Annotated in this window: 57 protein-coding genes and 1 tRNA gene (1 of these 58 only partly in view); 36 read left to right on the top strand and 22 right to left on the bottom strand. The window is 55.9% G+C overall.

Annotation, left to right across the window (positions count from 1 at the left end):
* The 3 genes from A4E33_RS07995 to A4E33_RS07985 all read left to right on the top strand — a co-directional run.
* Positions 1-1,870: the final stretch of a PKD domain-containing protein gene (locus A4E33_RS07995; RefSeq protein ID WP_292347173.1), read on the top strand. It extends 2,099 nt beyond the left edge of the window; 1,870 of the gene's 3,969 nt are visible here — the last part of the coding sequence; the start codon falls outside the window, past its left edge; its stop codon occupies positions 1,868-1,870.
* An 84-nt stretch (positions 1,871-1,954) separates the two neighbouring features.
* The gene (gene msrA, locus A4E33_RS07990) at positions 1,955-2,461 is read left to right on the top strand and encodes a peptide-methionine (S)-S-oxide reductase MsrA (RefSeq protein WP_292347172.1); all 507 of its coding nucleotides are present in this window, start codon (positions 1,955-1,957) and stop codon (positions 2,459-2,461) included.
* Between the two features lie 348 nt (positions 2,462-2,809).
* On the top strand, positions 2,810-3,019 hold the full coding sequence (locus tag A4E33_RS07985) for a hypothetical protein (RefSeq protein WP_292347171.1): 210 nt from the start codon (positions 2,810-2,812) through the stop codon (positions 3,017-3,019).
* A 113-nt stretch (positions 3,020-3,132) separates the two neighbouring features.
* Here the strand turns inward: A4E33_RS07985 and A4E33_RS07980 are convergent, their stop codons facing one another.
* Positions 3,133-3,798, bottom strand: coding sequence for a hypothetical protein (locus A4E33_RS07980; protein ID WP_292347170.1), 666 nt, complete (start codon positions 3,796-3,798; stop codon positions 3,133-3,135).
* 37 nt (positions 3,799-3,835) lie between these two features.
* Positions 3,836-5,824, bottom strand: coding sequence for a methionine--tRNA ligase (gene metG / locus A4E33_RS07975; RefSeq protein WP_292347204.1), 1,989 nt, complete (start codon positions 5,822-5,824; stop codon positions 3,836-3,838).
* 39 nt (positions 5,825-5,863) lie between these two features.
* On the opposite strand from metG, the gene A4E33_RS07970 reads away from it, so the two are divergent.
* Positions 5,864-6,655, top strand: coding sequence for a hypothetical protein (locus A4E33_RS07970; protein ID WP_292347169.1), 792 nt, complete (start codon positions 5,864-5,866; stop codon positions 6,653-6,655).
* A 92-nt stretch (positions 6,656-6,747) separates the two neighbouring features.
* Here A4E33_RS07970 and A4E33_RS07965 read toward each other — a convergent pair whose 3' ends face one another.
* Together A4E33_RS07965 and A4E33_RS07960 are read right to left on the bottom strand one after the other, a co-directional pair.
* A complete protein-coding gene (locus tag A4E33_RS07965) occupies positions 6,748-7,251 on the bottom strand; it encodes a hypothetical protein (RefSeq protein ID WP_292347168.1) in 504 nt (167 codons plus the stop codon).
* A gap of 220 nt (positions 7,252-7,471) precedes the next feature.
* Positions 7,472-8,440 (bottom strand): DHH family phosphoesterase, encoded by a 969-nt coding sequence (locus A4E33_RS07960; RefSeq protein WP_292347167.1) that lies wholly within the window; start codon positions 8,438-8,440, stop codon positions 7,472-7,474.
* 115 nt (positions 8,441-8,555) lie between these two features.
* Between A4E33_RS07960 and A4E33_RS07955 the strand changes: the two genes are divergently transcribed.
* A tRNA-Phe gene (locus A4E33_RS07955) sits at positions 8,556-8,629 on the top strand.
* Between the two features lie 175 nt (positions 8,630-8,804).
* Here A4E33_RS07955 and A4E33_RS07950 read toward each other — a convergent pair.
* Entirely contained in the window at positions 8,805-9,422 is a 618-nt protein-coding gene (locus A4E33_RS07950) for a recombinase family protein (protein WP_292347166.1), read from the bottom strand.
* Positions 9,423-9,616: 194 nt separating this feature from the next.
* Positions 9,617-9,757 (bottom strand): hypothetical protein, encoded by a 141-nt coding sequence (locus tag A4E33_RS07945; protein ID WP_292347165.1) that lies wholly within the window; start codon positions 9,755-9,757, stop codon positions 9,617-9,619.
* 20 nt (positions 9,758-9,777) lie between these two features.
* Between A4E33_RS07945 and A4E33_RS07940 the strand changes: the two genes are divergently transcribed.
* The 5 genes from A4E33_RS07940 (at position 9,778) to A4E33_RS07920 (ending at position 16,709) form a co-directional block, all read left to right on the top strand.
* Positions 9,778-11,775 (top strand): cation:proton antiporter, encoded by a 1,998-nt coding sequence (locus A4E33_RS07940; RefSeq protein WP_292347164.1) that lies wholly within the window; start codon positions 9,778-9,780, stop codon positions 11,773-11,775.
* Between the two features lie 177 nt (positions 11,776-11,952).
* On the top strand, positions 11,953-13,848 hold the full coding sequence (locus A4E33_RS07935; protein ID WP_292347163.1) for a propionyl-CoA synthetase: 1,896 nt from the start codon (positions 11,953-11,955) through the stop codon (positions 13,846-13,848).
* Positions 13,849-13,916: 68 nt separating this feature from the next.
* Entirely contained in the window at positions 13,917-14,837 is a 921-nt protein-coding gene (locus A4E33_RS07930) for a DNA-3-methyladenine glycosylase (protein WP_292347162.1), read from the top strand.
* A gap of 147 nt (positions 14,838-14,984) precedes the next feature.
* On the top strand, positions 14,985-15,419 hold the full coding sequence (locus A4E33_RS07925) for a hypothetical protein (RefSeq protein ID WP_292347161.1): 435 nt from the start codon (positions 14,985-14,987) through the stop codon (positions 15,417-15,419).
* A gap of 6 nt (positions 15,420-15,425) precedes the next feature.
* Positions 15,426-16,709 carry a hypothetical protein gene (locus tag A4E33_RS07920; RefSeq protein WP_292347160.1) on the top strand — a complete coding sequence of 428 codons (1,284 nt, stop codon included), beginning with the start codon at positions 15,426-15,428 and terminating at the stop codon, positions 16,707-16,709.
* Positions 16,710-16,739: 30 nt separating this feature from the next.
* Here A4E33_RS07920 and A4E33_RS07915 read toward each other — a convergent pair whose 3' ends face one another.
* Positions 16,740-17,111 carry a response regulator gene (locus A4E33_RS07915; protein ID WP_292347159.1) on the bottom strand — a complete coding sequence of 124 codons (372 nt, stop codon included), beginning with the start codon at positions 17,109-17,111 and terminating at the stop codon, positions 16,740-16,742.
* Positions 17,101-18,903 carry a PAS domain-containing sensor histidine kinase gene (locus A4E33_RS07910; protein WP_292347158.1) on the bottom strand — a complete coding sequence of 601 codons (1,803 nt, stop codon included), beginning with the start codon at positions 18,901-18,903 and terminating at the stop codon, positions 17,101-17,103. Before A4E33_RS07910 ends, A4E33_RS07915 begins: the two co-directional genes overlap by 11 nt.
* Before the next feature lie 182 nt (positions 18,904-19,085).
* On the opposite strand from A4E33_RS07910, the gene A4E33_RS07905 reads away from it, so the two are divergent.
* Positions 19,086-19,772 carry a 2,5-diamino-6-(ribosylamino)-4(3H)-pyrimidinone 5'-phosphate reductase gene (locus A4E33_RS07905; RefSeq protein WP_292347157.1) on the top strand — a complete coding sequence of 229 codons (687 nt, stop codon included), beginning with the start codon at positions 19,086-19,088 and terminating at the stop codon, positions 19,770-19,772.
* Between the two features lie 3 nt (positions 19,773-19,775).
* Here A4E33_RS07905 and A4E33_RS07900 read toward each other — a convergent pair whose 3' ends face one another.
* Complete coding sequence (locus A4E33_RS07900; protein ID WP_292347156.1) at positions 19,776-20,261, bottom strand: hypothetical protein; 486 nt, start codon at positions 20,259-20,261, stop codon at positions 19,776-19,778.
* Positions 20,262-20,384: 123 nt separating this feature from the next.
* Between A4E33_RS07900 and A4E33_RS07895 the strand changes: the two genes are divergently transcribed.
* The 3 genes from A4E33_RS07895 (at position 20,385) to A4E33_RS07885 (ending at position 22,563) form a co-directional block, all read left to right on the top strand.
* On the top strand, positions 20,385-21,617 hold the full coding sequence (locus A4E33_RS07895) for an SLC13 family permease (RefSeq protein WP_363054061.1): 1,233 nt from the start codon (positions 20,385-20,387) through the stop codon (positions 21,615-21,617).
* A gap of 209 nt (positions 21,618-21,826) precedes the next feature.
* A complete protein-coding gene (locus tag A4E33_RS07890; RefSeq protein ID WP_292347154.1) occupies positions 21,827-22,192 on the top strand; it encodes a cupin domain-containing protein in 366 nt (121 codons plus the stop codon).
* Between the two features lie 5 nt (positions 22,193-22,197).
* On the top strand, positions 22,198-22,563 hold the full coding sequence (locus A4E33_RS07885) for a cupin domain-containing protein (RefSeq protein WP_292347153.1): 366 nt from the start codon (positions 22,198-22,200) through the stop codon (positions 22,561-22,563).
* A gap of 497 nt (positions 22,564-23,060) precedes the next feature.
* Here the strand turns inward: A4E33_RS07885 and A4E33_RS07880 are convergent, their stop codons facing one another.
* Complete coding sequence (locus tag A4E33_RS07880; protein WP_292347152.1) at positions 23,061-23,999, bottom strand: hypothetical protein; 939 nt, start codon at positions 23,997-23,999, stop codon at positions 23,061-23,063.
* 140 nt (positions 24,000-24,139) lie between these two features.
* On the opposite strand from A4E33_RS07880, the gene A4E33_RS07875 reads away from it, so the two are divergent.
* The gene (locus tag A4E33_RS07875) at positions 24,140-24,442 is read left to right on the top strand and encodes an NAC family transcription factor (protein ID WP_292347151.1); all 303 of its coding nucleotides are present in this window, start codon (positions 24,140-24,142) and stop codon (positions 24,440-24,442) included.
* 134 nt (positions 24,443-24,576) lie between these two features.
* Here the strand turns inward: A4E33_RS07875 and A4E33_RS07870 are convergent, their stop codons facing one another.
* Positions 24,577-25,611: a phosphate uptake regulator PhoU gene (locus A4E33_RS07870; protein WP_292347150.1), complete on the bottom strand. Its 1,035-nt coding sequence runs from the start codon at positions 25,609-25,611 to the stop codon at positions 24,577-24,579.
* Positions 25,612-25,742: 131 nt separating this feature from the next.
* Between A4E33_RS07870 and A4E33_RS07865 the strand changes: the two genes are divergently transcribed.
* The 7 genes from A4E33_RS07865 to A4E33_RS07835 all read left to right on the top strand — a co-directional run bounded on the left by A4E33_RS07865 (position 25,743) and on the right by A4E33_RS07835 (position 32,307).
* Positions 25,743-26,729, top strand: coding sequence for a phosphate ABC transporter substrate-binding protein (locus A4E33_RS07865; protein WP_292347149.1), 987 nt, complete (start codon positions 25,743-25,745; stop codon positions 26,727-26,729).
* 38 nt (positions 26,730-26,767) lie between these two features.
* The gene (pstC, locus tag A4E33_RS07860; protein ID WP_292347148.1) at positions 26,768-28,726 is read left to right on the top strand and encodes a phosphate ABC transporter permease subunit PstC; all 1,959 of its coding nucleotides are present in this window, start codon (positions 26,768-26,770) and stop codon (positions 28,724-28,726) included.
* Position 28,727: 1 nt separating this feature from the next.
* Positions 28,728-29,489: a phosphate ABC transporter ATP-binding protein PstB gene (pstB, locus tag A4E33_RS07855; protein WP_292347147.1), complete on the top strand. Its 762-nt coding sequence runs from the start codon at positions 28,728-28,730 to the stop codon at positions 29,487-29,489.
* 9 nt (positions 29,490-29,498) lie between these two features.
* The gene (gene phoU / locus A4E33_RS07850; RefSeq protein WP_292347146.1) at positions 29,499-30,176 is read left to right on the top strand and encodes a phosphate signaling complex protein PhoU; all 678 of its coding nucleotides are present in this window, start codon (positions 29,499-29,501) and stop codon (positions 30,174-30,176) included.
* A gap of 10 nt (positions 30,177-30,186) precedes the next feature.
* Positions 30,187-30,330 carry a hypothetical protein gene (locus tag A4E33_RS07845; RefSeq protein ID WP_292347145.1) on the top strand — a complete coding sequence of 48 codons (144 nt, stop codon included), beginning with the start codon at positions 30,187-30,189 and terminating at the stop codon, positions 30,328-30,330.
* Positions 30,331-30,620: 290 nt separating this feature from the next.
* Positions 30,621-31,250, top strand: a complete 630-nt coding sequence (locus A4E33_RS07840) for a DUF47 domain-containing protein (protein WP_292347144.1) — start codon at positions 30,621-30,623, stop codon at positions 31,248-31,250.
* A 25-nt stretch (positions 31,251-31,275) separates the two neighbouring features.
* A complete protein-coding gene (locus A4E33_RS07835) occupies positions 31,276-32,307 on the top strand; it encodes an inorganic phosphate transporter (RefSeq protein ID WP_292347143.1) in 1,032 nt (343 codons plus the stop codon).
* 75 nt (positions 32,308-32,382) lie between these two features.
* Here A4E33_RS07835 and A4E33_RS07830 read toward each other — a convergent pair whose 3' ends face one another.
* From A4E33_RS07830 to A4E33_RS07820, 3 genes are all read right to left on the bottom strand, one after another.
* Positions 32,383-35,064 (bottom strand): response regulator, encoded by a 2,682-nt coding sequence (locus A4E33_RS07830; protein WP_292347142.1) that lies wholly within the window; start codon positions 35,062-35,064, stop codon positions 32,383-32,385.
* 640 nt (positions 35,065-35,704) lie between these two features.
* Positions 35,705-36,034, bottom strand: coding sequence for a tetratricopeptide repeat protein (locus A4E33_RS07825; protein WP_292347141.1), 330 nt, complete (start codon positions 36,032-36,034; stop codon positions 35,705-35,707).
* 180 nt (positions 36,035-36,214) lie between these two features.
* A complete protein-coding gene (locus A4E33_RS07820) occupies positions 36,215-36,688 on the bottom strand; it encodes a hypothetical protein (RefSeq protein ID WP_292347140.1) in 474 nt (157 codons plus the stop codon).
* A gap of 58 nt (positions 36,689-36,746) precedes the next feature.
* Between A4E33_RS07820 and A4E33_RS07815 the strand changes: the two genes are divergently transcribed.
* Complete coding sequence (locus A4E33_RS07815; RefSeq protein ID WP_292347139.1) at positions 36,747-36,977, top strand: hypothetical protein; 231 nt, start codon at positions 36,747-36,749, stop codon at positions 36,975-36,977.
* Between the two features lie 12 nt (positions 36,978-36,989).
* Here A4E33_RS07815 and A4E33_RS07810 read toward each other — a convergent pair whose 3' ends face one another.
* From A4E33_RS07810 to A4E33_RS07795, 4 genes are all read right to left on the bottom strand, one after another.
* A complete protein-coding gene (locus tag A4E33_RS07810; RefSeq protein ID WP_292347138.1) occupies positions 36,990-37,634 on the bottom strand; it encodes a hypothetical protein in 645 nt (214 codons plus the stop codon).
* Between the two features lie 1,093 nt (positions 37,635-38,727).
* Complete coding sequence (locus A4E33_RS07805; RefSeq protein ID WP_292347137.1) at positions 38,728-38,943, bottom strand: hypothetical protein; 216 nt, start codon at positions 38,941-38,943, stop codon at positions 38,728-38,730.
* 8 nt (positions 38,944-38,951) lie between these two features.
* On the bottom strand, positions 38,952-39,188 hold the full coding sequence (locus A4E33_RS07800) for a hypothetical protein (protein WP_292347136.1): 237 nt from the start codon (positions 39,186-39,188) through the stop codon (positions 38,952-38,954).
* A gap of 73 nt (positions 39,189-39,261) precedes the next feature.
* On the bottom strand, positions 39,262-39,546 hold the full coding sequence (locus tag A4E33_RS07795) for a hypothetical protein (protein ID WP_292347135.1): 285 nt from the start codon (positions 39,544-39,546) through the stop codon (positions 39,262-39,264).
* A 114-nt stretch (positions 39,547-39,660) separates the two neighbouring features.
* On the opposite strand from A4E33_RS07795, the gene A4E33_RS07790 reads away from it, so the two are divergent.
* Together A4E33_RS07790 and A4E33_RS07785 are read left to right on the top strand one after the other, a co-directional pair.
* Positions 39,661-40,056, top strand: a complete 396-nt coding sequence (locus tag A4E33_RS07790) for a hypothetical protein (RefSeq protein ID WP_292347134.1) — start codon at positions 39,661-39,663, stop codon at positions 40,054-40,056.
* A gap of 65 nt (positions 40,057-40,121) precedes the next feature.
* Positions 40,122-41,645, top strand: coding sequence for a hypothetical protein (locus tag A4E33_RS07785; protein WP_292347133.1), 1,524 nt, complete (start codon positions 40,122-40,124; stop codon positions 41,643-41,645).
* A 24-nt stretch (positions 41,646-41,669) separates the two neighbouring features.
* Here the strand turns inward: A4E33_RS07785 and A4E33_RS07780 are convergent, their stop codons facing one another.
* Entirely contained in the window at positions 41,670-42,626 is a 957-nt protein-coding gene (locus A4E33_RS07780) for a bifunctional 2-polyprenyl-6-hydroxyphenol methylase/3-demethylubiquinol 3-O-methyltransferase UbiG (protein ID WP_292347132.1), read from the bottom strand.
* A gap of 318 nt (positions 42,627-42,944) precedes the next feature.
* Positions 42,945-43,505 (bottom strand): DUF4126 domain-containing protein, encoded by a 561-nt coding sequence (locus A4E33_RS07775; protein WP_292347131.1) that lies wholly within the window; start codon positions 43,503-43,505, stop codon positions 42,945-42,947.
* Positions 43,506-43,665: 160 nt separating this feature from the next.
* On the opposite strand from A4E33_RS07775, the gene A4E33_RS07770 reads away from it, so the two are divergent.
* Positions 43,666-44,286 carry a 2'-5' RNA ligase family protein gene (locus tag A4E33_RS07770; protein ID WP_292347130.1) on the top strand — a complete coding sequence of 207 codons (621 nt, stop codon included), beginning with the start codon at positions 43,666-43,668 and terminating at the stop codon, positions 44,284-44,286.
* Between the two features lie 99 nt (positions 44,287-44,385).
* The gene (locus tag A4E33_RS07765) at positions 44,386-44,919 is read left to right on the top strand and encodes an Hsp20/alpha crystallin family protein (protein WP_292347129.1); all 534 of its coding nucleotides are present in this window, start codon (positions 44,386-44,388) and stop codon (positions 44,917-44,919) included.
* Positions 44,920-44,947: 28 nt separating this feature from the next.
* Here A4E33_RS07765 and A4E33_RS07760 read toward each other — a convergent pair whose 3' ends face one another.
* The gene (locus A4E33_RS07760) at positions 44,948-46,756 is read right to left on the bottom strand and encodes a KUP/HAK/KT family potassium transporter (RefSeq protein WP_292347128.1); all 1,809 of its coding nucleotides are present in this window, start codon (positions 46,754-46,756) and stop codon (positions 44,948-44,950) included.
* 77 nt (positions 46,757-46,833) lie between these two features.
* Positions 46,834-47,121, bottom strand: a complete 288-nt coding sequence (locus tag A4E33_RS07755; protein WP_292347127.1) for a hypothetical protein — start codon at positions 47,119-47,121, stop codon at positions 46,834-46,836.
* Between the two features lie 176 nt (positions 47,122-47,297).
* Between A4E33_RS07755 and A4E33_RS07750 the strand changes: the two genes are divergently transcribed.
* The 9 genes from A4E33_RS07750 to A4E33_RS07710 all read left to right on the top strand — a co-directional run bounded on the left by A4E33_RS07750 (position 47,298) and on the right by A4E33_RS07710 (position 56,508).
* Entirely contained in the window at positions 47,298-48,155 is an 858-nt protein-coding gene (locus A4E33_RS07750) for a glycosyltransferase (RefSeq protein WP_292347126.1), read from the top strand.
* A 114-nt stretch (positions 48,156-48,269) separates the two neighbouring features.
* A complete protein-coding gene (locus A4E33_RS07745; protein ID WP_292347125.1) occupies positions 48,270-50,705 on the top strand; it encodes a heavy metal translocating P-type ATPase in 2,436 nt (811 codons plus the stop codon).
* Between the two features lie 8 nt (positions 50,706-50,713).
* Positions 50,714-50,854, top strand: a complete 141-nt coding sequence (locus tag A4E33_RS07740; RefSeq protein WP_292347124.1) for a YHS domain-containing protein — start codon at positions 50,714-50,716, stop codon at positions 50,852-50,854.
* A gap of 144 nt (positions 50,855-50,998) precedes the next feature.
* Positions 50,999-51,598 (top strand): DUF2179 domain-containing protein, encoded by a 600-nt coding sequence (locus A4E33_RS07735; RefSeq protein WP_292347123.1) that lies wholly within the window; start codon positions 50,999-51,001, stop codon positions 51,596-51,598.
* Between the two features lie 129 nt (positions 51,599-51,727).
* The gene (locus A4E33_RS07730) at positions 51,728-52,753 is read left to right on the top strand and encodes a hypothetical protein (RefSeq protein WP_292347122.1); all 1,026 of its coding nucleotides are present in this window, start codon (positions 51,728-51,730) and stop codon (positions 52,751-52,753) included.
* The gene (locus tag A4E33_RS07725; protein WP_292347121.1) at positions 52,750-53,211 is read left to right on the top strand and encodes a tetratricopeptide repeat protein; all 462 of its coding nucleotides are present in this window, start codon (positions 52,750-52,752) and stop codon (positions 53,209-53,211) included. The genes A4E33_RS07730 and A4E33_RS07725 overlap by 4 nt, the downstream gene beginning before the upstream one ends.
* 216 nt (positions 53,212-53,427) lie before the next feature.
* The gene (locus A4E33_RS07720; RefSeq protein ID WP_292347120.1) at positions 53,428-53,916 is read left to right on the top strand and encodes a ferritin; all 489 of its coding nucleotides are present in this window, start codon (positions 53,428-53,430) and stop codon (positions 53,914-53,916) included.
* A gap of 49 nt (positions 53,917-53,965) precedes the next feature.
* Complete coding sequence (locus tag A4E33_RS07715; RefSeq protein WP_292347119.1) at positions 53,966-55,342, top strand: response regulator; 1,377 nt, start codon at positions 53,966-53,968, stop codon at positions 55,340-55,342.
* A gap of 59 nt (positions 55,343-55,401) precedes the next feature.
* Entirely contained in the window at positions 55,402-56,508 is a 1,107-nt protein-coding gene (locus A4E33_RS07710) for a DUF362 domain-containing protein (RefSeq protein ID WP_292347118.1), read from the top strand.
* The last annotated feature ends 153 nt before the right edge of the window (positions 56,509-56,661 follow it).

Raw genomic sequence — 56,661 nt, 5'->3', positions numbered from 1 at the left:
TGAACCTCTCGCAAAACCTGTTGCAGACTTCACCGCAGATCCACTCCAGGGAGCTGCCCCGCTGAGCGTCCAGTTCACGGATGCCTCAACCGGTGACGCAATCAGCGCGTATGCATGGGACTTCGAGAACGACGGCACCATTGACAGCACCGACAAGAACCCGCAGCATGTGTATGCTGCAGCAGGGAGCTACACAGTAAACCTCACGGTATCAAACACTGCGGGAAATGCCAGTGAAGTCAAGGCTGATTATATCGTTGTCAGCCCCGCGGCACCTGTCGCGAACTTCAGCGCCAACGCGACCTCCGGCCCCGCGCCGCTCGCGGTCCTCTTCACCGATGAATCTACCGGTGACAGCATCACTGCATGGGCATGGGACTTCGAGAGCGACGGTATCGTTGACAGCAATGAACAGAACCCCGCACACGAATACTCCGTGCCGGGAGCCTACAACGTCAGCCTGACCGTCACCAATGCCGGCGGATCGAACACGCTCACAAAGGAGCAGTACATCACCGCTACCGTGACCGCACCGGCTGCCGGTTTCACGGCGAACATAACCAGCGGGTACGCCCCGCTCCCGGTCCAGTTCACGGATGCCTCGACCGGTACCGTTGAGTCCTGGGCATGGGACTTCCAAAACGACGGAACGGTCGACAGCAGTGAACAGAACCCGGACTATACCTACACAACGGCCGGCAACTACTCCGTGAACCTTACGGTCGCGAATGGCGGCGGCAGCAACACGTCGGTCAGGGTCGGCTATATCAACGTCTCTGCGGTTCCCGCACCGGTCGTTGACTTCTCGGCCAACCTGACCACGGGATATGCCCCGCTCTCCGTCCAGTTCACGGACGACTCGAAGGGCATCGGCCTGATCAGCTGGAGCTGGGACTTCAACAACGATGGCACCGTTGACAGCACCGAGCAGAACCCGGTCCACACCTACGGTACGGCCGGCAACTACACGGTTGCGCTTACCGTAAAAGGCAGGGGAGGGTCGACAACCGCGACAAAGACAGACTATATCAGTGTCCTGGCGGTTGTTCCGGCAAAGCCCAGGGCTGAGTTCGTAGGAAAGCCGACGAGCGGTACGGCACCCCTCACCGTGAAGTTCACCGACAAGTCCATTGGCAAGGACATCACCTCATGGGCATGGGATTTCAACGGTGACGGAATCACTGACAGTTCAGAAAAGAATCCCGAGTATGTTTACGCAACAAAAGGCAGTTATAACGTCAGCCTGACGGTCACCAATGCCGGTGGCTCGGACACCAGGTTCAAGAAGAACTATATTAAAGTCAGCCAGCTTGAGAAACCCAGCGCAGACTTCAAGGCTGACAAGCAGTCCGGCAAGGCTCCTCTGACCGTCAAGTTCACGGACATGAGCAGGGGCGACGGGATCACCGAACGGAGCTGGGACTTCAACAATGACGGGGTCGTCGACTCCACCGAGAAGAACCCGACCTTCACCTACAGCACGGCAGGCTCGTATGCCGTCAAGCTCGTGGTGACCAACGCGGCGGGCTCCGACATGGAGATCAAGAGCAACTATATCACGGTCAAGGGCGGCGACCAGCCCCCCGCCGGCAAGAAGCCTGTTGCCGTGATGTTCGCGGACAAGACCTGGGGAACACCCCCGATGACGGTCAGGTTTGCCGACAAGTCGCTCAACAACCCGACCCACCGTGTCTGGTACTTCGGTGATGGATCGCAGTCACTGGACGAGAACCCGACCCATCTCTACGCCGAGCCGGGTATCTACTTCGCACGGCTGTATGTCTCGAACGACTACGGCAGCGACCAGGACTTCCGGTTCATCTTCGTGCTGCCCAAGTGGCTCAGCTTCTGGGCAACCGGTCCGAAGTAAACCGGCGACACATCCACTCTTTTTTTTACCTCCATGAAGGTTGCTCCGCACGGTTTTAGTAGTATGACACCAACCTGATCGTACATGGAGGACAGCGGCAGATACGAGAAAGCCACGTTTGCCGCGGGATGTTTCTGGGATGTCGAGGCGGCATTCCGGATGGTTGAAGGGGTCCTTGAAACGGTGACCGGCTACACCGGCGGTGTTGTGCCCGAACCAGCGTACGAGCAGGTAGAGAGCGGCACGACCGGCCACGTTGAGGCCGTAGGTATCGTATTCGATCCCGCTATCGTGTCATATGAGCAACTGCTGGATATCTTCTGGCAGGTCCACGATCCCGCCCGGAATGGCGGTCAGGGAGATTATACCGGCCCGCAGTACCGTTCAATCATTTTCTACCATGATGCAGGACAGAAGGAGGCTGCGGAAAGGTCCCGTGACCGGCTCGCAGCATCGGCGCCATACCGCAACCGCCCGATCCTGACGGAGATCCTGCCTGCCACAACGTTCTGGCCTGCCGAGGAATGCCACCAGCGGTTCTATGAGAAATGCGCACAGGGATACGGGACGAGTCACAAGATCTGGGAATGACCGCCACGGAACGCTTGGGAAAATACCACGATTAATATCCTTTCCGTTGTGCCCGTTCAAGTGTTGAACCGCATGGTGGGAACCTGTGACCGGGCACATTTTTTGAATATTTATGCTGCATGAGCTGACATTCTGATCAGAGTGTGGGTCCCGCGGCAGTACGCGGGACAGCCATACACTCTTCCCCGAGTAAAGGACCATGTCCTCTCTGAAGGGATTGCCGGAACGCTTTCCCCGGCGTCCCTTCTTTCCGGATCCTGGTATACGCGAACCGGGGAGATAGGACCCTCCTGAACATTCCGAGCCCCCCGGGGCCGGCGTATATGCAGGGGGTCCGGAGAAAAGGCCATGACAGAAAACAACAGCCAGACTTCGGAAACAAAGACCGGCATTGCGGTACGTCCGGTCCTTGACGGATTACTCACCGCCGTCCGGGAAACACCGCACCGGATGCCGGCAGGAGGATGGTTCAGGGACGTCGCGACGAGCGAGAACTGGAGGACGACAACGATCGTCCAGCGCCACCGCGACCGGGCATCGATGACCTCGTCGTCCTGATACCATGAGCTCCTCTCGTAGCAAGACACTGCAATCCACAGCACACCACCGCACATTGCCCCCGGCATGCACCAGGCCGGCGGCACATCCCTGTTTTTTCCCGCACAGACCGCTCAGCGCCGGTCCCCGCAACTGACCGTCGAGAACGAATCGACAAGGATAATCTCGCAGCCCGCCGGGTATCCGTCATTCCGGACCGTGCTTGTGTTGATGATATACAAGTTAACGGGAGAGACGCCACGGATATCGATGAGTTTTCCCGTAAGGATGATACAGCTTCCCTCGGGAGCTTTTTTCACTTCGTTTTCCAGGGTAGCATTCAGGAACACGAGGTGGTTGTTGCTGATATGTTCATCGATATACTCTTCGGTCAGGCCGAGGGCAGTCGGTATATCGTAACTGTATTTCAGCGTCCGGTCCCCCATCTCGAACGTGAAGAAAGAAAGGATGTCCTTCTTCATGAGTTCGCCGTTCACCACCGCCAGATCGAGAGCTATGATGCCATCCGGCGCGGCTGCCGGATACTCATGCCGGCCCACGATCCGGCCGGCGAGGGTGTAGATATTCGAGGCGGTGAGTGTGTACTGGTAATTGCCAAGGGTCTTTGAATACTGCTGCGGCGGGGAGAGAGGCGCCTGGTAGAAACCCCCGGTCGCGTTGGGCAGGCCGGACGGAGGGATGGCGGAACCGCTGAAGAACAGGAACCAGACAACGAGCGCAACGGTGAGAAGCGGGACGAGAATAACAGCCCATTCAAGGATGGTGCGGAGGCGGGGCATCGGGATCACACTGCCGACAGAAAAAAGGGCGGGGAGGTCACCGTATCTTCGTCCCCGGTTCCACCGGCTTCAGCGGCACGAGCAGGGACGCTGCATCTCCTGCAGCGAGAACCATCCCGTTGCTCTCGATGCCGAAGATCTTTGCCGGGGCAAGGTTCGTCACGACCACGACATCCTTCCCGACCAGTTCTTCGGGCTTGTAGAACTGCTGCATGCCGGCAACGATCTGGCGTTTCTCGCTCCCGATATCGACCGTCAGTTTCAGGAGCTTGTTCGATTTCGGTACGGCTTCTGCAGAGAGGACTTTTCCTGTCCGCAGGTCAAGTTTCTGGAATTCCTCGAAGGTAACCACAGGGATCTTCTCCGCTTTCCTGTTCGCATCCGCAACACGTTTCTGCAGGAGCGCATCGAGCTCTTTCACCTGCGTCTCTTCCATCTTGACGAACAGGGGAGTGGGGGCCTTGATGCATGCCTCCGGAACCGGGATGGTTGCATCGCGGAGCGGGTGCGCTGCCACTTTGTCGTAGTACCCGAGCTGTGCCCAGCACCGCTGGGCCGTCTCGGGCATCACCGGTTCGATGAGCAGGGCGAGCGCCTTTGCTATCTGGCAGCAGTTCTTAACCACCTGCGCTGCAGCGGCCCGGTCTGTCTTGATCAGTTTCCACGGCGCACTGGTCTGGATATACGTGTTCCCGAACGCGGCAAGACCCATGATTGCATCGACAGCGCCTTTGAACTCGTAGTCCCGCATCAGCGTATCGACGGTCGAGAGGGTCATTTCAATCTCAGCCATGATCGCAGGTTCAACAGCTCCCGGGGGGATGCCGTCGAACTCCTTCTGGGCAAAGTAGAGCGTCCGGTACACGAAGTTACCGAAGATGTTGACGACCTCATTGTTGATCCGTTCTGCAAAGAGCGGCCATGCGAAGTTCAGCTCCTTGGTATGGCTCGTGTACGCGAGCAGGTAGTAGCGGAGGTAATCCGCGGGAAGTCCCCTGTCAAGATAATCGTCGTTTGTCCAGACCACGTAGCCCCGCGACTTCGAAAACTTGTGGTCGTCGACTTTTACCATCCCGCTCGCAACTACCGCATGCGGCACGCCGTAGCCTGCACCGTGGAGCAGCGCAGGCCAGAAAATCGTGTGGTGGTAGATGATGTCGCCGCCGATGAAATGGGTGACGCGGTTGTCCCCGCACCAGTAGCGCTTCCAGTCCTTCCCGTTCGCTTTCGCCCACTCCTCGGTGAATGCAATGTAGCCGATCGGGGCGTCGACCCAGACATAGACCACGAGGTCATCGCGGCCGGGGAACTTCACACCCCACTCGAGCGTACGGGTGATGCACCAGTCGTGGAGTTCGTCCTTTATCCAGCCGATGGCGTAGTTCTTTGCATTGCTCGTGCCCCGGACCTGGTCGAGGTAGGGGAGGAGGAAGTCTTTGAATGCCGAGAGCCGGAAGAAGAAATGCTCCTGGTCGCGGAACTCCGCCTTCGTCCCGCAGACCCGGCAGACCGGGTCCTTGATCTCACCCGGCTCGAGGTGCTTGCCGCACCCCTGGTCGCACTCGTCGCCACGGGCCGGCTTGCCGCAGTGGGGGCAGATCCCTTCCACATACCGATCCGGCAGGAACCGTTTGCACTTCGTGCAGTAAGCCTGGTGGACGATCTGCCGATAGATGTACCCGTTCTTCACGAGCTGAGACACGATCGATTGTGCCCGCCGGTGGTTCGCGGGATCGTCAGTCATGCCGAAGCGATCGAATATGACGTTCATCCGTCTGAACGTCTCGTCGAAATGGCGGTGGTACTGTTCGGAAAGGGCACGGGGAGTGATGCCGGCGTCTTCTGCCGAAACCACAATCGGGGTCCCGTGGTTGTCCGACCCGCAGACGAAGACGACCTCTTCGCCTGCCCGCCGCATGTAGCGGACGTACATGTCTGCAGGGACGTACGTTCGCAGGTGACCGAGATGGCAGGGGCCGTTGGTGTACGGCAGCCCGCACGTGACGAGCAGCGGTGGCGGATTCATCATTACGTTTTAGATGCTTATGGGTAATAAGATCTGTATATGGCGAAACGGCGAACGCTTGCAACCCGTGCATTCGGTGGAGAACCCGGGCTGCCGGACATAGCGGGCCTTGCGGAGTGGATCGCGGAGCACCGGGGGAGAATTGCCGATATCGTAACATACCGGCTCGAGCGGTCGCTCGCCCCCCAGATAACGGCAGGGATAGGACTTACCTGTGCAGGCGGCAGGTTCTACGGGGATAGGATCTTCCAGTGCCTTGCAGGTGTCACGGACAAGAGGGCAACAGGGGAGATCCACGCGGATACCCCCGCGATCATCGAAGATGCTGCCGGGATTGTCGTACAGGCAAAGGGTGCATGGTGTGCCATGCCGGCGCCCCACGAACTGGGAATTACCCATTCCCACTATGACGATGATGACGAGTGGAGTACTGCAATCTGCGACGCATACAGCACGATTCTGCGCGCGATGAGGGACACGGGTGTTGCCGGTCATGTCCTTATTGCAGACCGTATGGATGAGGCGGAACTGGCAGCACTGGCCCGCCAGAAAGTCTTCTTCTTTTCACCCTCACCGGATCGCGACACGCTGGCGATGCTGCTGGAACATCAGCAGCAGGTTGCAGCCGGAAAGGACCAGCTGGCAACTGTCTTCGATCTGACGGCAGAATATACACTCAGACGGATTTATCTCACTGACCCGGACCCGGCATCGATCAGCCTTGCGCTCTCCCATCTCGACCCGGACCAGATTGTGGCAGCAGGGTACGATGCGGAAGGGGACGGGGATTACTGGAAGGAGATTGTTTCGCACGCGATATATTCAGGGTAAATAATCCATAAAGGGGGATGAAGACTCGTCAGCCTGTCACAAGTATCCGGAGTCGGGGTTCTTTTGTCACGAAAAAAATGTACCGGGCCGGTTCATGTTTTCAGGATATGTTTCACAGAGGGAACTGTCAGGGTATCATAATAATAATCCCGGTGCCCGTCCGGAAAGATAACCGTCGTGACTCCCGGGGAGAAGTCGGGGGATATGAGGGGGGCAAACCAGTACTCGTCCATCACCTGCTGGGCCCGTTCAAACGAGAGGGCCGGGGTGATCATGGTGGTCTTTTCACTGGCAGTACTGCTGGTTTCTGCAAAGGAGGGGATAATCACAACTGCGGACGAATCTGTCGCCATCGGGACAGTTACCGGAACGGCAGAATGGGAATCGAACGCATTTTTCAGCTCCGCGGCTGGATCGGCAATCCTGAAAAAAACCGCACTCTGTTCAAGGAACGAGAGATCATACTGCATATCCATCTCCGCATCGCCGTTACCGGACAGTTTTATCGTGAGGGATTTTGCAGTGAAGGCCTGGACCGGCATGGCTGCCAGAGCAATAATACAGAGGAAAAGAAAAACTGCATGAACCTTCTTCATAGCTGATCAGATCGGTGTTGAGCCGTTGCAGGTATATATTGACGGGATCCCGGGGGTTAAATCGTGAACCTGCCGGTAGAACCAATGATCCATGGAATGCAATTTTCGTCGGGACCTAATGTTGAAATCCTTTCTTTGCTGCACTCAGCGGAATTGCGAGGGTGATCCCCTTCTGCCTCGCAGGTGCCCACCGCGGACCTGGCAGTGGCATCCACGGCGGTTAAAACCGGCCGGCAACCTTCACCAGATCGTCGAAGTGCCGGCTCTTCTTGAAGAGCCACCATGTGAACCGCTCGATGACCGTGAAGTTGAACGATCCGCCGGCAGCGTTCGGGTGGCCCCCGCCGCCGAACTCCCGGGCGATAAGGTGGCTGATCGGGGGGACGGACCGGATCGAGAACTTGCCGTCTCTCCCAATGATAACTTCTATTTCGGTGTTCTTCTGGTCGCGTATGAAGTGGGCGGTCTCGCTCGGGTACCCATACAGCGGCGCAAACACGATCCGGTATTTCCCTCCGGTGATGAATGTCGCTTTCTGCAGGCTCCGTCTCATCATCGCAGCCATCTCGGCTCGTATAGCGGCATATTCTCGTTCAATATGGTCGTCCGTGAAAATTCCCTTGACGAGACAGTCGCGGACATGGTCCCGGTTCTCCTTTTTCTGCAGCACCTGGCCGAGTACGGCGGAACGGGGATCGGCATGTTTCCAGAGATCGTAATCGCAGACTACCCGTGCAACCTCTGCTGCTGAATGATTGTCCGGTGCAAGATCGCGTGCAACGATACCTGTACCGCAGACGGCTGTATCGATATGGAGAAGGCTGACAACAGCCTCTGTCTTTCGGATCTCGTCATCACGCCACCGGTGGTGGTCGCGCCACTCAACGATCCACCCGTTCTTCTTTGCCCGGGCTGCGAGCGTCTCGGCATCTTTCTGGTACCCGAGGTCGGAGATCGAGAGCAGGTCGCCCTTTCCCTCGCACGATGCGACCAGCGCAAACAGGGCGGAGAATTTTCCCACCGAACTCCAGATCGTGAACACCCCGTCACCGCCGAATTTCATCCGGTGGATCGCATCGGCTCCCACGGCATCGAGATCGTTATGGGTCAGGTGGACAACATGTGCTGTCCGGCTCCTGATCGCGTTTGCAAGTCCTGACTCGTTCTCACCGGTATCCGGAGGCGGCATTGGTTAATACTGTCATCGCGGCGCATATAAAAAAGAGCGGGTACAGGAGGTCACGCCCGTCCTGAAAAATGGAACAGATCATTTATTAGTGACAAGAAACAACCATTATACTCCTGCCCTAGTAGCTCAGCCCGGGAGAGCGCCAGACTGAAGATCTGGTTGTCGCCTGTTCAAATCAGGCCTGGGGCACTTCTTTTACCGATTTCCCGCGTTTATGGACCGGTATCCTGTAAACTGCCAGAACAGACTTTTTGGCGGGCATTTTTACATTCGTTCTCTTTTCTTCCGGATTCTTTACCTGACAGATTCGAAAGATGCATCTCATGATAAAGAACGAGACGTGAAGATATCAGAGTCCGGATACCTATTGTACCATTCCCTGGCCCGGGCTCGAATCTCCCATGTTCCGGAGATGATGTTTTTTCCTCCTGATAAGAGTAATATATGGCACGCTGATAGTCTCAGCAATCTTCCGGTAATTCATGCCCTTCTCGTGAAGCGATTCAACATACAACCAGTCAATTTCCCGGAAAGGTCGCCCGCAATGCTTCCCTTCCGATCTGGCTTTCCGGATCCCTGCCCGGGTCCGTTCGATACGGCTCTCATGTTCCTGCCGGGCGCACCATGCCATGACATGGATGATAAGGGGGTGTATCGACGGATCGCAGTTCCACCACGATTCGTGAGGAGACAGTGACTGGACGCAGACGCCAAGATGCCCGATATCGCGGATGGCGCAAAGAGCATCGGCCGGGTTTCCTCCAAGCCTGTCAAGTTCACAGGTATATACGTGGGTGACGAAATGATCCCGGATAAAACTGATCATCCGGGTAAAGCCCTCCCGCCGGGAAGGCGGGACGGATCCGGGAATGTTGCAGTCGACGAAGATATTGGCAACGTTCACACCATACGTTGCAAGCAGCCGGATCTGATCCTGTTCATCTTCCGACATGGAAGAGGTTCTGACATATCCTAGTATCATAACCCATCTTTATGATATCATCCGGAGAAGGGCATATAAACGTTTTGGAAACAACCTGGTATCACAAATGATGGTTTTGATATATTTTTCAAGGAAACCGGATCATATTCACGATCCATGGATCGATAATTCAAATTCCGGATGATACGGTACAGAATGTAATACTCCTATACCATCTCCCAGGATTCTGGTCATCAGGCTCCCAGGTTCAGGCCACGATGGAATGCATCTTCAGGAATCAGAGCAATACACTTAGGAGAACTGACATACCCATGATCCTGAAAATGGCTGATTTCCGGGATTTCCTGCCATTTATCGGCTGCCTCCAGTTTCATTCTGATTACGGGAGGAAATAATGGATTTCATGCTCGCCCTTGCGGGAATTGCCGTCATCTCCATCGTATTCCTGTACATCAGCCTGGCTTTCCGGCTCCCCAGCATCGTCTCGTTCCTTGTCATCGGCATGCTCGCAGGACCGTATGGTTTTGCCCTTATCGAAAACGTTGACAGCATTGAGACCTTTGGCGAGATCGGGATCATGCTCCTCCTCTTTACCATAGGGCTCGAGTTCTCGTTTGACAAACTTCTCAGATCATGGCGGACTGTCATCATTGGCGGCCTTGTGCAACTTGTCACCACCGTCGCGGCGATCACGTTTGTTGCCCAGGCACTCGGCGTCCCGCCAGCTTCGGCGTTCGTTTTCGGGCTTATCATTTCGCTCTCAAGTACTGCGATCGTGATGAAAGTTCTGCAGGAACGGCGGGAATTGGATACGCTGCAGGGCCGGACGCTCCTTGGGATCCTGATCTTCCAGGACCTTGCCATCATCCCGATGATCCTCATCCTGCCGCACTTCATGGGCAGCGGAGGTTCCGGTTTTTCAAACCTCCCCCTGACTATTGTGAAGGTTGCCGGCATTCTCTGTATTGTCATCGTCCTGTCCCGCTGGGTCATCCCCGGCGTTCTGTACCGCGTTGCACGGCAGAAGAGCAGGGAGCTCTTCTTCATCACGGTTGCCGGGTTATGCATCGTCATCGCGTGGATCACGAACCAGGCCGGCCTCTCGTACACGCTGGGTGCTTTTATTGCCGGCCTCATCATCGGCGAATCCGATTACAATATTGATGCACTCAGTCACATCATCCCGTTCCGCGACGTGTTTGCCGCGATCTTTTTTCTCTCCATCGGCATGCTGCTCGACACCGACGCCATCCTTGGCAATCCCGGATTTATTATCCTGATCCTGATCATCGTCACTCTCATAATCGGTATCAAGGTTTTCACGGGAATATTCGCAGCATCTGTTCTCGGCATGCCGGCGCGGATCGCGATCATCACCGGCTTCGCCCTCTGCCAGGTGGGGGAGTTCTCCTTCGTGCTGGCAAAGAGCGGCCTTGACGCCGGGTTCATACCCGAAATGATCTACCAGCTGTTCCTTGCTTCGGCTATCATTACGATGGCCCTGACACCCGTCTTCATGCAGGTTTCGCCCCGCGCTGTCGGTTTTTACTACCGGATGGCACCCGCTCGGAATGAGCCTGGCTCCGGATCCGGTGCCGGCATGACGGATGCTACAGGGCTGTTATCCGACCATATCGTGATCGCAGGCTACGGTATCACCGGAAAAAGCGTTGCCCGGGCCGCTGAGATCACGGGAATTCCCTACACGGTCATCGAGCTGAACCCTGACGTTATCCGGCGGGAAAGATCTGCCCGCCACCCGTTCTTCATCTTCGGAGATGCAATGCAGGAGGAGGTGCTCGGACATGCCGGAATCTGCCGTGCCCGGGCACTTGTCGTCGTTGTCTCCGCACAAGAGGCGATCCCCCATATTGTCCACAAGGCCCGGGCAATGGCACCGTCGCTCTACATTATCGCCCGCACCGAGCATGTCCGCAATGCACAGTACCTGCTCGACCTTGGTGCGGACGAGGTTATCTCCGAGGAGTACGAATCGGCAAAGGAGATCTTCACCCGAACGCTCAGGAAATACCAGCTGCCGGAGTCCGAGATCGGCAAGATTGTGGCGAAGCTGCAGGAGTGGGGCTATGCCAAGTTCGTGAAGAACGGGCAGGACGGTAACTCCGTCCCGGGCATGGACGAGGTACTCTCGTCCCTCCGCATTCATATGCTGACGGTCGAGCCGAAATCTCCTGCCGAAGGAAAGACCCTCGCCGACCTGCGGCTGAAGGAGCAGTACGGGATTGCCGACTGTGGTCTCCGGAGGAACGGGGATACCAGCGTCACGGCCGACGCCGCTACCCGGTTGCAGGCCGGTGACTCCCTCATAGTATTCTGTTCTGACAGAACCATCCGGGAGATAGCCGGGCTCTTTGGCCAGACGTACGAATAGATATTTCCTGTCCTGCCCGATCCAGAATTCCAAATTGTAACAATCCGCAGTGCACCACCACTTACGAATTGTTCGGTAAAATGCACCAGAAAGGTTCGATTTTTGGTGCGTAATGGAGAAAAAAATAAGAGCCTGGCTACCAATTCCCTACTAAATACGCCGGGTGAGCTGTGGTGCATGAAGGGGGATTACGAGCGGGCATACCGCGATTCCATTGAGGATACAGAAACGTTCTGGGGAAAAGCAGCTGGTGAGGTTCCCTGGTTCAGGGCACCTGACCGTGTCCTGAACCGGGATCGCCCGCCTTTTTACCGGTGGTTTGAGGGGGGGTCAGTAAACTCCTGTTATGCTGCACTCGATACCCATTGCGAGAACGGCAGGGGCGACCGGGTCGCGCTCATCTATGACAGCCCGGTTACGGACATCCGGAAAAAGTATACTTACCGGGAACTGCGCGATCTCGTGGCAATCTGTGCCGGCGGCCTCCGGAATCTTGGCGTGACGAAAGGGGATCGCGTTATTATCTACATGCCCATGATACCAGAGGCGGTGATCGCCATGCTCGCCTGCGCGCGAATCGGTGCTGTCCATTCCGTAGTCTTCGGTGGATTTGCCGCGCGGGAGCTTGCCACAAGGATCGAGGACGCAAAGCCGCGTGTCATTATATCCTCATCCTGCGGAATCGAGGTCGCCCGTATCATTCCCTACAAACCACTTCTTGACGGTGCGCTGGGGCTGTGCAGCCACAAACCTTCTGCATGTGTCATTGTCCAGCGCCCGCAGTGCCCCGTGAAGCTCCATGCCGGCCTCGATATATCCTGGGGTGATCTTATGGATGCTGCACCCGTACCGTGCGTACCGCTGGCGGCAACTGATCCCCTCTATCTGCTCTACACGTCAGGAACAACCGGAAAACCGAAGGGGGTCCTCCGGGACAACGGCGGCCATCTCGTTGCCCTGAACTGGAGCATGAAGAATATCTATGGTGTCAGCCCCGGAGAGGTCTTCTGGGCTGCCTCCGATATCGGCTGGGTAGTCGGGCATTCCTATATTGTTTACGGTCCGCTCTTTTATGGCTGCACGAGCATCCTGTATGAAGGAAAATCCGTGGGAACTCCCGATCCTGGTGCATTCTGGCGCGTGATCTCCGAGCACGGGGCGTCTGTCCTTTTTTGTGCGCCCACCGCATTCCGGGCGATCAGGAAAGAAGACCCGGACGGCAGCCATATCCGGAAGTATGATCTTTCGCGGTTCCGCATGCTCTTTCTGGCCGGTGAACGATGTGATCCTGACACCCTGCAGTGGGCCGAGGCGCAGCTGAAGGTCCCGGTCATCGACCACTGGTGGCAGACCGAGACAGGCTGGGCAATCGGGGCGAACTGTGCCGGCCTGGAACTTCTCCCGGTCAGGCCGGGTTCCTGCACGAAACCGGTCCCGGGCTATGATATCCGGGTCCTTGATGCCCAGGGCAGCCAGCTCCCTGCCGGGGAGACAGGAAATATTGTCGTGAAACTTCCGCTCCCCCCGGGTTGTTTCACCACGCTTTACAACAATGATGCCGATTACGTGAAGACCTATTTCTCCGCGTACCCGGGATACTACCTCACGTCCGATGCCGGTTTTATCGATACGGACGGGTATCTCTGGATCATGGGAAGGACCGACGACATCATCAATATCGCAGGCCACCGCCTTTCCACCGGGGCGATGGAGGAGGTGCTGGCTTCCCATCCCGATGTTGCCGAATGTGCCGTTGCCGGTGTCCACGACCCGGTCAAGGGCGAAGTGCCGCTGGGATTCGTTGTGCTGAAAGCCGGGGTGAACAGGATGCGGCAGGAGATCGAACCTGAGCTGATCGGCATGGTCCGGCAGAAGATCGGCCCCATCGCCTCCTTCAAGACTGCAGCGGTAGTAAAACGCCTTCCCAAGACACGATCCGGCAAGATCCTCAGGGGTACCATCAAGAAGATCGCCGACGGGGTCCCGTATACCGTGCCGGCAACCATAGACGACCCGGCCATCCTCGACGAGATCACTGCGACGCTGCACGGAATGGGATACCCGAAACACTGAAAGAGAACCTGTCATAACCGATTGCAAAAAATAGGCCGGGAACCCATGATCAGCACCGCCAGGTGATCATGCAGCAGATTACCCTCCGCCCCTGTCCGCCTTTTGTTTTCGCCCTGCCCGCAGCGGTCTTTTCTGCGGGTGATCCGTACATCCGTTCTTTCAGGAGAGGTGTTTTCCGCCAGCTGCTGGATACCGGCACCGGGCTGGTGCTCGCGGATATCCGGTCCACCGGGACATACGATACACCGGAACTATCACTCAGCCTTTCATCGGATTACGGGGAGGGCAGAGCCAATCCCCAGACAGCCGCGGAACAGGTCGCTGCGATCTTCAGCACCAATGACGACCTCATCCCGTTCTATCGTGCAGTTGCCGGGGATCCGGTCCTGTCCGTTCTCACGGCCCGGCTCCGCGGCGTCAGGGTCCCTGTCACACCAACAGTCTTTGAAGCCCTCACGGATTCGATCATCGAACAGCAGTTCTCCCTTGCAGCTGCCCGCAGCATAAAGAACCGGCTGATCCGTGCCACAGGGAAGACGCTTTCTCTGGACAACTCTGTGTATTACTGTTACCCGGGCCCTTCCGTTCTGGCAAAGACCACTGAAACCACATTCCGATCCTGCGGCCTTACAATCCGCAAGGGCGAATATATCCGGGACATTTCACGGCAGGTCGTTGCCGGAGAATTGGACATCGAGGGATTCAGGGATTATATGGATACGGAGCAGATCATTGACGACCTGGTAAAAATCCGTGGGATCGGGCGCTGGACCGCAGAACTGACCATCCTCCGCGGACTGCACCGTCCCGACGCCTTCCCCGCAGATGACGTCGGGATACGCCGGTTTATCTCAGAATTCTATCTGTCGGGAAGGAAGATTACCGCAGCGGAGGCACGGATCTTTTCGGAACGATGGGGTGCCTGGAAAGGATTTGCCGCGTATTATCTCGAGGTCGCTGATCATCTCGGGATAGATCCTGCCGGATAGACCTGCGTATCCACCATTTCCCCGAACCGACAGGTACGGCAACCATGCCGGGATCCAGAGCGGGCAATGATATCTGATACCGGTGAAAAGAATATTTTTTATCTCCGGGGGGAGTATGGTGAGTAAGCAGATTACGGGGGATTTTCCATGGGACTCTTTGACGATTTGGGAAAGGCATTGAAAAAGGTCGAGGAGGATGTAAAAAAATCCGATCTTGACCGGCAGTTGAAAGGTCTCGAACAGGGCATCAACAAGGCCGGAAAAGACATCTCCGCAGAGATCAACAAGGCCACGGCTCCGCAACAGCCGGCACCTTCTGCTGCGGCACCGGCAGCGCCTGCACAGCAGGCAGCCCCGCAGAACCGCTCCCCGGCGCGTTCACCCCACCCCGGCTACCAGAAGATCGCAGCATGGATGAAGAGGAACTACAAGGACCGTATCAGCAGTTCCGCAACCGGTTTTGACAAGGGGCTCGGGCTCGAGCAGCTCACTGCCGAGGCCTGCAGGGGACTCTCGGCAAAGACAAAGAAAGGATTCATCGATTATCTCAAGAAGCAGAATTACGAACCGCTCCTGAAATAATCCCCCATGACCGATCCCTTTCGCACGTTTTACCAGCATCATCCCCCGGACCTTTCTGTCATAACGGATCTCCCCCACCGGCATTTCCGCATCCTTCTCCCGCGGGGCACGTTCCTCAAGATCCGGTCACGGATCCGGTCGGAGAAGGACCTGCAGACATGGCTGGTCCGGTACCGGCCGTCCGATGTGTACTACTCGACCAGCTGCTGGCTGGTGCCCGAGAACATCGGCCGGCGCGAGCGGACGCCGCTCTCTGACAACATCCTCCTCTCGTCGGACATCGTCTTCGACATCGACCGGTCGCCGTTCTCGGCAGAGAACCTTGAACTGGCACGGCAGGACACCCTGCAGCTGCTTGCGTTCTGTGACCGGCACCGTTTCTCCGTGAAGTACATCGCGTTCTCCGGCAGCAAAGGGTTCCATGTTGTCTGTGCAGATCCCCGCCGGTACGATGATCCGTCCCCGTTCGTGCGGGAGAACATGGCAAAGGAATTCCGCAGGGAGATCACCACACGGGTTCTTGCAAATGGCATTGCCATCGACACGAAGATCACTGCCGATACCCGCCGGATAATACGGGTGCCGGGGACCATCAACTCAAAGACGGGTTATGTCTGCACGATCCTCTCCCGTGAGCAGCTCGCGATGCCCGTCAGCACAATTCTTAAATATGTTCCCCGGGCTAATGCTGGTACCCCGCTGATCCCCCCCGGGGGAGATGACCGACCTCTTCGAGGCTCCCGTATCATAACCTGGCTTTGTCACCGTTTCGGGGTAAGGTCAAAGCCTCCAACCCGTTTTACCTATTCCACATTCCTGGTCAGCACGGTGCCCGGAACCCCCCTGCACATCCCGCTCTTCACGTTCCCTCCCCACAGCCGCATCGAACGTGTCGAGAAGCAGCTGACCACCGTGCAGCAGCAGTACCGGCTTTCGGATATCTACCTGTACCGCTCAAAGACCGGCATTGCCGCGATCTGCCTCCGGACATTCCCGCTCCGGAGGCTGGAGAAGATTATCCATGCATCAGGTTCCACGAATTATGGGACGCTTGTAACGTACAAACAGCTTTACTTCCGGGTCGGGGAGGTCCGGGACGAGAACCAGTCGCTTATCGCCGGGCCCCCGGAATTCATGAAGATCCTCCCCGCCATTGAAGAGAATAATGCCCGCATGATCAGCGGGCCCCATTACCGGTTCATGGAAGATTTTGTCCCGTTCCTCCATGGATACCCGCGGATGCACGGGAACGGCACGGTTATTCTGACCCATACGGTAAACGAGGAATAGAATCCGGAACGGCCATTCCGGGACCGCCGATCATTTTTTGCCGAGGAACCTCTCAAGACCTGCCTTGAGATCGGCAATCGAGACCGGTTTTTCAAGCACGCCAAGCCGGGGGTCGTGCATGGCTGCAAACCTTTCGTCAACGGAAGGCGATGCGGTGAACAGGAGTACCGGAAGGTCTTTGTTGCCGATCTCCTCCCGCACCTTTTCCAGGAACTCCCAGCCATCCATCGGGTCCATCATGATATCGAGCAGGAGAAGCGCCGGCGGATCGTTTTTTACGATTCCGAGCGCTTTTTCTACATCCGGAACGATCAGCGGCTCATATCCGATCCGTTCAAGAAGGATCTCCATCATTTCGAGAATGGGTTTGTCGTCCTCGACAAGCATAATCTTACCGGACATGGGGCGCCTCCCGGGGCAGATCTTTCGGGATATGGATGGTGAACGTGCTGCCGACATTCACCGTACTCTCGACCGTGATATCCCCGCCATGCATCTGGATGATCTGTTTTGCAATCGACAGGGACAGGCCGAGCCGGTCGTACTTCCGCGAGAGCTTGGCAGCATCCGCCAGCTGGAACGGTTCGAAGATCGATGCAAACATGGTCCGCGGGATCCCGATCCCGTTGTCCTCAACGGAGATCGTGTGCATGACACCGCCGCCTCCCGAACGATACGCGATGTGGATCTTCCGGGGGGGTTTGGAGTAGTTTATCGCGTTCGAGAGGAGAGAATCGAGTACCGAATACAACCGGTCCCTGTCTGCACGGATGACCAGATTTGAGGGGATATCCATCGTCACGTCGGCCTTGGTGCTGTACCCGCTGGTATCGAGCACGGAATGGACCAGAGGTGAGAGCGGGAATTCTGAGAACGTCAGCTGGATCTTCCCGCTTTCCAGAACCGAGAGTTCGAGCATCTGGTTGATGATCTGGCGTTCACGATCCACGCTGACCAGACAGCGCTCGAGCATCTTCTTTGTGTTGTCGAGGATTCCGAATCCTTCCGGGTCCTGGATGAGGAGGTTGAGATAACCGAGGATGGGCTGGAGCGGGGTGCGGAGTTCATGGGCAACCGTGATGATGATCCCCCTGCGGCGTTCATTGTCCTGCTGGATCCGTTCCTCCAGGCGCTGCTGGACCGAGATATCCACGATGTTGAGCATCGTGGCCTGCTGGTTATCGTGGGTAATCGGATTTGCGAAGAGCAGCGCAGCTTTTACTCCCCCGCTCCGGGTCACGAACCGGAACTCTGTCCCGTCAGAGATCTGTGATTCACTGACCAGGCGCTGCCTGAACTCGCCGAACCGGTCGCGGTCACGGCTGTCCAGCAGGAAGACAAGGTCCTTTCCTTCAAGCTCCTGCGCCGGGTATTCTGAATACTGGCAGAACGCCGGGTTGGCAAACCGGATCCGGCCGTCCTGCAGCACGAGGATGCTGGTCGGCGAGTTCTCGGTCAGTTGCCGGTATTTCATCATGGTGTCGTTGTTAATCGCCTCGATGAGCTTGCGGGCATTGATATTCACGACGGTAACGCTGACGGTATTTTCATCGATGGCGCTCCACGACAGGTTGACCCAGCAGCTGGTTCCGTCCTTTGTACGGAACCGGATTTCGAAGTTCTCACAGACATCGTGGTTCCGGATCCGTTCGGACAGCAGGTCATTCTCTTCAGAAGAGAAGGCGAGCGAGGGGAAGGTCATTGATAAAAGGTCACCGGTACTGTGCTGGAGCATCTCCGCGAACTTATCGTTGGTCTGTTTTATCCGGCAGTCCGGCAGACTGATGATGACGATGCCAAGCTGGGAATGCGTGAAGACGCTGCGGTACCGGGCTTCGCCGGCCCGAATCCGCTCGATGAAGTACGTCATCAGGCTCGCTATAATGACAAACAGGAACGCTTCCGATGTCACGCCCATGAGCGCGGCTGGATCCGGGTACCGGTAATAATACCCGACAGCCTGGTACAGAATCCCGCAGATACCGGCAACGATAAGGCCGCGTTTTGCATAGAAATAGACCGCGTACAGGATAGGGATGAAGAAGAGCTGGTAGTTGATGAGCGTGATCGAACGCGAGAACGAGAGTGCGGTTATCAGCGTGCAGGATACAACCAGCGAGGTGATGACAACAAGCCGGGCGATATCCGTTGCCGGGATATCGTACCGGAGTACCCTGTACACTTTCCCTTCCATACCTACCTCGCCATTAGATGTTCCTGTTATATGAAGGTGACCACGCGGGGGTTTGTTCCCACCCGGGATGAACGAAATATACCGGCAGGAACCACGATGCTGCTCCTGATAAAAACATGGCGTCCCAATTGAAAATAAAACCAGTGGTTTGATATTTCCGGCAGAGTAATAAAAATACCACGATGCGCCCGTACGTTGTAGTCAATGTCGCCATGAGTGCCGACGGAAAACTCTCTACCCGGGAGCGCCGTCAGGTAAAGATCTCCGGGTCGCTGGACTTCAACCGCGTTGACCGGCTCAAGGCCGGGTCGGATGCGGTCATGGTCGGCATCGGCACCGTGCTTGCCGACGATCCATCCCTGACTGTGAAGGGGGAGGAGTGCCGGCAGCACCGGATCGACCGCGGCGCTGACGAGCATCCGATCCGGGTCGTTGTTGACAGCAGGGCACGGATCCCGCTTTCTGCATCCATCCTGCACAAGGGCAGCGGCAGGAGAATCGTTGCAGTATCGGAAAACGCCGACACAAGGAAGATCGCTGCACTGCAGGAGCTGGCGACCGTGATCGTTGCCGGGAAAAACGAAGTCGATCTTGTCGCCCTGATGGATACACTGGGTGAGATGGGAATCCAGCGGCTCATGGTCGAGGGAGGAGGGCAGCTGATCGCAGGCCTGATCCGTGCCGGGCTTGTGGACGAGATCTATACATTCATCGGCAATATCATCATCGGTGGCAGGGATGCACCCACCCTTGCCGATGGCGAGGGATTCGTCCGGGAGGAAGAGTTCCCCCGGCTCACCCTCATCGAGTCCCGCCGGATCGAGTCCGGCATCCTTCTTCACTGGAAGGTGGAGCAGACGGATTCCTGAGCTTCAGCCCTTGTTCCGGTAGGGCATCTGCTGGTCGATGATCCGGTAGGTATCGCCCGATGCCATCAGCATGAGGACCTCCACGCGGTCTGTGCCCGTGCTCCCCAGGATCTCGATGGTATCACCCATCTTGGGTTTGACGATACTGTCTGTTTTAACAGTCCCGTCCGGGAACGTAACGCGGACATCCATGCGGCTGGCGTACATCAGCCCTTTTCCCCCGTCAAAGCGGGCGATGATCGTTCGGGTGTACATACCGCCTTTTTCAACGGTGACCGTCAGGTCCCACCCGGGAGGAAGGGTGTCGACCGGCCCGGGCACCGTTGAAGCTGTTGAGGCCGGCAAGGGTGTTGCGACCGTTTCAGGTGCAGGTGTCGCAATAGTTGTCGGATTTGGCGTTATAACCGGTTTCTCCGGTGATGAACAGCCGGTTGCCGCCAGGAGAGTGACGATGGCAAGCGATATGATGAACATGGTCCGGTGATCCATGATGCCGGTTTTTTCCCGGGAATATTTCAGGCTGGTGGTCAGACGATTCCATTTCCTGTATGATAAAAGCCGGGTTCAGGGCCAACACCTATCAGCCTGTACGGATAACCCTCATCCACGTACATAGCAGTCATTGTCCTTGCCGCCGTTTTCCTGCTCATCGCGGTCCGGCAGGTGGGAAGGTTCACGATACGCATCTGGCAGGTCATGCTCGGGGGAGCCATTGCTGTCCTGCTGACCGGCCAGATCGCTCTTTCCGATGCCCTCCGTGCAATCAATATCGACGTAATGGTCTTCCTCTTTGGCATGTTCGTGGTCGGCGAGGCCATGGTGGACAGCGGGTACCTGTCATGCGAAGCATACCGGTTATTTTCGCGGGCGAAGAACCCGGACCAGGTCGTGCTCACAATCCTCTTTGCCATGGGCATTCTCTCCGCGATCCTGATGAACGACACGATCGCCATCATCGGGACCCCGCTCGTGCTCGCCCTTGCAACGAAATGGAAGATGTCAAAGAAGCTCCTCCTCCTCTCACTGGCAATCGCCATCACGACCGGCAGCGTCATGAGCCCGATAGGAAATCCCCAGAACCTGCTCGTTGCGGTGAACTCCGGGATGGCATCGCCCTTCCTGACCTTTGCAGCATGGCTTATCGTCCCGACGGTTGTCAGCCTCTTCGCGGCGTTCATAGCGCTGCGCCTTTTCTATCCGCAGGAATTTTCTGCACGCGCTGTGGAGCCGGACACGGCGGTTCCTTGTGACGATTCCCTGTTCTTCCTGACGAAATGTTCACTTGCGATTATCTTCCTGCTCGCCGTAATGAAGATCGCCTTCTCGCTTGCCGGCATCCAGAACCCCGTCTCCCTTCCGCTGATCGCGCTCGCGGCAGCAGCACCGGTCCTTCTCTTCTCCCCGCGCAGGTTCTCTGTCCTCCACGCCATCGACTGGCCGACCCTCGTCTTCTTTGCCGCGATGTTCGTCCTGATGGAGAGCGTCTGGGAATCCGGTTTTTTCCAGTCGTTTGTGGACAGCGGCAGCATCGCATCGGTCCCGTTCATCCTGGGATCGAGCGTGATCATCAGCCAGTTCATCTCCAACGTCCCGTTTGTCGCACTCTTCCAGCCAATGATTTTGCAGGCTGGTGGCACGACCGCCCAACTCATGGCACTCGCCGCCGGGAGCACGATCGCCGGCAACCTGACAATCCTCGGGGCGGCAAGTAATGTGATCATCATCCAGAACGCGGAGAAGCAGGGCGAGACCCTGACCTTTTTTGAGTTTGCCCGGGTCGGGGTGCCGGTGACGATGATCCAGATCGTTATTTACTGGGTGTGGCTAGCGGTCGTGACCGGCTAATTTCAATCGCGATCATCTGAAAAAATGGTATCAACCTTCCACTTCCGGTATTCGTCTCGTCTGGCATCCTGAACCTGCTTGTCGACACCTTCGGGATAAAAAGTACAGCACTGCCCGGGAAGACCTTGCCCGCATGGTGCCGGCATAACCATGGCAGTAGGGATAATCCTCTTATCCCCGTTGCACGTACCCACAACACAGGAACGACCATGACCAACCGTGAAGACAGTGCGCCGGCAAACCAGGATAAAAAACGTGAGGACCTTATCGGTAAAGTACTCGTGACAAACGATCTCCTCCAGTACCAGGAAGGGACTGTCGCAAGCCGGATGATCGTCTTCAAAAAGACCGGCACCATCACGCTCTTCGCGTTCGATGAAGGCGAGGGGCTCTCCGAGCATTCCGCCCCGTTCGATGCGGTGCTCGAAGTCACGGATGGGGTGGCTGAGGTCACTATCGGAGGGAAACCCTGCACCATCAGGACCGGTGAGATGATCATCATGCCGGCGAACATCCCGCATGCGGTAAAGGCGAAGCAGCGGTTCAAAATGACACTGACCATGATCCGGGAGTGATGACGATGGCAGAGTTCAGACCGGGGCTTGGAGAAACGACGGATAAGAAGCGCGGGGACCTGAAAGGGAAGGTCATCAGCCTTGCCGGTCTCGTGGACTATGCCGAGGGCACGGTTGCGAGCCGGATGGTCATCAACCGGAAGTGCGGGAGCGTGACCATCTTCTCGTTCGATGAAAACGAAGGGCTCTCAGAACACACCTCCCCGTTTGACGCGATGGTCACGATCCTTGACGGCGAGTGCGAGGTCTGGGTGGCCGGAAACACGTTCCGTATGGCAACGGGGGAGACCATCATCTTCCCGGCCGACGCCCCGCACGCGCTCTCGGCGATTACGAAATTCAAGATGAGCCTCGTGATGATCAAGGAATGAGGAATCATACTCGGGAGAAAACCTGTTTTGGAAATAAAACCCCCCTCTTGCCCCACCAGTCCCCCGTTGGGGGACGGGGCGTGTTGGGATAGTGACTAATTACCTTTTCTCATAGATTGCCGAAAACCTTCTGAGGGAGTATCGCAAAGCGGGGGCTGCAACAGCGGCGGGGGCTGAGCGTGAGCGAAGCCCCCAAGAGCGTCAATCCAATGATTTCCCAAGAAAAGTACATTAACAGAATATTGATGGGGGCTGATGCCCCCATACCCCGGATGTGATAAACGGCCACCACACCGAAGGGCGCCCCGCGGCGGCTTTCATTACCGGTTTTTACGAACAAGAGATCGCCCCGCCATGCCGGGCCATAGATCTGAGAAACCCTCGCAAATATCTGAAAAAAATCTGATTTTCATGCTTCGGGTATGAACGCCCGTGAGCGTTTTTCCTAGACAAAATCATTGAAATTGCGGCCTGCGCGAACCGCTGAAAAAACGGTATTACCTCTTTCCTTTCTTTTTTGCAGGGGATTTTACTTTTTTCGGGGCCGTTTTCGATGAGCTGGCTTTGGCCTTTGCCCGGGCCGGTTTTGTTGCGGCTGACTGTGCTTTGGCCGGTTTCGCCTTCGCAACCGTTGCCTTTACGGACTTTGCCTTCTTCGCGGCGACCTTTGGTTTTGCTCTGGGTGCCGCTGACGTTGCTTTCGCCTTCGCAGGCTGTGCCTTTTTTGCCGCCGCAGTTTTTGCCTTTGGCTTTGACTTAACCTTGGCGGGTGAATTTTTTACCAGGGCCTTCTCAGCCGCGGCCGTAGCGGGTGCAATGCCGGCCTTCACGGACTCGGCGGTTTTTTCCGCAAACTCTGCAACCTTTTTATTCAGATCAGCGACTTTCTTTTCCAGCTCCGCCCGAATCTTTTCCGGCTCTTTCGCTTTGGCTTCCAGCTCTGCTACCTTCTTATCAAGCTCGGCTTTTGTCCTGCTCAGCTCGGCAACCTTCTTCTCCAGTTCTGCCTTAATGGCTTCGGTATCAACGCTTTTGATATTCAGCCCGGCAGCCTTTTTGCTGATTTCAGCCTTGATCACGGCCGGTTCAATAGCCTTCGTATCAATCGCAGCCACTTTCCTGTCAAGATCTGCCTTTGTTTTTTCCAGGACAGGTTTTGCATGCTCCAGTTCGGCCTTTGCCCGTTTCATGATCGCATCGAAGGTGTTCTGGAGATGGCTCCGCGTATCCCTGATAGTCGTCTCAACGAACTGCTTCCCCTCTTCCGTTGCAACAAGGTTGTGGGTCACGTTCCTCGCGTGATCGATGGATGCAATGACTGCCTTTGTCGCTTCGGATATCTTCTTCTCCACAGCTTCGCCGTTCACCGGCTGGGCCGGGACTGTATTGTCCTCAACCCAGACCCCCTTCTCAAAGTGCCCCGGTTTATCGCTCATGATGTATCACTGGATTTCACATTTCTGATCGGTTCTCATTGTTCATATACTTCCCACACGGCAATCCGGTTTGGAACCCTTTCCATCAGGTATTTTTACAGCTGGGACATACTGATGAATCACGGGAGCGTGACAGGTCAATGAACGGCGACGGGAAAGACGGGGTCTACTGCACCATCTGCGGCGGTATCCCGCCGGACCAGATAAAGATCAAGAAGATTGTTATCGATGGCAAGGAGACCGGGATCGATCGTCTCGACTGGATTCTGCGCGACGTTGCACGCCTTCACCTTACAAATGACGAACAGATCTCAGACGAACTCGTGAAACGGGTCCGGCAGTTCAACTACATCCAGACAAGAAAGATGAAGGAATACCGGGAGGCGCTGCTGCGGGAATTTAAGATGTTCGAGCCGGATGAAGCACCCGTGGAAGAACAGTAAACACGATTAGAAAAAACCAGGGCCTCTGAACTTTCCCTGTGAGTGGTTTATTGATCTCGTGACAGGTTATCCTGCGTAATAATTCTTAGTGAAAAACCGGGTTGAAAAAATCAGTATAAGAACCGGAAAACCTCTTACTTCCGCACCTTTCCCCGCGCCGGTCCGATCTCGTTGTCCACGAGCAGGTTGATGACCGTCTCGGAGATGTCCCCGGCATATTCTCCGGCCCGGCGGATACTCTCGGAGATGTACGCGATGTTGAGCGCGATGAGCGCGTCCTGTTTCAGCACCATGTTGTTAATGTCCCGGCAGATGTTCTCGAGCGCGGCAAGCGACTCCACGTTCCGGTGAGCCTCCTTCATGTCCGCGTTGAAGAACGAGACGATACTCCGGTCGAAGATCTCGAGCGAAAGGGCGCCGGCCTTCCGGATCGCGCTCATGAACTTACGGTCGAAGTCAACGTCAATGATCGGGAGGCTGTGCTCGGCGATCCGGACCGCGTGGTCGCCGATACGCTCGATGATCCGGCTGATCATGTAGTAGTTCGTCGCCATGTGCGGGGAGATCCCCATCTTGCGCGAGAGCGAGGCATTCTGCAGGATCATGGTTGTCTGCCGGGCAATCAGCCAGTTAAGCCGGTCGGCGTCCGTATCGCGCTTGATAACGTCCATTGCAAGCAACCTGTTATGGGTCTCGAGTGCCGTCACCGCATCCTCGTGCATGGCCTTGATGATGACAAACATACGCTTGAGCGTGTTATCAAACGGCATCTCGGCAGGGTTGAGGAGATCCTTAATGGTGATGGTCGTCTCTGTCTCCTCCACGACTTCCTGCCCGATGGTCATCTGCGTATAGTCCCGGACAACGGTACGGACGAACGGGGGGAACCTGACCTTTGTCGTGAGTCTGATAATGGTAAAGCCGGTGATGTAGGCACCGATGAGCATTCGGAAGAGGAATGCCGGGTCCGTGATGGAGGTTGTATCGATCTCCTTTGTCCGCTGTGCCGGTTCTTCGGAAAGGTGTTTTGTCACAAGGAGCGTCCCGTCCGGCTGGGTAACGAGCCCTACCGGGTCGTTCTTGACGATCTTCTGCGCTTCCGCCCATTCCTTGGGGAGTGTGACGACAAACGAGGCCCCCCCGGTTACCTGTACCCTGCGAATTTCCATACCGCTACACTACTCCATCGGCAATCATATTCATTAATTTATCTCTATAGTATTCTATAGGGTATTTAGATATCTATAGTTTATGGCGAAAATCAGTATATGCACTCCCGCGATATGGATGATTGAACACCATGAATGGAAAGCAGAACAGATACCTGGTTATCGCCGGAAGCCTTGTTGCAGTCATCATGCTCGCACTGGCAGCCGGCTGCACAACGCAGACAAACACCACACCTGCTGCCACCAAGGCACCGGCAGATCACGCAACGATTACGGATGCAGCCGGCGCGCCGGCGGCAGCTGCCGCTACGATTGCGGCTCCGGTATCAACCGCCACACCGGTCTCATCCGGGCAACGACAGAAAATTAAGATCAGCGGCTCGACAACCGTGCTGCCAATCGTACAGAAAGCGGCCGACAAGTATATGGCCACACATGCGAATGCGGACATTCAGGTCTCGGGCGGCGGATCCGGCGTGGGAATCCAGGCAATCGGTGCAAAGACCGTTGACATCGGGATGTCCTCGCGCGAAGTGACGGCTGACGAGAAGAAGAAGTACGCGTCCTTTGTTATCACACCAGTTGCGCAGGACGGCATTGCTGTAGTTGTCAACCCGGCCAACAGCATCAGGTATATCACCCTTGAGCAAATCCGGAACATCTATCTTGGGAAGACCACCAAGTGGACAGAAATTTCCGGCGCCGACGTACCTGGCACGAATAACCAGATTGTCGTAGTCGGCCGCGACAGCGCTTCCGGCACCCGCTCATACTTCGATGAGACGCTCCTTGCCAAGAAGACCCCGACAAAACAGATGCTCGAGAAGAACTCCAACGGAGCTGTGCTCCAGACAGTCGCCCAGACTCCCGGTGCTATCGGGTACGTCTCCATCGGGTTTGTCAGCAAAGATGTAAAGGCGCTGCCTATCTGGTACAACGCAGACAGGATCGTTGCTCCAAACCTTGCGAACGTGAAGGACAAAACCTACCCGGTCTCGCGGGAACTTTACCTTATCACGAACGGGCAGCCATCGGGGCTTACCGGCGATTTCATCCGGTACATCCTGAGCGAGGAGGGCCAGAAGATCGTTGCAGATGAAGGATACGTGACCGTCTGATCGCGGGAAGACCAGGAAAAAACCGTGAAAAAGGGGGAATGATCGTGAATATCATGAGCCATTACCGTGGCACTGCAGCCGTTTCGGCCCATGCAGACGGTTCTTCCCTCTTCCGGGAAAAAACCATCAGGACCCTCTTCTTCTTCACAGCCTTCTTTGCCGTCATTGTCGTTTCGTTCATCCTGCTCTTTCTCGTCAATGACGGCCTGCCAATCTTCGCAGAGGTCGGGGTCGCGGATTTCCTTTTCGGCCCCGACTGGGCACCGACCGCGGCCGAACCGTTGTACGGGATCTTCCCGCTGATCATCGGAACGATTCTCGTCACGATCGGCGCCATGGCCTTTGCCGTCCCGCTGTCTATCGGCTGTGCAGTCTACATCGCGGAACTCGCGTCTCCCCGCATGAAAGCGGTCCTGAAGCCGGCCATTGAGCTGCTGGCCGGGATCCCGTCGGTCGTGTATGGTTTCTTCGGCCTGATCGTGCTAACAGACTTCATCCGTATCGTCTTCAACCTGCCAACGGGCGAGACCTGGCTCGCGGCCTCGGTACTTCTCGGGATCATGGCGCTCCCCACAATTGTCAGCGTTTCTGAGGACGCGATCAGCGCCGTTCCACGGGAATTTAAAGAAGGGTCGCTTGCTACCGGTGCAACGACATGGCAGACCATCAGCCGGGTGATCGTCCCCGCGGCCCTCTCCGGGATTGCTGCCGCTATCATCCTCGGGATCGGCCGGGCGGTAGGCGAGACCATGGCCGTGATGATGGTAGCCGGGAACGCAGCAATCATCCCGGACCCGTTCTGGAACATCCTTTCGCCTCTGCGGACCCTGACCGGCACGCTCGGTATCGAGATGGGCGAGGTTCCGGTCGGAAGCGTTCACTATAACGCGTTATTCGGTGTCGCGGTCGTCCTGCTTGTCATTACGCTCACCATCAACCTCCTGGCGGTTGCCATCCTCAGGTACCTCAAAGAGGGCAGGATCAGCAGCCCTGCCGGCAAGCCTTTCGTCTCATTCGAAACAAAAGAGAATATTCTCTTCATCTCCGGCATGATCCTCTTCGGGCTCCTGCTCGTGTCCCTCACGTTCCTGCCGTGGGGGCTCGGGCCGGTTCTCCTGCTGGCAGGGCTCCTCTGGTTCACGGTCCGGCCGTTCCTTTCGGAGAGGACTGTCCAGCAGATCGCGTTTGCAGGCATCACAGCGGCCACGCTAACCGTTCTCGCAATCCTTGTCATCATCCTGCAGGACATCGTGATCAATGGCATACCGGCACTGTCGTGGGAGTTCCTGACACAATCCCCTCTGGACTCCGGCCGGGAAGGCGGCATCTTCCCGGCCATCGTCGGCACCCTGTATCTTGTTACCGGGGCAATCGCCATCGCGCTCCCGATCGGGATCGGGGCAGCGGTGTACCTTGTTGAGTATACCCGGGAAGGGCGGGTGACGCAGCTGATCCGGACCGGGGTTGACCTGCTGAACGGGACGCCTTCCATCGTCTTCGGCCTCTTCGGCTTTGCGTTCATTGTGCTGTTCCTCAACACAGGTGTATCGATGCTCGCGGGGCAGGTCACCCTCGCGCTGATGGTGCTGCCGACCGTTATCAGGACCGCCGAGGAATCGTTAAAAAGCATACCGCAGTCCCTTCGCGAGGGCAGCCTTGCGCTCGGGGCAACGCAGTGGCAGACGATCGGCCGGGTGGTTCTCCCGCCGGCCGTCCCGGGCATCCTGACCGGCGCGATCCTCTCCATCGGGAGGGCTGCCGGGGAAACGGCCCCCATCATGTTCACCGCGGTCGTCTTCTCCTCGCGGTTCCTGCCGGACTCGGTTTTCGACCCGGTCATGGCGCTGCCGTACCACCTCTTTATCCTTGCAACGAACGTGCCGGGCGCTTCTGCAAACAAGTACGGCACTGCGCTCGTGCTGCTCCTGCTCGTCATCGGGTTCTACTCGGTCGCAATTGTCGTGCGCACGCAATTCCGGAACAACATGAGGGTATGACATGACATCAGACTGTATCATTTCCACACACGACCTCAACCTCTGGTATGGCGGGAAACACGCGCTCCAGTCTGTTACCATGAAAATCCCGAAAAACAAGGTCACTGCCCTGATCGGCCCGTCGGGTTGCGGCAAGTCCACACTGCTTCGGTGCTTCAACCGCCTGAACGACCTGATCGACAGCGTGAAGATCACCGGCGGAATCCTGTTCGACGGGCAGGACATCCAGGCACCGGGAACGGACGTTGTCGCTCTCCGTAAAAAGGTCGGCATGGTCTTCCAGAAGCCCAACCCGTTCCCGAAGTCAATCCGGGAGAACGTTGCATACGGGCCAAGGATCCACGGGATCACGGACAGGTATGCGCTGGACCGGATCGTGGAGGAGAGCCTCCGGCACGCGGCACTCTGGGACGAGGTGAAGGACCGGCTCGACGACTCAGCCCTCGGGCTCTCCGGCGGGCAGCAGCAGCGGCTCTGCATTGCCCGCACGCTTGCCGTCGAGCCTGACGTGATCCTGATGGACGAACCCTGCTCGGCACTCGATCCCATCGCGACTGCGAAGATCGAGAACCTGATCGATCTGCTGAAACGGGAGTACACGGTTATCATCGTAACCCACAACATGCAGCAGGCAGCCCGGGTGAGTGACTTTACCGGATTCATGTATCTCGGGAGGCTTGTCGAGTGCGGGCAGACAAAACAGATCTTCGAACACCCGGCAGACGAACTGACCGAGAATTATATCACCGGCAGGTTCGGGTAGGTGCGGGACATGGCAGAGAAATTTCATGCGGAACTGGACACACTGAAGAAGGATACCGTGAAGATGGCGCGGTTCGGGCGCTCGATGCTTCGCGACGCGGTTGATGCCATGGTCCGGCAGGACACACAACTGGCCGAATCGGTCGTGGCACGCAAGGAGAAGATCCACGAACTGGAAGTCGAGCTCGAGGAGCGCTGTTACCAACTGATCGCGCTTTACCAGCCGATGGCAAAGGACATGCGGGAGATCGCGTGCACACTCAAAGTCATTACGGCATCGCTGCGCATTGGCCGGTATGGTAAGGTGATAGCGAAGATTGTCAACGAGATATCTGATGCCGGCAACGGTCCGGCAATCCGGAGCATACCGCGTACCTCTCCCATGATGAGCATCCCGCACATGGCTGACCTCGCCATCGACATGATTGACGATGCGATCGAGGCATACGATACCTCGACCCTCCGCCTCATCGAAGACTTCTCGTCCCGCGATGACACCATCGATGCCCTGCGCCATTCGATCTTTCGTGAGGGCATCACCCACATGATGGAGAATCCGCGAAGCCTCACCCGCTGCACCCATTTCATCATGGTGGCGCGGTATCTCGAGCGCTGCGCCGATCATGCCTGCAATATCGCCGAGAACGTGCACTATATGGAGACGGGTGAACGGATCGAGATCCACTGAGGGTACTTTCATGAAACGATCGCTGCTGACGAAATCATCACCGTATGATCCGGTTGAGAGGGTGCCGATGCACCCGGAGGATTATGCTGCACTGCTGGAATGGATACGCGAAAAGGAGCGCCGGGATACGGGCCGTGCGGAGATATCATCTTAAGACATCTCCCCTCTGTCTTTTACGGTCGGGACCGGGAAAGAGGCGGAAAAGATATGAAGAGCGTGCTGGCAAAGGCACGATCCGATCCGATTACAGATAAAATTGTCATGCATACCTGGTAACCGGAGGAAACGGATATTCCTGTGCCGGGATTACTCCCGGGAGATCATTTGTACCGCTTTTCCCTATAGTTCTCTATAGTGTATAGAGTGGCCTATAGTTTATTGTGACAAAAGGTATATTTCCCCCCGGCGAATTCCTGTCAGAATATTACTGGAAGGGGACATCTGATGGGACTGAGGGAACTGCTGGTACCGCACGACACGGTCTTTTATGACCTGTTCGAAAAGCAGGCCGGGCTCGTAACCGAGGCTGCCTGGATGCTCGTGGACCTGGCGGAGAATTTCTCGAATGTGAAAGAGAAGCGGCACGCGATCGAGAGCATCGAGCACAAGGGTGACCAGGTAACGCACGATATTTACCAGCAGCTCAACACCACTTTCATCACGCCACTCGATCCCGAGGAGATTTCGCGCCTCGCCTCCACGCTTGACGAAGTTCTTGACAGTATCGACGACACTGCTGAGAAAATGCTCTATTACGCAATCCCGGCCACCGATACCCACATCATCGGGCTCGCAAAACTCGTCCACCAGTCAGCCCGCGAGCTGGAGAGCGCGGTAAAAAGCGTCCGGTCGCTGAAGGATCCGCGGTACATCGAGGAGCGCTGTATCGAGGTGAACCGGCTCGAAAACCTCGCAGACGACGCACTCGCGCAGGCAATCACCGAGCTGTTCAGGACAACGGACGCGATCGCGATCATCAAACTCAAGGACATCTACGAGCAGCTCGAGACAGCGACCGACAACTGCGAGGACGTGGCGAACACGCTCTCGGACATCGCGATCCGGCACTCATGATTCCTGCATTTCCCGGGAGGATCCCATGATCGAAGCAACCTGGGAACTGATTGTTGTCATCATCGGTATCGCGCTCGTCTTCGACTTCACGAACGGGTTCCATGACTCGGCGAACTCGATCTCGACCGTGGTTTCGACAAAAGTCCTCTCCCCGCGGCGGGCTGTTATCTTTGCCGCGTTCTTCAACTTCATTGCCGCTTTCGGGTTTGGTGTAGCCGTTGCTAGCACGATCGCCAAGATCATCCAGCTGGAGATCGTAATGACGGCAGTCATCCCGTGGATCATACTGGCAGCCCTGATCGGCGCGATCTCCTGGAACCTGATCACATGGTTCTTCGGGCTTCCGACTTCATCCTCCCATGCGCTCATCGGGGGCATGACCGGTGCGGGTCTCGCCGCCGCCGGATTTACCGCCATCAAGTGGTCCACGGTCGGGCAGGTGGCCCTGTTCATGATCGTCTCGCCGATGATCGGCCTCGCAGCGGGATACCTGTTCATGGCGTTCATCCTCAACCTGACAAAGAACGCCCAGAAGCCGTCGGCCGAGTCTGCGTTCAAACGCCTTCAGCTCTGTTCAGCCGCAGCGTACAGTTTCAGCCACGGCACCAACGATGCACAGAAGACTATGGGCATCATCGTCCCGCTCCTCTTCTCGATTGGCTACTTCGGCACATCCGTTGATCCCAACCACCTCCCGGTCCCTCTCTGGGTGATTCTTGCAGCCCATGCAGCTATTGCACTCGGGACTCTGTCCGGGGGTTGGCGCATCGTGAAGACAATGGGCTACAAGATCACGAAGCTCCGGCCGGTGCACGGCTTTGCAGCTGAGACGGCCGGCGCATCGACTATCATAGGCGCTTCCGTGCTCGGGATCCCGGTCAGTACAACCCATATCATCTGCACGTCAATCATGGGGGTGGGGACGACAAGCGGCTCAAGTACGGTGAAGTGGGGCGTTGCCCGGAACATCCTGTGGGCATGGATCCTGACAATTCCCGTGAGTGCGGCAATAGGATTTACAGCGTTTGAGATAATCCGGGTAGCAATCGGGTACTGAAGGTACCGCTGAAAAACAGGTCGCCGACTGGACTATGCAGCCGGGATCTTCCCGATTATACCGGGGTTCTTTTGATTATTCCCCGCGGGTGGCGGCAATGCGGTATGTCCCCTTCGGTGCCACGATCTCGAACCGCGCTCCCCTGCCATGCGTGCCGGTCTCCCGGATGCTCATTCCCGTGATAGCAAGGACCTCTTTTGCAAGGAACAGGCCAAGGCCGGAATTCTTCCCGAACCCCCGCTCGAAGAGGCGCATTTTGTCACATTCGGGGATTCCCGCTCCGTTATCCTCGATTACCAGGACAAGCGAACCGTTGTCATGCCGGGAATATGTCCGGAGCGCCGTCATCTCATCCCCTCCATGCCGGAGCGCATTGTCAAAGAGATTATAAAATACCTTCTCAAGAAGCGGGTCCGCGAAGATCTCTATGGCCGGCAGGCTTACGTCAAGCTCGACATTCCGGAACGGCAGCGCAGATCGTGCCTTCAGTACGAGCGGGACCGGATCCTGCCATGCGGGCGATCTGCATCCCATCCCGTCAAAAACGGTCATGAAGTCAATCTGCTGCACAAGAATATCAACGATCTTCTGTTCTTTTTCAACCAGATCCGCTGCGCGTACAGGATCTCCGGTGGATCGCGCCGAGAGGCTGAGGTACCCTGCAAGCGCATGCAGCTGGTTCTTGACATCGTGCCGGGTGATGCCTGCCATCAGCGTGATCTGGCGGTTGGCCTGCCGGAGGGCTTCTTCGGCCTTTCTCAGGTGCGTGATGTCATGAAGAATCCCTTCGATCCCGTCAAAATTACCGGCCGGATCGGTGATCACGCGGCTGTTTGCAACGGCATAGTGCAGGTTGCCGTACCGGTCTTTGAGCGTCATCGGATACCCGGCCACTTTCTTCTCCTGCAGGATATGCGCAAGGAAGGTCTCGCGCTCGGCCGGATCCGCGTAGAATTCCGTTGCGGCAAGTTTCCCGCAGATCTCTTCCGGTGAGTCATAGCCCATGATCCGGGCGCCGTAGGGACTGATCATGCAGAGGATGCCGTCACGGCCGGTCCGGTAGAAGACGTCCTGCATGTTCTCGATGATGTTCCTGAACACCTCCTCGCTCTTTCTCAGAGTCTCCTCGGCACGCTTGCGCTCACCAATGTCCCGGCAGACGAACATCATACCGTAGGGAGTCCCGTCCGGTGTCCGGAGGATATCGCCGTTCACTTCCAGAAGGACACGTTCTTTGTTGAAATTAATGAACGTGTATTCCCGGGGGCCGAGTGGACCACCGGGCATGAGTTTCGTATTCTCGATTGCCGCCGGCAGGCTCTCCGGTGCAAAGAGCGAGAAGACCGAGATGCCGATGATTTCCCCGGGATCGGTCATACCGGCAAGCTGCAGGCCCTTGTCATTGAGGAAAACAATCTTTCCCTCCAGATCGGTCTGGACGATAATATCCGGGCTTGCGGCAACCATCTTCCGGTGCAGCTCCCCGCTCTTTGCCAGTTCCTCTTCCTGCCGGCATTCCCTGGTGATATCCTGGATCGTCCCGGTTGTTGCAGGACGGCCGCGGTACGTCCCGGCACCGACGCGGATCCTGACCCGTATCCGGGTCTTCTGGTCCCGGTGGAGAAGCGAGAACTCATAACTCTCGGGAAGAGCATTTCCCCCCTGGCGAAGCCGGTGACGCCCCAGCACCATGTCCTGGTCCTCCGGGGCGATGAAGCGGATGAACGGCTGGCCGATGACCTCGTCGAGAGTGTACCCGGAGAGTGACGCAAGCTTGGAGTTGGCAAAGACCACGTTGCCGTCCTGCGCGATGAAAACAATATCATCGGTATGCTCGACCAGCGTCCGGTACTTCTCCTCGCTCTCGGCAATCTGCTGCCGCGATGCGTTGAGCTCGGACAGCTGCGTCTGCAGCTGCGCCTGCGATTCGGCAAGCTTGCCGTACGCGGCACGGAGTTCCTCTTCTGCCCGCTTGGTGGCAGTTATGTCGAGCTCGATCCCGTCCCAGACCGAGCTGCCGCCCGGGAGCATGCGCGGGGCAGACCGGAGGAGCACCCACCGTTCCGAGCCGGAGGGAGTGCGATACTTTACTTCGGCGCTGAACGGGACACCCGTGTCCCGTGCGCGCATCTCGGCCTCCATGAGCACGGAACGGTCGGCCGGGGCCACCTGGCCGTAGAGGAGCTGCGGGTCCCGCAGGACATCTGCCGCTTTCACTTCATGGAGTTTTTCCACGCCGGCGCTGACGTACGCAAAGCGCCGGTTCCCTGCCGGGTCCACGACTACCTGGTAGATGACACCGCTGGGAAGGTTATCGGAGAGCGAGATGAGCTGGGCATCGCGTTCACGGAGTGCGGCGACCGCCCTCTTGCGCCCCACCGCCATCCGGATCTTGTGGGCGAGTTCGGCGAACTGAGATCGCGGATCCCCGCCTTTCTGGACATAGAAGTCTGCCCCGAGGTTGATGGCTTCGATCACGACATCCTCGCGGCCACGGCCGGTGAAGAGGAGAAACGGGATGTCACCGTACTGTTCGCGGACATTTTTCAGAAATTCAAGCCCGTCCATCCCCGGCATCTGGTAGTCCGAAACGATCGCGTCGCAGGGCGTTGTCCTGATGATCTCAAGCGACTTTTCTCCCGACTGGCACGTCTCAACGCAAATTTCCCCGGTCTTTTCCAGGTACACCTTTGCGAGGTCAAGCAGGAACGGTTCGTCGTCAACGTACAGGACAGTGAGAGGGCTTTCGGCGGTCATATCAGCGTGGAACGGGAGGCATCATGTATGGTATCGCGGACAGTAAGGGAGAATAATGACGGTTCATCAATATGATCAGAACGATTTATAATATGAAATAGGTTTGTTCATCCGACATGCCATTCGGCCGGGAGGCGGATAAGAATTACGCAGCAATTCTTCCACCCCGGCAGTATGTTCAGACAGTCAGCAAAAAAATTTGAGAGATCTCCCGGCGGCTAGAGAAAGATCATCTCTTTGCCGGTATTCGAATCGATGAAATGCGGATAATTATCAAGGGATCCACGGGGAATCCGGGAACGCCGGGGATTTGCCGGGAATTTATAGCCGCATCCCGGACAGGATGCATCACGATCATTCGTTTCCTTACGGCATATCGGGCACAGTTGCATGTTTTCACCTCGGTTATTGACCGTTGTCTGGCTGCACGGTGTATACCTGAATAGTCCCCTCTTCCCGTGAGCTTATATAATCCCGGAATTCCCGGGGTTATGGCGTTTAACCCCGGGATTCCTTTGTCGAACCCGTGAGTCTGACAGGAAAATCGTACCAAAGGATCCGGGCGCCGCGTCCCGTGATCAGGAGTCTGATGGTAAAAAGAGGTTTTCCGGTCTTCCTGCCGGTAGAATCCCGAGCAGGATCAGAAAGGCATTCCCGTAGATTGTTGTGGTATCCTGCCCTGCAGTTCCCGCAGGTTCATCACCATATCGCGCTGTATCCGTGCTTCTTCACAGGCCGGGTCGATCTCGATTGCACAGGTGAATAACCGGATCGCGTCATCGTACCGTGCGAGATAATAATGGCAGGCAGCCATTGCCAAGTACGCTTTAGCATAGGTCGGGGCGATGACCGTTGCCTGTCTGAAATACCGGAGCGCGATCTCGTACCGTTCCTGCTGTACCAGCTCCAGCGCCTTACGATAGAGAAATTGCGCGTCGATAGGAATTCCTTTCATATATACCCAGTTCATAGTCGGGCCTCCTTGTCGAGGGTTCTCGGATCAGGTTTCCCCTGACAAATCATACCGTATCTATTTTTTGGGTTTAATATTCATAGGAAGGAGGGGTTTCCATGATGTAAACGCCGGGTTCGATGCTGCATCCGGCGCCGGCATACCATACATTTATTCCATCTTCCTACGATTTCCCGTTCACAGGCAACCCGCATGCAGAAAAATAAAAAAACGGATCCGGTTTAGAAAACCGGTACGGATCCCTGCAACGGACATTGCGGGCAAACGGACATGTGTATCCTCGGGAAGTGCCTCAGGCCGCACTGGTGGCTGATCCTCGCCGCGCTCATCTTCGCAGGCATCAGCCAGCTGCTGAACCTCATCGATCCGCTGATCTTCGAAAATATCATTCATGACTAGGCCCTGAACCCGAAGAACCACCCGGAAGACATCCTGATCCGGGGCATTCTGTTCCGGCTTGACGTGGCGATCGGGATCGCGTTCCTCGCACAGGCAACAAAGGCATTCCAGACCTGTTTCACCGAACTCGTGGTGAGAAAGGTTGGCATACAGATCTTCAGCAACGGCCTGCAGCAGACGCTCCGAGGGGATGAACCTTTCCGGCTGGGAGAAGCAACGCACTCCCATTGCCCGGGCGCTGAAGCGTGCCATCCCCTCCATCTCATCTTTAACGAGGCCTCCTTCGCCGAATAATGAGGATATTACGAACTTGATCCAGGATATCTCGCGGAGCCGGAAGCAGATCACGCTGCTGATTGCCCACCGGCTGTCCACGATCATATACACGGACGTGATCTATATCATGGAACGGGGCAGGATTATCGAAACCGGATCGCACGCGGACCTGCTGAAACAGAAAGGCCTGTACTATCCAATGTGGCGCCAGCAGATCAGGGAACACCAGAGTGAGCGGGGAGTACAGGGCGCAGCACCCGAATGAGCAGCTCCGGCTTTAGTTCTGCCGCATCGCCATCAGTGCAGCTCCTGCAGCCGCAACGATTACAGGAAAAAACCCGTCCGGCGATTGCGGTGTTGGCGATGTGGTCGGGAGTGGCGTGGGCAGCTTACGGGTTGTCGGGACTGTTGTCGGCAGTAGCGATTCCGTGGGAACAACGAGCGGGACTTCCGGCATCGCGATGCTGCTTGTTGCGAGGATGTTTTTCTGCGCATCCGTTTCCTGCACCCGCAGGAAATCCTTTGTAGGAGAGACATCAGCCGGCATCGTCCCCGTGAGGGTCAGATGCACCTTCAGTTCCTGCGTTCCCGGGTAGGAAAGGTACATCCCGCCGATTGTCAGCGTGCCGCCATTTTCCTGCGGCAGCCGCGTCTGACGGCCGTCGAGGACCAGCACCGGTTCCCAGCGTGCGCCCGAAAGGCCGGTTGAAATCACGAGATCGTGCGAAGCAGGGAAGGTATCGGACGTGAGATCTTTCCGGGGAAAATCAATGACCGCGGTCACGGTCACGGGCGTGCCGGCCGGCTGGTATCCCAGCGGCGAGACGCTCGTCTCTGCGAGCGTGAACGCCGATACGCCGGCAATTATCACGGTGAGGAGGATGAGTGCAAGAATAATTTCCGGCCGGTGGTCCTGTTTCATCGTACAGAAGATCGGTCTTATGTACCATTAAAATTCCGGAGCATTCCAGCGGCAATCCCGCTCACATGGGGTGGCGAAATGATTCTGGCGACGCCCTTCTCCAATACTTTTTTTCCATTGATCCCTTCGCCAGGCTACCCACCGGTAATCCCCGGAAAATTGCTTCCACAACCCTCCTGAAACGGCAATATATGCATTCCGGCAGCCCCCTGTCCCGCCACAACCACCAGTCCGTCCGGGGAATTATCGGCCGTTGTAACGTTGCCGGATGTTGTCAACATCCGGGCCTGAAACGGGCGATTCGCGCAAGTCAGAGGTTAAATCGAGCGTTCCAGAAAACAATAGTGCTGTTTTTTCACGAAATAGTGTCGTACGGCCCGGGAAAACAAGCCAACGGAGGTCATTCTGGCCTCCGTTGGGATACACTCTTCCGGACGAATGCGATATTCGGAAAAACTCCCACCTGCACCAGGTGCCCGCAGGAATGTTTCCCGGCCACCTCACTCTCCACAGATCCACTGATATTCACCAAAAAATCCCCTCGACAATTCCCTTAAAACGGCCATATACACATTCCGGCAGCCCCCTGTCCCGCCACAACCACCAGCCCGTCCGGGGAATTATCAGCCGTTGTAACGTTGCCGGATGTTGTCAACATCCGGGCCTGAAACGGGCGATTCGCGCAAGTCAGAGGCTAAATCGAGCGTTCCAGAAAACAATAGTGCTGTTTTTTTAAGAAATAGTGTCGTACGGCCCGGGAAAACAAGCCAACGGAGGTCATTCTGGCCTCCGTTGAGTACAGCCCTCCCGGGTCTCCTCCAGGATCCTGCATCTTCCGGTTTTTTGACGGATCCGTCCGGTTTTTTTTAAATTTTTTTCAGCACAACGCGGTTTTAAAAATTTTACCGGAAATTTTTCAAAAAGGATACTGGTAATTGTCAATAATGTACTTCATCGTGATGGCCAGGTTTTGGCAAAACGAACGTATTTTGCCTGGAACCAATACAACAACGATGTTCTGGTCATGATACTCCGGTAATTTCGTGGGGTAAAACCGCATCCGGTTACACACACCGCGAACCGGATAAAAAACTTATTTCCTCTTTGCTGTCTCACATGCCTCAAGGGAGTCCACGAGTTGCGCACGGACGGCACGCAGCTTTTCGTTCGCATCGGACAATGCCCGGTTCTTTTCCGCAACCTGATCGAGATATGCCTGCTTCTGTTCCACGATGGTACCGACAGCGGATGCAACGATGAGCATCACGACAGCCCGCATCAGGGCGTCGGGCGACAACTGGCCGGTCATGAAAAACGTTACCAGGACATGGAGGCTGCCGAAGAGGAGCGCGATCCAGACTGCCCGCCGCCCGTACCAGAGGCCGCCGATACGATGATCAGGTAAAAGAACTGGGTGTAGACGATGGTGATGCCGAACCAGTAGTGGACAACGAATTCGAGATCGAGGCCAAGGAAAACGAGAAGCGCGAAGATCACCGGGTGGGGCCGGTACAACGATTCCCAGAACGATGCCCCTGCCTCACCTTGTTCCATTGCCTGACCTCCCTTCACTGATCCTTGTGAAGTTGTCTGGATTATTAAACATGGCGGGAACGGCGCCGAGGCCTCAGGATTCCTCGCACTGTTTCCTGATCGATACGAAAAATGATAGGCCGGCGACTGCTGTAAGTATCGCGGCAAGGATCGCGTACACGGTATATTCTGAAAACCGGGGATTCTCCGGAACGCCGGCCAGGTTATACGGGCCGAGTGCAAGGAAGGGGATAACAAGAATGACCAGCGCGAAGAAACCGTTGGCGAACAGGAAGAACGGGTACCATTTCAGAAATGTCTCCCTGTCGTGCCTGCTGATTCCGGACGCTGCCTGCATGCAGAAGATATCTGGCGGCATCTTTTAATATCTTTTATAAAACGGCCACAATTTCCGGCATGACACATCCTGCTCAGGTGCCGTAATGGTTTGCCGCAGCAATCCTCATCAGCCGGGATGCCTATACCGTGCATCATGGAGCAGCTCCTCCGCGATACCGTGTACGCAGGCATACTCCTCTGGGCTGCAGGATACCTTGCCTCGATGGCCGTGTACCACTCCCTGCCGGATTACGGATTCTGGGGGAAAGTTGTTCTGCTGCTGTACCTCCCGTGCGCTTTCGGTTTTGCCTGCTGGTATTTTTCCGGCCGGATCCTCTCCCTCCGGTATTCTGCCGGCATCGGAATTTCCTGGAGCCTGATCGCGATCATTCTCGACTTCCCGTTCATCGTGCTACGGTTCGGGGCATGGCAATACTATGGCCCGGATGTATATGTCTATTATATCGCGATGGCAGTCATCCCAATGGCTGCAGGCACTTTAATCAGAAAGAGAGAGATGGCTGAGGACTGGCAGGTATCCGGAAGATGATCCGACATGATGTTCCCGTTCTTAAAACGGCAGGGTTATTGATACAGCGGTAACACCTTCCACTCATGAGCCTGCTCTTCACCGGCGTGGTGATCGCTACCGCGCTCCTGTACTTCCTCGTATCGCCGGACATTGTCAGGAACCGCCATATCGTCCCGCGGGCGGTCCTTGCACTCGTTGCAGGGGCGGGAAGTTTTGCCTTTCTTTATCTCCTCGAGATCCCGTTCACCACGTTCAACCTGCTGTTGTGGTTCGCAATCAACTGCGGAATTGCCCTGGGGATGAACAGCGCTGTTGCCAGTTATCCTCCCGGCGGGCTGGCAGCAGGGCTGATCATCGGGATTGCCGTTGTATTCTCGGTCGTCGGCATCACGCTCCTTTCAGCGCTGACTGCATCCCAGCTTGCGGCAGCACCTGACGTCACAGTCGTCTCCGGTCCCGCGGATATCATCAACAGCAGCCATATCCGGCTGGTCAGCTACGAGACAGCACTCTGGCGCAGTGACAAGGTCATCGGCTCGCTCGGGTACAAATCGGCGATCTCCGAGCCCGATATCCAGACACTGAACGGGACGCTTGTCTGGGTGACGCCGCTCGATTATGCGGATTCCTTCATCAAGGCATGGTCGTATGCCGGCGAGGGGACGGGCGGCTATGTGATCGTGAACGCAGAGGACCCGAAAGCCGATGCGAAGATGGTCCCGGTCAGCCGCATGGTCTATACCCGCGGCGCCCTGTTCGGAAATGAGGTCAACCGGCGCGTGTGGGAGCAGTATCCGGAATATCTCCAGATGGAGACGACGTTCCAGCTGGACGACCAAATGCAGCCGCAGTACGTGATCCCGCTTGCCGAACCGATGTTCTATGGCTGCATCGGTGAGCGGCCGGTCGGTGTTGCCACGGTCGACCCGGTCACCGGCGTCACTGACTTTTACCAGCTTGGCGAGCAGCCGGCCTGGATCCAGCGTGTCTGGAGCGAGACCACGGCCGAGGAATGGATCGGGTGGTGGGGCCGTTACCAGCTCGGCTGGTGGAACTCCATCCTTGAACAGCGCGATGTCAAGGTGCTCTCCGGCATCGACGGACCTGATGTGTTCCTCGTGAACGGCAACGATGGCAGGCTCTACTGGTTTGGCACGGTCTCGAACCCCGGTACGGATTCATCCATGGTCGGGTATATGCTGACCGATGTGAAGACCGGGAAGTTCACCTTCCACCAGACCCCGGGCTACTACAACGATATCGGCGCTGCACAGAACGTCCACCAGCACCCGGAGGTGGCAAAGGCGCCGGAGCTGCAGGTTGTCCAGCCGATCATGTACGTGATTGACGGGCAGGAGATCTGGATCATCCCGGTCATCACCCCGAGCGGGGAGCAGACACTCGTCGGTCTTGTCGAAGCGCGGAGCGGCGTTACGTATATCGGGCAGGACCTGCAGGACGTGCTCGGTCAGTGGCGGGGGATACCGGAGATCGCAGGGACCGGAACAGGTTCCGGGAGCGGAACCTCGCTGAAAGAGAAGATTGCTCAGATCCGGAAACTGCTGGACGAGATCGAGGCTGAATCGGGTGCTGTTACTAACGTATAGGGTACACACCCGATGCAAAAAAAATTATTTTTTACGGGCAATGATCAGGTTCATATGGGGGCTGGCATCTGAAGAAAAGAGATCGGATCTGAATCCGGCATCTGATAACATTTGTATAAAAAAATGGCGCTCAAATCCCAGTTCCATCCATCCGAACCTTCTCATTGACCACACTGATATCCCATCAAGGCGAACCCCCCAGGGATAGGGAAGAACCGGGTTCGGAAGGAATTTTATCGGGTATGACATAACCGGTTCCGATGCAAAACAGATGATCCCGTTCTCACTCAGAAGATTCGACAAATTCTTTATCATGGTTATGGGATCACAACAATGGTCAAAAGATTCATGAAAAAAAACCGCATCATATTTTTTATCGGGATCCTGAGAGAATGACAACATATCCTGTTGAAAAAACCTGATTTGATTTTTTAGATCCCGCGATCGGTATTTTATCAAATCGATGAATCTTTTGTTTATTTCAACACAGGTAACATTATATTTCATCTGGGCAAGCGTAAGGGTCAGATTACCCCATCCGGAACCAAATTCTAGAACGGTTGAATATGCAGGCAAATTTGCTTTTTTTATTACATATCCGATCGATAACAGATGGTCAGCCACTGTCGAAGCACTACCAGTGGAATAAGGATAGGGATAATTTTTCATTTCTTCCCCATCAAAGACGTGTTCTTCATTTGCAATATCATATCCGGCCCGACCGGAAATAAACGAATACAACCTCATCTGAAAATCATAATATTCCCGAGAGAACGGATTCCTGGGAAGATCATCTCTCCTGATTTTGAAGCAGAAATTACTTAATGCAAGTCTGCCGCAATCGTCTGAAATTTGAAATTGTGAGTCAACATAGTCCAGTTCGCGGTCCAAATCCGCAAGACTTGTGATATACTTCACTGAATATCCCCAATGTTTCAGGCTCTGGATTTTTTTCCGTGTAAACGAGAATGCGTTTTTCATGTTGTCACGAAATGCAAAATTTCCTATAACCTATTTTTTCGCCATTCTAATCAGATAATGCTGTTGGTTTATCAAAAAAACGGAAGAAATTCGCTGGAAAAATCGATGTAAGGAATCACCCTTAATTTGAGAATGGTTACCTGTTCGACAAAATATAAAACCTGATTTGGTTTTTAGAAGGAGAGTTGAATCGTTTTAGGAGGTTGTCGGGTAGTCCAAATTAAAGAGTATTATCGATGCTCTGTCACCTGATTGATATCCGGCTGATAAGGCAGGGGCCGCGGAAGCCCGGTGCAAGATGTCATCCCGTACCAAGATTCACAACGGTGAATCCCAGTATATCCGGTTCGCGCCCGCAAACAGAAGGACAAGAACGATAGCGAGCAGGATCAGCAGGGGAACAAGAATGGCGATGATGACGATGACAAGCGCGAGCAGGTCCTCAAGAAGACTGACAAGCCAGTTACCCATGCCCGCGGTTGCGGCAGTGACGAAGGGGCGCACCGCGGTCTTACCGGCGTGAACGCCACCGGCAACCAGCAGACCTGCGATAAATGCCGGGATTGGGTGGAGTTCCCCCGTGATGCCAGACCCGGCGGCAAAGAGGATGGCACCGGCAATTGGGCGGCCGAATGTCTGAATCATGTCGTTGAGGGTATCGACACCGGGGATCTTGTCGACCGTCATTTCGATAAGCAGCAGGAACGCAAGTACGGCGAGCACCCAGTCGTTCGTAAGCATGCCCCACGGCTCGTTCAGCTGGACAAGACCGGTAAACCGGGCAACGAGCCCCACGACCAGCAGCGGAAGGTACGCGTTCAGCCCCGCGGCCGCCGATAATCCGAATGCTTCTGCGATCCCCGAGATAACTTCAATCATGCTGCCCCGGCTCCGGACCACGCCTTACAGATAATGATCTTGTTCAAGACAGAGAAATGTATCCGTACCACTGGATGAATGTTCCTTTTGACAGCCACAGCGATTGCTTCTTTTTTGCCACTCCTTTTTTCATGCCGGCACTCCATACAGGCACTGAGTAATGACCCGTTATCTTATCGATATCCGTCTGATGGGGCCGGTGAAGCAGCAGATCCGCCAGCTGAGCGAACGGCTGCAGGAGAAGTTCGGCCTGGATAAGAACCTTGTCACTCCTCATATCACGCTGGCCGGCCCGTTCTCGACTGCTGATGAAGCGCGGCTCGTTGCAGGTTTCGCTCATGTCTGCACAGCGCAGCAGAGCATTCCACGCTACGATGTGGGCGGATACGGTTTTTTTGACGCAACCCGGGTCGTGTATGTCACGATCACCCCGGATGAGAACCTGAAGCAGTTCCGGTACCGGCTTGCGCAGGCCATCGCCCCGTACTGCACGCTGAGAGAGTATGACCTTGATTCCGCGGAAGATTTCCAATTCCATGCAACGCTCGCCATGAAACTCAACTGGCTCACGTACCAGCGGATTAAATGGTATTTCCGGAAGCAGGAACCAGTCATATACCGGTATCACCCGATCCGTGCAACGCTCATGAAGAATACGAAAATCCTCTGCGAGTACGATTTTGTCCAGCAGCGGATGCTGACCCGGGCTCAGGCGCTCTCCCGGGCAACGATGATGCGCGATCTTGAGATCCTGAAACTCTGGGACGAAGGGAGTCGGTAGGCATGACGCGCGGCGCATATCCGTCGACCATTTTCCCCAAAGCAAATATTTATTAATAACATATGACTAACTAAAAGTGAAACATAGGAGGAATCACCTATGGACCGTGAAAAACCTGAGAGGAAAACAACCGATGTTGTTCCCATCGCTCCGGGTTCTTCGCTCAGACCCTGGAGAATGCCGAGCCTGCTCGAGCGGGACTTTGACTCAATCTTTGACGATTTCCGGCGCTCGTTCGATTACATGATGCGCCCGTACTACCCGATGGAGATGCGGATGCAGGAAATGGGCATGCTGCCCGTGCGCTATGCACCGCTTGACGTTATCGATGAGGGCGACCACTACCAGGTCCATGCCGAACTCCCCGGGTTTGTCAAGGAGGACGTGGATGTGCAGATCAACAGCGACGGACTCTCCATCCGTGCCACGAAGAAGACTGAAAAAGAGGACAAGAAGAAGAACTATCTGCACCGGGAGCGGGCCTACTCCGCTTTCGAGCGATCGATCGCATTCCCGGAAGAGGTTGACCCGGCAAAAGCCGAGGGAAAGATGAAGGAGGGAATCCTCGAACTGAAGGTACCAAAGAAAGAGCCCAGACCTGACGTGAAACCAAGGAAACTTGACCTCAAGTAAATTTTAAAAAAGCCCCAACTCCGTTTTTTTACATCTCCACCCGCATAACAACGCCGTGGATCTTATCGGACGGCAGCTTGTAGAACTGGACAAGAGAAGGGGAGAGCCGCTTGACCGCGGCAAAGATACGCCAGATTACATGGTTCGTTACGATATCCTCCATACCATAGAAGATCGTCAGTTCATCGATCTCTGCTTCCTTCAGAATATCACCGATGTTGACAAACTCCATGTAACCGGCATAGATCTCGAAGATCGAGAAGCCCCGGGCAACCTCCCGGGTGAATCCCCATGTAATGCCGAACGGCTGCTCGGTGCGGGTGATCGAGACAATGATGTTGTCATCGTAGATGATCCGGTTGGTGAACATGATCCGGGGGATGTACTGTGGCAGGTTGCGGAAATCACGGGCAAAGAAGAGCGCGGTCCCGGAGATGCGGTTGAGCGAGGCATAGGCTTCGTTGAACTGCTTTATGAAAGAGTCGAAGGAGACCGGCTGCAATGCCGCGGCGAGTTTCTTCTGGCCGTTGATGTAGATCAGAATGATGGAGAACGGGATAGCCGCAATGACAAGAGACCAGTAACCGCCATAGGGGATCTTGTCGAAACTGGCAACGAGGAATGACGCGGTGATCCCGAGGATGGCTGCTGCAATCATGGACCGGACTGCCTGCCCGCGGCGTATGAAGATCCAGGTAACGAAGATTGCCGTTATGACCATCGTGCCGCAGACCGCGAGACCGTAGGCATGGGTGAGGTTGTTGGAGGTCCGGAAGATCACGATGATGAAGAGGACCGCAAGGAGAAGCGCCCAGTTCACGGTATCGATGTAGATCTGGGAGCGGAGCAGCGGCGATGTGTAGTCGATGCGCAGCAGCGGCATCATCCGCGTGGTTATGCCCTGGTATACGATCGAGAAGATACCGGATATCATGGCCTGCGACGCAATGATGGTTGCAGAGATGCTCAGGAGCACAAAGGGTATGTAGGCAATGCCGAACTCGGAGAGGATCATTTCGAACAGGATGTTGTGCACACCTGGATGTGTCAGGATAAACGCACCCTGCCCAAGATAATTCACCGCGAGCGCAACAAATACGATATGCCATGCCCGGATAATCGGCTCCCGGCCAAGGTGCCCCATGTCTGCGTACAGCGCCTCACCACCGGTAGCAACGAGAATGACCGCCGAAAGGATGAGAAATCCCTCAATGCCATGGGACGTGAGATAGCGGATGCCGTACACCGGGTTGATCGCGTAGATAACTTCCGGTGCAGAGAAGATCGCAACGAGACCTGCGCCCGCCAGTGCAGCAAACCAGACCACCATCACCGGCCCGAATGTCCAGGCAACCCGCTCACTGCCCCGTGCCTGGAGGGAGAAGAGCCCGATTGCGATCAGCCCTGCGATAATCATGAGCGTGGTCTGGGAAGTCTGCTCAAGGCCCGGGATGAAAGCAACACCTTCGACAGCGGACAGCATGCTGATGGCCGGAGTTATGACCGCATCGCCCATGAAGAGGGCAATACCGACGATTGCAAGCAGGGAGACAAACGCGGTTTGTGACCCGGGTTTTACCAAAGGTAGCAGGATCTCGCGCAGCACGATCGTCCCGCCCTCGCCTTTTGTCCCGAGATGCATGGCAAGATACGTGTACTGGACGGTGACGAGCATGGTGAGCGTCCAGAGGATCAGCGAGAGAATCCCGAGAACATTCTCCGGTGTCGGCCGGACAATAAGAAAGATTGCAGTAAGCGCATAGATGGGGCTCGTCCCGATATCACCGAACACGAGCCCCATGGACTTAATGACACCGTTCAGGGAATCGTTCGGCATCACATCAAGGGAGCTATCCCGCGGGCACGGTAAATAGTTTCTCTCTGGTGCAGCAGGGAAAAAAATCCGTGTCGCGCTTACCGGTCCCCGCCCCGCCGGAACCCGTCCGGACGCTGATCCTTTGCCTCGTGCTCTTCGAGAAGTCGCCGGAGTTCATTATGGACCTTCCCCTTGTCAGAAGCGCCTGTAAAGAGGATGCGGACCCCGTCAGTATCGTCCTTGAGATACGCGGCTTCATCATAGAGAACGAGCAGGATCTCCTCGTCTTTTCCGAACCGGTGCTCTTCGTACTCGCCCTTCATGTACCGCTCCCGCTGTTCCTTCGTGGGAGCGGAGTACTTGCTGTCGTACCGGAAGATACCCATGATTTCCTGTATGATGAAGATCGCGGGAGTTTTTAAGGATGCCGTGCGCGGCGCGGTATTGTTCTTACGGGAGCGGGTTAATGGGTAACGGGAGCAACAGGATGAATCCGGGGCTGCGGGATACGGCCCGGTCCCGGAATTTTTTTTACCATCGCTGCTGACACCTATAGGGTTTCATGATAAGGGACCGGAAACACCCGCACATCAGCATCATTCTGCCTGCCCGCGGCAATGCAGACTGCATTACTATCGCTCTCGAGAGTATCCTGTGCCAGACAAAAACGGACTTCGAGTTGATCGTTGTCGGTGACGGAACAGCAGGTGCCTCAGCAGATGTGCCAGCCGGCCAAAACGATCCGCGGATCGTAGTCATACAGAAAAAGGAATCATCCAACAATGCAGCTGCGTTCAACGGAGGCATTGCTGCAGCAGGAGGGGAACTGGTCGGTTTTATCCGGCCCGGTGATGCATGGGATGAGCGAAAACTGGAGGAGCAGGTTTCCTGCTTTTCGCTCCTGTCACCGGAGTACGGTGTCGTATATTCCGATACCTGGGAGATCTCTCCTGCCGGTAACCGTGCGTACTGGCACAGTCCTGAGATGGATGACGGTGACCTGCTGAATGAGTACGCAACGGATTTCCAGGCTGCAGGCCTTGACATCTCCCCAGTCCTGGTCCGTCGCTCTGTTCTCGAGAGGGCCGGGCCGTTCGATGAATCGCTCGGGTGCTTCTCGGACATGGATATGATCATCCGGCTCAGCCGGATCTGCCGTTTCCACCATATCGGGAAACCACTCTGCCACCGCAGGTCCCGGATGAATTCACCCGACAGGATTATCGGGAAAAGCATTGCGCGGCTCCTCCTCCTGCAGAAATACCCCGAGGTTCTCCACAATCAACTCTTTGTGGCACACCAGGCTGACCAGATCCGTCGTGCCTTGTGGATGGCACGCGAGGGAATCCCGTCTTCCCCCGCCCGGAATACACCTGAACCGGAACCCGGGTATTACCGGAAAGCGGTCCTGGATCTCTGATTTTTTTATTCTCCCGGCAGGATCGCGTTTCTTTTCCTGCCGTTTGCCAGCGGCTGGTACGTTCATAAGGTTATTAATCGCGGGAATAGATCCTACTGACTGGAGGAGCGCCCCGTGCCGGAACCTGAGAAGAAAAAGGCGGAACTGAAGATCACCGGGATGCACTGTGCAACGTGCGCCGTCAACATTGAGGAATCACTCACAAAGATCAAGGATGTGGAGAAGGCGCAGGTCAACTTCGGTACCGACTCAGCGCACGTCGAGTTCGACCCGGAGAAGGTAACCATCCACGAGATCGAGAAAGCGGTAAAGGACGCTGGTTACGATGTCGTGAACCAGGAGGCCACGATCAAGGTCGGGGGCATGATGTGTGCCACGTGCGTGGAGACGATCGGGGCGGCACTGAAGAATCTGCCGGGCGTTGTTACGGCAACGGTCAACCTCGGCACCGAGAAGGCGTACGTCACCTACAACCCCTCACTGACAACGATTACCGACATGAAGAAAGCGATCGAGGATGCCGGCTACCAGTACCTCGGGATATCGGGAGAAATGAGCGAGGAGGCCGAGAAGAAGGCACGCGAGGCAGACCTGCATGACAAGTTCGTCCGCTTCGTTGTCGGGTTTGCCGTGAGCATCCCGCTGATGGCTGCGATGTACGTGCCGCTGCCGGTTTCCATGCATGAGCTCGGGTATATCATGCTCGTCATCTCGACCCCGGTCTTTGTCTATGTCTCAGCTCCGATCTTCCGGGCTGCATGGATCGCCCTCTCGCACCGCACCCTCTCGATGGACGTGATGTACGCAATGGGCACGGGAGTCTCGTTCGTTTCGAGCGTGATGGGAACCTTCTCAGTCATCCTCACGCACGAGTTCATGTTCTACGATACAGCCATCATGCTCGCAGCGTTCCTCATGCTGGGCAGGTACCTCGAGGGCCGGGCAAAGGGCAGGACCTCGGACGCGATCAAAAAACTCGCCGGGCTCCGGGTGAAATCCGCGACAGTGATCCGCGAAGGCGCAGAGAAGGAGATTTCGGTCGAGGATGTTGTCATCGGGGACCTCGTGATCGTGAAGCCCGGCGCGAAGGTGCCGGTTGACGGTATCGTAACAGAAGGCGAGAGCTATGTCAGCGAGGCGATGATCACCGGTGAACCGGTGCCGCCCCTCAAGGCAAAAGGAAGCCGCGTTGTCGGCGGTACGCTTAATACCAACAGCGTGCTCACGATCAAAGCGGAGAAGGTGGGGAAGGATACCGTCCTTGCCCAGATCATCCGGATGGTGGAAGATGCGCAGGGTTCGAAACCGCCCGTACAGCGGATTGCCGATGTTGCCGTCACGTACTTCATTCCGGCCGTGCTGCTCATCGCTGCCGCATCGTTCGTGACCTGGTACTTCCTTCTGCACGCGACTACACTTTTTGCGCTCACAGCGCTCATCTCTGTCCTTGTAGTAGCCTGCCCCTGCGCCCTCGGTCTTGCAACCCCAACTGCTGTAACGGTCGGGATCGGGCGCGGGGCTGAGCTGGGGATCCTGATCCGGAATGGTGAGGCCCTTGAGGTTGCTGAGCGCGTGACAACGGTTGTCTTCGACAAGACCGGGACGCTCACCCGGGGAGAGCCGGAGGTAACGGATGTCGTCCCGTCCGGCATCTCGCCCGAGACCCTCCTCACCCTTGCAGCAGCAGTCGAGAAGAACTCGCAGCATCCGCTTGCGGTTGCGGTAGTGAAGGCAGCGCAGGACCGGGGCGTCACGCCGGAGACCGCGACGGGGTTCGATACCTTTGGCGGGCGGGGCGTTATGGCGACCGTCCTGGGCGAGCAGGTACTGGTCGGGAACCGGGCGTTCCTTATCGAACGTTCCGTAACGATTAGTGATGAAACCGGTGCCCGCATCACTGCTCTCGAAGAGGAGGGAAAAACTGCCGTGCTCGTTGCAGCCGGCGGAACGATGGCCGGTATCATCGCAATCGCCGACACCCTCAAGCCAACGACAAAGGACGCTATGGTTAAGCTCCAAGGGATGAATATCCGTGTCGCGATGATCACGGGAGATAACCGGAGAACAGCCGAAGCGATCGCTAAACAGATCGGTATCGGGACCGTTATAGCGGATGTGCTCCCGCAGGACAAGGAAGCGGAGGTAAAGGCGCTGCAAGCGAAGGGCGAGGTCGTCGCGTTCGTGGGGGACGGTATCAACGATGCACCGGCACTCGCGCAGGCTGACGTCGGGATTGCCATCGGCAGCGGCACGGACGTTGCCATCGAGAGCGGGGACATCGTCCTGATACGGGACGATCTCCTCGACGCGGTAGCCGCGATCCAGCTCTCGAAGAAGGTCATGGGCAGGATCAAGGGCAACATCTTCTGGGCGTTCGCCTACAACGTGGCGCTGATCCCGGTGGCAGCCGGCGTCCTCTATCCCTCGTTCGGCATAACCTTCCGGCCAGAACTTGCTGCGCTCGCCATGGCGGCAAGTTCTGTAACCGTCGTCTCGCTTTCCCTCCTTCTCAAAGGATATATACCGGAAGCGAAAAAGGCAGTGAGCTGAGGTGTTGTATGGCAATCGACCCGATCTGCAAGATGACCGTTGACGAGAAGACGGCGAAATACACGAGTGAGTACAAGGGAAAGAAGTATTACTTCTGTGCCCCGGGCTGCAAGAAAAAGTTTGATGGCGACCCTGCAAAGTATACGTGAGTATCCTGTCCTGAAATTCCGCGCGATTCGGTTGGTTCAGGAAAATCCCCCTTTTTACCCGTTTTTCCCGATAATGTTGATATAGGAACAACCGGCAATCTCTTCAGAACATCCTGCCTCCCTCCGGGCAGAACAGGTGTGTACATGTCGTTTTTCGGTATCAGTCCTGAAATCTATGCGTATGTCATCCTTCCCCTGCTCATCTTCCTTGCCCGAATCTGTGACGTGAGCATGGAGACGATCCGTGTCATCTACATTTCCCGCGGCATCAGGTATCTCGCACCGGTCATCGCATTCTTCGAGATCGTGATCTGGCTCCTTGCCATGGAGGTGGTCATGCAGGATCTCTCCAATATCGCGAACTTCATGGCATTCGCTCTCGGGTTTGCAGCGGGTACGTATGTCGGGCTTGTCATAGAGGAGCGCCTTTCCATCGGCATGGTCATCCTGCGCGTGATCACGACGGAGGAGTCCGAAGGGCCGATTACTGGTTTTCTTGCGGCAGAGAACTACGGGGTCACCCGGCTTGACGCACAGGGATCACGGGGCAGCGTCAGGATTATCCTCTCGCTGGTCAACCGGGGGGATATACCGCGGATAACGGATTTCATCCGCACCGTCAATCCCCGGGCATTTTTCTCGATTGAGGACGTGCGGTATGTGAACGAAGGTGTATTCCGCCAGGAAGGAACCGGTATCCTGGCCGGAATATCCGGCAGCGGTTTCCACCGGAAAAACCAGTAAAAAATTCCTCGTCTCCGCCTTGCAGCCATGATCGGGGGGAGCTGATACAAACGATGATTTATGTGCCATCGGCGCCAAGTGAGCTGATAACCAGAACAGGTTATTCCACGGTACCCTGAGTGAAACGCCATGAAGACCGAGATGCCCCTGTCAAAACCCATCCGGCGGATTATCAAACAGACCGAAGAGATGCTCGACACCGAGATCTCGCTCCTGCGCCAGCCTGAGGCCGATCCGGGCGGAACTCTCGTTGATATCTATACCTACGAGATGGAAAAGAATATCAATGTCATCATCTTCCCCGCCCAGTACGTCGGTCTCCTGAAAGACTTCATCATCGCCAAACACTGCACACACCTGCTGATCAAGGGAGCCGCGCACAAGAAGGGGAAATACCTCGTCTGTTCCTATGACGAGGATTCGGTATCGCGCGGCATGCGCCAGATTTATATCGATACCCTCAAGGACGAAGCAAAGAAAGCCGAGAAGGATAAGCTTCCGGTCAACAAGCTTATCCAGATGCTCTTCATCCTGTACAACCATTTCAACGAAGATATCAACGAGATCCCCTGGAACGCGATCGTAAACGCAAGCGTGTACCACCGGATGTCCAAGATCCGCAAGACCCAGCTCTACCACATCATGAAAGAGAGCAAGAACGACATGGACGAGATGGTGGAGCAGGAAAAGATCATCCCCCGCCGGTATTTCGTCCTGAACAAGGCGATGTTCTATGCCCGGGATATGTTCCTGGCAAAGACGCTCCCGGCCGACGAGCTGATGCCGGTACTCAATATCCCGCAGATGAAGAAGTTCAACCATCTCGAGGTAAAAGAGATGCTCACCCACCGCTGGACACATACGGCATGGTACCAGTCAAAGGTCTTTGGCGATACCATGCTGGAGATCGTGGACAAGCATCTCGATAAAGTCGAGTGGAACGCACCGCCAACGCTCGATCACTACTACGAGCTCTACCGGCTTGGCGTCAACCTGACAAACCACCTGACATCATACATGAGCATGAAGGACTGGTTCGTCTGGGATACGCCAAAGCATCTGTTACAGGCGCACGAGATGAAAGGAGTATATGAGAAAAAGGCATTGAAGAAGATTTTTGGTGATCTGATCAGTGATTCTGAGGAGGGTACATGACAACAAAGGAGGTCGTTGAGATCCTCAAAAAGGGGCGGGCCTATGCCCAGAGGACCAAGTACAAGGAGGCAATGGCATACTATAACAAGGCGCTGTCTCTTGACCCGAAATATCCGGAGAGCTGGTACCTGAGGGCATCGGTTCTGATCGATACCGGTAAACCGCAGGAAGCTCTCGCGGACTGCGAGCGGGCGCTCGCCCTGAACCAGAACTATGCTGATGCGTGGTCGAAAAAGGCGCTTGCACTCTTCAACCTTGAGCGATTCGAGGATGCTGTCCTCGCTGCCACCCGCGCCTCGACGCTCAATGGCAACGATGCCATGGCATGGTACATCAAAGGGGTCTGCCTCGACGAGCTGGGAAGAAGCGATGAGGCACAAGAGGCATACGGGAAATCACTTGAGCTCGAGATCATCCTGGACATGGATGCCGAACGCAGGAAGATACGGAAACACTGACAGGCCTTTTTTATTCACGGCCGATCCGCCTTGTTTTTCTCCTGGACAAAATCCGCGGTTCTGCTGCCGTTTTTAGGGAATTATCATGAAACAGGATCACTGTCGGAATACCGATAGGTCGGGAAAGCGGAGACGTGGGTACCAACCCTTGGACCCTCCGCATTACAAACAATTATAAAAATACAAACCAATGAACGATCCAGCGGAGGTTTTCTGATGATTTCCAAAACCATGGAATCGGCACTCAGCAAGCAGGTGAACCGCGAACTCTATTCGGCATACCTGTATCTTGCCATGTCATCGTATTTTGAGAGCGTAAGCCTGAAAGGATTTGCGAAATGGATGAGGATCCAGGCAAAGGAGGAGCAGGCTCACGCCATGAAGATCTATGATTATGTCGTTGCCCGCGGAGGAAAAGTCGCATTCATGGACATCGAGGCGCCGAAGGGCAAATGGGCGTCAGCCGGTAAGGTATTCGAAGAGACATATGCCCACGAACAGAAAGTGACCGGTATGATCAACGCGCTTGTCGACATGGCAAAGAAGGAGAACGACCACGCAACGTTCGAGATGCTCCAGTGGTTTGTGAAAGAACAGGTCGAGGAAGAGGAGCATTCCGCTGATATCCTGAACCAGATCCGGATCGTCGGAGACATCCCGGGCCACCTGTTCTGGCTGGACCATCAGCTGGGCAAACGCGAATAGACCCATAATCTTTTTTATTTATATCCTCAATGGACTATCAGGGAACCCTATGCATTCCGTCCTCATCATCGATGACCAGCAGGACCTGCTGGACATCACGCGGCTCTTCCTCGAACGTTTTGGCGAGATGAACGTCGATACCGCAAAAACGGCAAAGGAAGCGCTGGCGAAGATGAAGGACAGGAGTTACGATGCCCTTGTCGTAGATTTCGACCTGCCGGATATTTCAGGTATCGAGTTTCTCAAGATCGTAAGGGCAAAAGGGGACACCACGCCCATTATCATTTTCACCGGTGTTGGCAGGGAAAATGCTGCCATCGAGGCCCTGAACAACGGAGCGGATTTCTTCTTAAAAAAAGGCGAGGACCCGCACGCGCAGTTCCGGAACATGGTCCACATGATCAACCAGGCCGTGGAACGGAGATCCATGGGCCGCGCGATAGGGACTTCCGAACGGCTCCTTGCAGAGACCATTGCATTCTTTTCAGAGCCGGCGTATGCCCTTGATCGCGAAGGCAAGGTGATCGCCTGGAACCTCGCGATGGCGGAATTCACCGGTATCGAGGCAAAGAACATGCTCGGAAAAGGGGACGGGAAATATTCCGTCCCGATTTTCGGCCGCAAGATGCCCATGCTCACTGACATGATCTTCGATGACGAGAACACCATCGTGAAGAACGGATATACCATCATCAGCAAGGAACCGGACTCGGTTACGGCATGGATCAAAACAACCGGGACAGGAGGCGAAGACCGGTTCTTATGGATGAAAGCATCCGCGCTCCATGACGGCAAGGGCGTCTTTGTCAGCTCAATCGGAACGGTAAAGGACATCACCGATGAACTGGGACCGGAACTCTCGCGATTATCGGCAGTTGCCGGCCAGGACGTACCCCTCTCCAGCACTCCGTCGTCCTCCAAGGCAGGACGGCTCGACAAGCTGCTGGGTAGGGGCAGGTCAAGTTACAAGAAAGGCCTGTTCCATTATTACCGTGAGGGAAACCATCCCGAAGCGATCCGGTACTTCGACCAGGCGCTGGAGATCGACCCGTACCTTGCCGCGGCATGGCACGACCGGGGGGTCTGCCTGAGGGAACTTGGCAGGGATGAGGATGCACTCAAAAGTATCGACAAGGCGTGCGAGATCGAGCCGGAGAACGAGGAGTTCCTGTTCACCCGTGCGGAACTGCTCAAGAGGATTGGAATCCTCCGCGGGCAGAAGAATGCAATTGCTGCCGCCGTAAAAACGTTCAACAAGGTTCTCGAGATCAACCCGAACAATGCTGATGCATGGAACGGCCTCGCTGTCTGTATGAAAGAGCAGGGCAGGGACGAGATCTCACGGCAATACTACGAGCGGGCACAGAACCTTGTCCGTTGGGGCAAGGCCAAGAGGAAGGTGCGGAACCTCGACACGATTGTCTGATTCCGGACCAGCATCTTTTTTTCCAGAAAACCCGCAATTGTCCCGTAGGAGATGACGTCATGACAAGTCCCGTCTATTTTGCATCCCTGCGTGCATTTTCTGACCAGGAGTCCACGATTTCCAAAGTGCAGCGGTTATTCGACCATGCGGGTTTTGCCCAAGCAATTTCGCAAAAGGGGAAGACCGCGATCAAGATCCATTTCGGCGAATTTGGTAACGACGGGTTCATCAGCCCGGTCTATGTGCGGCAGGTGGTTGACAAAGTGAAGGCATGCGGGGGCCTCCCGTTCCTGACCGATACCAATACCCTGTACATGGGCAGCCGGTCGAACGCTGTTGAGCATATCGGCACGGCAATCCTCCACGGATTTGACTATGCTGTCACGGGTGCACCGGTCATCATTGCCGACGGTCTCGATGGAAAGAATACCCGGAAGGTAACGATCAACAGGGAGCACTTCCATGACGTGGTCATTGCAGGAGATATCGCAGCGGCAGACAGCATGATCGTGATGAGCCATTTCAAGGGCCATATCGTGTCCGGGTTCGGTGGAGCGATCAAGAACCTTGCTATGGGCTGCGCCCCGCCGGAGGGAAAGCGGGCACAGCATAACGCCCGCCCGTTCACGATTCCAGAAAAGTGCACGGGTTGTGCTTCCTGCATGAACGTCTGCCCGAAGGACGCTGTCACGGTAAAAAAGAAGAAATCCGTGATCGATCAGGAACTCTGCATCGGCTGTTTCGAATGCATGCATGCATGCCCGGAGCATGCGATCGATATCAACTGGGAGACGGAGATCCCTCAGTTCATGGAACGGATGGTCGAGTATGCATACGGTGCGCTGCAGGGAAAAGAGCGGAGGTGCGGGTTCATGAATTTCCTCATACGGATTACCCCGGACTGCGACTGTTTCCCGTTCAGTGATGCACCAATCGTCCCGGATATCGGTATTCTCGCATCAACGGATCCGGTTGCTATCGATGCCGCAAGCTTCGACCTGGTCAACCAGCAGCAGGGTTTCTCAGACTCGCTCCTGACTACACACCACCACAAGGGCGCTGACAAATTCAAAGGAGTCCATGCCCAGACCGACGGGGAAGGGCAGCTCCGGTACGCAGAAAAAATTGGCATGGGGACCCGTTCGTATGATCTGATAAGGATCTGATCATTTCTTTTACTCCCAAAAAGCAGAAATCTGCCTTCTTCAGTAAAGATTTTTCACCGGTTCACCTGCTGTCGTCGTGGTAGCGTACACGACGTGCTGTAAAAAGTGAAGATGCCCTGTATCCAACAGTGAATTGCAAACAAAGAGGAACAG

It is taken from the genome of Methanoregula sp. PtaB.Bin085 (assembly GCF_002067035.1).
Taxonomy (GTDB): Archaea; Halobacteriota; Methanomicrobia; order Methanomicrobiales; family Methanospirillaceae; genus Methanoregula.
This window is presented reverse-complemented; position numbering and strand designations above follow the sequence as displayed.

Coding starts and splice junctions, on each gene's coding strand:
- msrA (WP_292347172.1), top strand. CDS start 1,955: ATGGAGGACAGCGGCAGATACGAGAAAGCCACGTTTGCCGCGGGATGT.
- A4E33_RS07985 (WP_292347171.1), top strand. CDS start 2,810: ATGACAGAAAACAACAGCCAGACTTCGGAAACAAAGACCGGCATTGCG.
- A4E33_RS07980 (WP_292347170.1), bottom strand. CDS start 3,798: ATGCCCCGCCTCCGCACCATCCTTGAATGGGCTGTTATTCTCGTCCCG.
- metG (WP_292347204.1), bottom strand. CDS start 5,824: ATGAATCCGCCACCGCTGCTCGTCACGTGCGGGCTGCCGTACACCAAC.
- A4E33_RS07970 (WP_292347169.1), top strand. CDS start 5,864: ATGGCGAAACGGCGAACGCTTGCAACCCGTGCATTCGGTGGAGAACCC.
- A4E33_RS07965 (WP_292347168.1), bottom strand. CDS start 7,251: ATGAAGAAGGTTCATGCAGTTTTTCTTTTCCTCTGTATTATTGCTCTG.
- A4E33_RS07960 (WP_292347167.1), bottom strand. CDS start 8,440: ATGCCGCCTCCGGATACCGGTGAGAACGAGTCAGGACTTGCAAACGCG.
- A4E33_RS07950 (WP_292347166.1), bottom strand. CDS start 9,422: ATGATACTAGGATATGTCAGAACCTCTTCCATGTCGGAAGATGAACAG.
- A4E33_RS07945 (WP_292347165.1), bottom strand. CDS start 9,757: ATGAAACTGGAGGCAGCCGATAAATGGCAGGAAATCCCGGAAATCAGC.
- A4E33_RS07940 (WP_292347164.1), top strand. CDS start 9,778: ATGGATTTCATGCTCGCCCTTGCGGGAATTGCCGTCATCTCCATCGTA.
- A4E33_RS07935 (WP_292347163.1), top strand. CDS start 11,953: ATGAAGGGGGATTACGAGCGGGCATACCGCGATTCCATTGAGGATACA.
- A4E33_RS07930 (WP_292347162.1), top strand. CDS start 13,917: ATGCAGCAGATTACCCTCCGCCCCTGTCCGCCTTTTGTTTTCGCCCTG.
- A4E33_RS07925 (WP_292347161.1), top strand. CDS start 14,985: ATGGGACTCTTTGACGATTTGGGAAAGGCATTGAAAAAGGTCGAGGAG.
- A4E33_RS07920 (WP_292347160.1), top strand. CDS start 15,426: ATGACCGATCCCTTTCGCACGTTTTACCAGCATCATCCCCCGGACCTT.
- A4E33_RS07915 (WP_292347159.1), bottom strand. CDS start 17,111: ATGTCCGGTAAGATTATGCTTGTCGAGGACGACAAACCCATTCTCGAA.
- A4E33_RS07910 (WP_292347158.1), bottom strand. CDS start 18,903: ATGGAAGGGAAAGTGTACAGGGTACTCCGGTACGATATCCCGGCAACG.
- A4E33_RS07905 (WP_292347157.1), top strand. CDS start 19,086: ATGCGCCCGTACGTTGTAGTCAATGTCGCCATGAGTGCCGACGGAAAA.
- A4E33_RS07900 (WP_292347156.1), bottom strand. CDS start 20,261: ATGGATCACCGGACCATGTTCATCATATCGCTTGCCATCGTCACTCTC.
- A4E33_RS07890 (WP_292347154.1), top strand. CDS start 21,827: ATGACCAACCGTGAAGACAGTGCGCCGGCAAACCAGGATAAAAAACGT.
- A4E33_RS07885 (WP_292347153.1), top strand. CDS start 22,198: ATGGCAGAGTTCAGACCGGGGCTTGGAGAAACGACGGATAAGAAGCGC.
- A4E33_RS07880 (WP_292347152.1), bottom strand. CDS start 23,999: ATGAGCGATAAACCGGGGCACTTTGAGAAGGGGGTCTGGGTTGAGGAC.
- A4E33_RS07875 (WP_292347151.1), top strand. CDS start 24,140: ATGAACGGCGACGGGAAAGACGGGGTCTACTGCACCATCTGCGGCGGT.
- A4E33_RS07870 (WP_292347150.1), bottom strand. CDS start 25,611: ATGGAAATTCGCAGGGTACAGGTAACCGGGGGGGCCTCGTTTGTCGTC.
- A4E33_RS07865 (WP_292347149.1), top strand. CDS start 25,743: ATGAATGGAAAGCAGAACAGATACCTGGTTATCGCCGGAAGCCTTGTT.
- pstC (WP_292347148.1), top strand. CDS start 26,768: ATGATCGTGAATATCATGAGCCATTACCGTGGCACTGCAGCCGTTTCG.
- pstB (WP_292347147.1), top strand. CDS start 28,728: ATGACATCAGACTGTATCATTTCCACACACGACCTCAACCTCTGGTAT.
- phoU (WP_292347146.1), top strand. CDS start 29,499: ATGGCAGAGAAATTTCATGCGGAACTGGACACACTGAAGAAGGATACC.
- A4E33_RS07845 (WP_292347145.1), top strand. CDS start 30,187: ATGAAACGATCGCTGCTGACGAAATCATCACCGTATGATCCGGTTGAG.
- A4E33_RS07840 (WP_292347144.1), top strand. CDS start 30,621: ATGGGACTGAGGGAACTGCTGGTACCGCACGACACGGTCTTTTATGAC.
- A4E33_RS07835 (WP_292347143.1), top strand. CDS start 31,276: ATGATCGAAGCAACCTGGGAACTGATTGTTGTCATCATCGGTATCGCG.
- A4E33_RS07830 (WP_292347142.1), bottom strand. CDS start 35,064: ATGACCGCCGAAAGCCCTCTCACTGTCCTGTACGTTGACGACGAACCG.
- A4E33_RS07825 (WP_292347141.1), bottom strand. CDS start 36,034: ATGAACTGGGTATATATGAAAGGAATTCCTATCGACGCGCAATTTCTC.
- A4E33_RS07820 (WP_292347140.1), bottom strand. CDS start 36,688: ATGGCACGCTTCAGCGCCCGGGCAATGGGAGTGCGTTGCTTCTCCCAG.
- A4E33_RS07810 (WP_292347138.1), bottom strand. CDS start 37,634: ATGAAACAGGACCACCGGCCGGAAATTATTCTTGCACTCATCCTCCTC.
- A4E33_RS07805 (WP_292347137.1), bottom strand. CDS start 38,943: ATGACCGGCCAGTTGTCGCCCGACGCCCTGATGCGGGCTGTCGTGATG.
- A4E33_RS07800 (WP_292347136.1), bottom strand. CDS start 39,188: ATGGAACAAGGTGAGGCAGGGGCATCGTTCTGGGAATCGTTGTACCGG.
- A4E33_RS07795 (WP_292347135.1), bottom strand. CDS start 39,546: ATGCCGCCAGATATCTTCTGCATGCAGGCAGCGTCCGGAATCAGCAGG.
- A4E33_RS07790 (WP_292347134.1), top strand. CDS start 39,661: ATGGAGCAGCTCCTCCGCGATACCGTGTACGCAGGCATACTCCTCTGG.
- A4E33_RS07785 (WP_292347133.1), top strand. CDS start 40,122: ATGAGCCTGCTCTTCACCGGCGTGGTGATCGCTACCGCGCTCCTGTAC.
- A4E33_RS07780 (WP_292347132.1), bottom strand. CDS start 42,626: ATGAAAAACGCATTCTCGTTTACACGGAAAAAAATCCAGAGCCTGAAA.
- A4E33_RS07775 (WP_292347131.1), bottom strand. CDS start 43,505: ATGATTGAAGTTATCTCGGGGATCGCAGAAGCATTCGGATTATCGGCG.
- A4E33_RS07770 (WP_292347130.1), top strand. CDS start 43,666: ATGACCCGTTATCTTATCGATATCCGTCTGATGGGGCCGGTGAAGCAG.
- A4E33_RS07765 (WP_292347129.1), top strand. CDS start 44,386: ATGGACCGTGAAAAACCTGAGAGGAAAACAACCGATGTTGTTCCCATC.
- A4E33_RS07760 (WP_292347128.1), bottom strand. CDS start 46,756: ATGCCGAACGATTCCCTGAACGGTGTCATTAAGTCCATGGGGCTCGTG.
- A4E33_RS07755 (WP_292347127.1), bottom strand. CDS start 47,121: ATGGGTATCTTCCGGTACGACAGCAAGTACTCCGCTCCCACGAAGGAA.
- A4E33_RS07750 (WP_292347126.1), top strand. CDS start 47,298: ATGATAAGGGACCGGAAACACCCGCACATCAGCATCATTCTGCCTGCC.
- A4E33_RS07740 (WP_292347124.1), top strand. CDS start 50,714: ATGGCAATCGACCCGATCTGCAAGATGACCGTTGACGAGAAGACGGCG.
- A4E33_RS07735 (WP_292347123.1), top strand. CDS start 50,999: ATGTCGTTTTTCGGTATCAGTCCTGAAATCTATGCGTATGTCATCCTT.
- A4E33_RS07730 (WP_292347122.1), top strand. CDS start 51,728: ATGAAGACCGAGATGCCCCTGTCAAAACCCATCCGGCGGATTATCAAA.
- A4E33_RS07725 (WP_292347121.1), top strand. CDS start 52,750: ATGACAACAAAGGAGGTCGTTGAGATCCTCAAAAAGGGGCGGGCCTAT.
- A4E33_RS07720 (WP_292347120.1), top strand. CDS start 53,428: ATGATTTCCAAAACCATGGAATCGGCACTCAGCAAGCAGGTGAACCGC.
- A4E33_RS07715 (WP_292347119.1), top strand. CDS start 53,966: ATGCATTCCGTCCTCATCATCGATGACCAGCAGGACCTGCTGGACATC.
- A4E33_RS07710 (WP_292347118.1), top strand. CDS start 55,402: ATGACAAGTCCCGTCTATTTTGCATCCCTGCGTGCATTTTCTGACCAG.